Consider the following 46,785-nt stretch of genomic DNA (forward strand, 5'->3'; position numbering starts at 1 on the left):
GAAGATCCACAGGAGGTAGCCGATCAGGGTGCTGTGGGTATCCGGGCGTTGCATGTGATCTCCTGATGACGGGCCGGCGACCGAAGGTCGTCGACGGACTTGCACAGGTTCCGGTCGCCGAAATACTGTATGCACGTACAGTTAACTTCAGAATCCGACCATGGAACTGATCGACAAGCTAACCGTGCTGGCTGACGCCGCCAAGTACGACGTGTCCTGCGCCAGCAGCGGCGCCCCCAAGCGTGGCTCCACCGGCAAGGCCGGCATCGGGTCCACCAACGGCATGGGCATCTGCCACAGCTTCACCCCCGATGGGCGCTGCGTGGCCCTGCTGAAGATCCTGCTCACCAACTTCTGCATCTACGACTGCCAGTACTGCGTCAACCGCCGCTCCAGCGATGTGCCGCGCGCCCGCTTCACCCCGGAAGAAGTGGTGCGGCTGACCCTCGACTTCTACCGGCGCAACTGCATCAGCGGGCTGTTCCTCAGTTCCGGGATCATCCGCTCCGCGGACTACACCATGGAGCAACTGGTACGCGTGGCCCGGCTGCTGCGGGAAGAACACCACTTCCGCGGCTACATCCACCTGAAGACCATCCCCGACGCCAGCCCGGAGCTGATCGCCGAGGCCGGCCTGTACGCCGACCGCCTGAGCGTGAACATCGAGCTGCCCACCGAATCCGGGCTGGTGCGCTTGGCGCCGGAGAAGCGTGTGGCGCCGATCCGGCGCGCCATGGGCCGCATCCGCCTGGGCGTGGAAGAAGCGCAGGAGGAGCGGCGTGGACCCGCCTTCGCCCCGGCCGGGCAGAGCACCCAGATGATCGTCGGCGCCGACGCCACCGACGACCGCACCATCCTCGGCACCGCCCAATCGCTCTACAGTGCCTACCGGCTCAAGCGCGTCTACTACTCCGCCTTCAGCCCCATCCCCAGCGCCCCCGGCGGGCTGCCGGCCGAGCCGCCGCCGCTCATGCGCGAACACCGCCTGTACCAGGCCGACTTCCTCCTGCGCGGCTACGGCTTCCGCGTCGAGGAGTTGATCAGCAGCCCCGGCAACCTGCCCCTGGACATCGACCCCAAGCTGGCTTGGGCGCTGGCCAACCGCGAACAGTTCCCCCTCGACCTCAACCGCGCAGAGCCCGCGATGATCGCCCGCGTGCCCGGCATCGGCGTGCTCAGCGCCCGGCGCCTGGCGGACCTGCGCCGCGAGCGGCGCATCCGCTACCAGGACGTGGTGCGCCTGCGCTGTGCCATGGACAAGGCCCGGCCGTTCATCATCACCCAGGACTACAGGCCCCGGCTGGCCGACCTCGAATCCACCGCCCTGCGCCGCCAGCTCGGCGACGCCCCGGCACAGATGGCGCTCTGGTGATGCACCGGCCCCGCTTCGACGGCAGCTTCGAAGGCTGGCGCAGCGAAGCCCGGCGCCTGCTGCAGGCCGGGATCGCCCCGCACCAGGTGGACTGGACGCCGGATGCCGGCCTCTTCGACAGCCTCGACCCCGCTCCGGCGGACGCCCCAGGCGGCACAGTGCGCATTCCTCGCGAACTGCCGGAATTGCTGGCCCAGGCTGCACGCTTCCGCCAGCAGGACCGCTGGGGCCTGCTCTACCGGGTGCTCTGGCGGGCTGCCCGGGGTGACCGCAGCGCCATGCTGCCGGGCGACCGCGACGGCGCCGAGCTGCACCGGCGGCTCAAGGCCGTGCGCCGGGAAGCCCACCACCTCCACGCCTTCCTGCGCTTCCGCCCGGGCCAGGCCCAACGCGGCGAGCCGGACTACCTGGCCTGGATCGAACCGGCACACGAGGTGCTCGACCTCGCCGCCGAACACTTCGTCCCGCGCATGGGGCGGCACAGCTGGCTGATCGCCACGCCCGACGGCGTGGCCTGCTTCAACGGCGAGCGCCTGGCCTACCTGCCCCCGGGGCCACCCGGCCTGCAGGCTGCCATCGAGGAGCGCGACGACCCGGATCAATCGCTGTGGCAGGCCTACTACCGCAGCACCTTCAATCCGGCCCGGCTCAACCCGAAGGTGATGCGCGGCCACATGCCCGCACGCTTCTGGCGCCACCTGCCGGAAGGGCCGCTGATCCCCGCCCTGGTCAGCGCGGCCCGCACCGGCCAGCAGCGTCTGGCCCAGGCCCCGGCGGTCGGCGCCCAGGACGGCAAGACGGTGCTGATCAGCCCACTGAAAGCCCAGCCGGTGCGCGAGGCCACCTCGGCCCTGGAGCGTTGCCAGGCCTGCCCGCGCTGGCACGCCGCGACCTGCGCCGTGGCCGGGCAGGGTCCGGAAACCGCCGACGTGATGGTGCTCGGCAGCCAGCCTTCCGATCAGGACGACCTGAGCGGGCAGCCCTTCAGCGACCCCGCCGGCATCCGCCTGCGCGAAGCCCTGGCCAACGCCGGGCTGGCCCGCGAACGCCTGTACTTCACCCACGCCGTGAAGCACTTCGCCTGGCACAGCCAGGGGCTGCGCAGCGAGCGCGAGGCGCTGCCGGTGACGGAAGCCGAACTGACGGCCTGTGCCCCCTGGCTGGAGGCGGAGCTGCAGCAGCTCCGGCCACGACTGGTGATCGCCCTGGGCGACGGCGCCCGTGCGGCCCTGCGCGGTTTCATTCCACCGCACCTGGCGGAACACGGTGGCGAGGTGCTGGAAACGATCCAGGCGCCTTTCGGCGCCTGGATCGCGGTTACCTGGCCTGCGGGGAACGACACACTGGAGGCCTTGGCGCGCCGGGCGGCGCAGTGGCTGGCACCACTCAGCGGAAGCGGCGGCCCGGATCGTCTTCCGACACTTCCAGGGACAGCCCGCCACTGATGCTGGTCAGGTGTTCGCCGTCGGTCTCGGAACCGAGCTTGATCATCAGGCGCAGGTCGTTCGCCGAGTCGGCGTAGAGCAGGGCGTCTTCGTAGGTGATCTCGCCCTGGGAGTAGAGGTTGTACAGCGCCTGGTCGAAGGTCTGCATGCCCTGCTCGGTGGAGCGCTTCATCAACGGCTTGAGCTCGTGGACCTCGCCCTTGCGGATCAGGTCGGCCACCAGCGGGGTGTTGATCAGCACCTCGATCACCGCGCGGCGCCCCTTGCCATCCGGGGTCGGCACCAGTTGCTGGGCGACGATGGCCTTGAGGTTGAGGGACAGGTCCATCCACACCTGCTGCTGACGATCGGCGGGGAAGAAGTTGATGATCCGGTCCAGCGCCTGGTTGGCGTTGTTGGCGTGCAGGGTGGCCAGGCACAGGTGGCCGGTTTCGGCGAAGGCCACGGCGTGGTCCATGGTCTCGCGGGTCCGCACCTCGCCGATGAGGATCACGTCCGGCGCCTGGCGCAGGGTGTTCTTCAGGGCCACCTCGAAGGATTCGGTGTCGATCCCCACTTCACGCTGGGTGACGATGCAGCCCTGGTGCTGGTGGATGTATTCGATGGGGTCTTCGATGGAGATGATGTGGCCGGAGCTGTTCTTGTTGCGGTAGCCGATCATCGCCGCCAGGGACGTGGACTTGCCGGTGCCGGTGGCGCCGACGAAGAGCACCAGGCCGCGCTTGGTCATGGCCAGCTTCTTCAGCACCTCGGGCAGCTTGAGCTGCTCCAGGGTGGGAATGTTGGTCTCGATGCGGCGCAGCACCATGCCCACCAGGTTGCGCTGGTAGAAGGCGCTGACGCGGAAACGGCCGATGCCCCGGGCGCTGATGGCGAAGTTGCACTCGTGGTTCTCGGCGAAGTCGCGGCGCTGCTGCTCGTTCATCACCCCCAGCACGGTTTCCCGGGTCTGCTCCGGCGACATGGGGTTCTTGGTGACCGGCATGACCTTGCCGTTGACCTTCATCGACGGCGGCACACCGGCCGTGATGAACAGGTCCGAACCGCCCTTCTCGACCATCAGGCGCAACAGTTTCTCGAATTCCATGGTCTTTCTCGCAATGTGGATGGCCGACCTGTTCGCTCGCGTACAGGCCAGTTCGGGCAGCCGCCCCGTTCAAGCAGACAGGGCGCCTGCCGGGGCGCCCTGTCGGGTCTAGAAGTTTTCCGGCGTCTTGGCCTTTTCGCGCGCGCTTTCGCGGCTGACCAGGCCCTTGGCCACCAAGCCCTTCAGGCAGCTGTCCAGGGTCTGCATGCCCAGGGCGCCGCCGGTCTGGATGGCGGAATACATCTGCGCCACCTTGTCCTCGCGGATCAGGTTACGGATGGCGGGGGTGCCGATCATGATCTCGTGGGCCGCCACCCGGCCGCCGCCGATCTTTTTCAGCAGGGTCTGGGAAATGACCGCCTGCAGGGATTCGGAGAGCATGGAGCGCACCATCGCCTTTTCCTCGGCCGGGAACACGTCGACCACCCGGTCGATGGTCTTGGCGGCGGAGGTGGTGTGCAGGGTGCCGAAAACCAGGTGACCGGTTTCCGCGGCGGTCAGCGCCAGTCGGATGGTCTCCAGGTCGCGCATCTCGCCCACCAGGATAATGTCCGGGTCTTCCCGCAGGGCCGAGCGCAGCGCCTCGTTGAAGCCGAGGGTGTCACGGTGCACCTCACGCTGGTTGATCAGGCACTTCTTCGACTCGTGGACGAATTCGATCGGGTCTTCCACGGTCAGGATGTGGTGGTACTTGGTGCCGTTGAGGTAGTCGAGCATCGCCGCCAGGGTGGTGGACTTGCCCGAACCGGTGGGGCCGGTGACCAGCACCAGGCCGCGGGGAACGTCGGAGATCTTCTTGAAGATCTCGCCCATGCCCAGGTCCTCCATGGACAGCACCTTGGAGGGAATGGTCCGGAACACGGCGCCGGCGCCGCGGTTCTGGTTGAAGGCGTTGACCCGGAAGCGGGCCACGCCGGGCACCTCGAACGAGAAGTCGGTTTCGAGGAATTCCTCGTAATCCTTGCGCTGCTTGTCGTTCATGATGTCGTAGATCAGCGCGTGCACCTGCTTGTGGTCCAGGGGGGGCAGGTTGATACGGCGAACATCGCCGTCGACGCGGATCATGGGCGGCAGCCCGGCCGAGAGATGCAGGTCCGAAGCGCCCTGCTTGGCGCTGAACGCAAGCAGCTCAGTAATATCCATGGGACTCCCCAATTCCAAGCGGTTAGAATGCCGCAGACCCACTCAGGCCGGGCTGTAGAGCGCAGTTAATGTCCACGATAGCAAAGAATATTGCAAAGGTTCGCGCGCGTATCCGTGAGGCGGCGCAAGCCTCTGGAAGGGATTCATCCACCATCGGCCTGCTGGCCGTGAGCAAGACCAAACCCGCCGACGCCATTCGCGAGGCCCACGCCCAGGGTGTGGCCGATTTCGGCGAGAACTACCTCCAGGAAGCGCTGGCCAAGCAGGCCGAACTCACCGACCTGCCGCTGACCTGGCATTTCATCGGCCCGATCCAGTCGAACAAGACCAAGCCCATCGCCGAGCACTTCCACTGGGTGCACTCGGTGGACCGGCTGAAGATCGCCGAGCGCCTTTCCGCCCAGCGCCCTGCCCACCTGGCGCCGCTGAACATCTGCCTGCAGGTCAACGTCAGCGGCGAAGCCAGCAAGTCGGGCTGTGCACCGGAAGACCTCCCGGCCCTGGCCAAGGCCGTGGCCGGCCTGCCGAACCTGCGCCTGCGCGGGCTGATGGCGATTCCCGAGCCCACCGACGACGTCGCAGCCCAGCACGCTGCCTTCGCCCGCCTGCGCCAGTTGATGACCGACCTGGACCTCGCCCTCGACACCCTGTCCATGGGCATGAGCCACGACCTCGAAGCGGCGATCGCCGAAGGCGCCACCTGGGTGCGCATCGGTACCGCCCTGTTCGGCGCCCGCGACTACGGGCAGCCGGCCCCCTAATAAGGAAGGAACACGACATGAGCACTCCCCGCATTGCATTCATCGGCGCCGGCAACATGGCCGCCAGCCTGATCGGTGGCCTGCGCGCCCAGGGCGTTCCGGCCGACCACATCCGCGCCAGCGACCCTGGCGCCGAGCAGCGCGCCCGCATCGCCGCCGAGCACGGCATCGAGGTGGTCGAGAGCAACGCCGACGCCGTGCGCGGCGCCGATGTGGTGGTCCTGGCCACCAAGCCCCAGGTCATGAAGGCCGTGTGCGAAGCGCTGGCCCCGAGCCTGTCCGCTGGCCAGCTGGTCGTGTCCATCGCCGCCGGCATCCCCTGCGCCAGCCTGGCCCGCTGGCTGGGCGTCGACTCCATCGTGCGCTGCATGCCCAACACCCCGGCCCTGCTGGGCGAAGGCGCCAGCGGCCTGTACGCCACCGCCGCCGTCAGCGATGAGCAGCGCCGCCAGGCCGAGCAGCTGCTGCAAGCCGTGGGCATCGCCCTGTGGCTCGACGAGGAGAAGCAGATCGACGCTGTCACCGCCGTCTCCGGCAGCGGCCCGGCCTACTTCTTCCTGCTGATGGAAGCCATGACCGCCGCCGGCGAGAAGCTGGGCCTGAGCCCCGAGGTGGCCGCCCGGCTGACCCTGCAGACCGCCCTGGGCGCCGCACGCATGGCCGTGGGCAGCGATGTCGGCCCGGCCGAGCTGCGCCGCCGCGTCACCTCCCCCAACGGCACCACCGAGGCGGCCATCAAATCCTTCCAGGGCAATGGCTTCGAATCCCTGGTGGAGCAGGCCCTGGGCGCCGCCGACCGCCGTTCCGCCGAACTGGCCGACCAGCTCGGGCAATGAGCATGCCGCGCTCAGTCGCCTGGTCACTGGCACCCCTGCTGCTCTCGCTGGGCCTGCCGGCTCTGGCGGACACCTGCGCCCTGCAACCCGACCTGGCCCAGGCCACCCGCACCGCCTTCGAGCAGGTCCAGGCCGGCCTGGACGGGCAGGACGAAGAGCTGCCCACCGACGTTTCCCCTGCCATCGCCACCGCCGTGGAGGCCCACAAGGACGCCATCACCCGCGCCCTGGATGCGCGCCTGGCGTGCAGCGGTGCCGACCTCGATGCCGACGCCCTGCAGCAGGAAATGGCCCGCGAGCTGATGCCCGCCCAGCCGGCGCCGGAAGGCGAGGAAACCTCGGTGAGCCCCTATGCCGTGGCGCGTCACGACGAGCCGGGGCTGCCGCCGATGGTGGTGGTCCAGGCCGCCACCTCCATCCCCTGCGGCGACGACATCCTGCTGCTCGGCTATGCCCGGGAAGGCGACCGCTGGGTGCGCACCCTGGAATGGCGCAGCCCGCCGCTGAAGGAACTCTCCGACGCCTACGGCGACTTCTACCAATACGTGCGCCTGGCCGGCGGGCAGTTCGTCATCGCCCACGGCACCCCCTGGTGCACCTCGCGCTGGAGCCGCTTGGCCGTGGATGTGGTGCAACCACGCAATGGCGAGACCGCCCAGCGCACCCTGCACCACCTGCAGCAGGGCTACGTGCGCGACGAAACCGAGCCACGCCTGAAGGCCCGGCCCGACGGCTTCGAGCTACGCGCCGAAGTGGGCAGCCTGGACGCCGACCGCATGACCCGCGCTGGCATCTACCGCTACCGCCTGGATGGCGACGCCCTGCAGCGCATCCAGCCGGCCGCCAGCAACGGCCGGGGCTTCGTCGACGAATGGCTGATGGTGGACGATGCGCTGGCCGGCGACTGGAGCGCCCCGGAACAGCGCCAGCAGAACCTGACCGCCCGCGAACAGCTCAAGGCGCAGCGCGCTGAGCCCGGCATCACCCTGCTCTACGGCCCGGTACGTGCCTGCAAGGACGCCGGCCGCTTCCAGGTGGAGATCCAGCTGTACGACAGCAAGAAGGACCTGCACGACCTGGCCTATGCCTACGCCACCATCCTCCAGCGACCCGACGGCTTCACCCTGATGACTCTCGGCGACCATGAGGACACGCGCTGTAACGGACCGGACCTGATGGCCGGGCAGTGACACCCTCCATGCGAACCGGGAATCCCGATAAAGTAGCCCGCATCGCCGGCACCCCCGCTGGCCGTGCGCCCACCTCCACAAGGAACGCCCAATGACCGGACTCGCCTCCGCCGCGATCTATGTGATCCAGACCCTTGGCAGCCTCTACCTGCTGGTCGTACTGCTGCGCTTCATCCTGCAGCTGGTACGGGCCGACTTCTACAACCCCCTCAGCCAGTTCGTGGTGCGGGCCACCAAGCCCCTGCTGAACCCGCTGCGCAAGGTCATCCCCGGCCTCGGCGGGCTCGACCTGGCCTCCCTGGTGCTGGCCGTACTGCTGCAATGGCTGCTGATGATCGTGGTGGTGCTGCTGATGGGCGCCAACCCCCTGAGCGCGCTGCCGCAGCTGCTGGTGTGGTCGGTGATCAGCATCACCTCGCTGTTCCTCAAGGTGTTCTTCTTCGCCATGATCATCAGCGTGATCCTCTCCTGGGTCTCCCCGGGCAGCTACAACCCCGGCGCCCAGCTGGTGAACCAGATCTGCGAGCCGCTGCTGGCCCCCTTCCGCAAGCTGCTGCCGAACCTGGGCGGGCTGGATATCTCGCCGATCTTCGCCTTCATCGCCCTGAACCTGCTGGATCGCTTCGTCATCGGCGGCCTGGCCGCCATGACCCAGATGCCGCCGCAGCTCAGCCCCTTCCTCTGATGAGCTGGTTCCGCTGGGACGGCGAGGACCTGATCCTCGCCTGCCACCTGCAGCCCAAGGCGAGCCGCGACGAGTTCGCCGGGCTGCACGGGGATCGCCTGAAGATCCGCCTCACCGCGCCGCCCATCGAAGGCCGGGCCAATGCCCACCTGATGGCCTTCCTCGCCGACGCCTTCGGCGTCGCCAAGAGCCAGGTGAGCCTGGAAGGCGGCGAGCTGAACCGCCAGAAGCGCGTGCGCATCCGCACCCCGCGCACCCTGCCGGCGCTGCCCGGTCTGACCGCTCGGCAACCCTGACAGACCTTAAGGCGGGACTGTGAAGCCGCTCGATTGACGGCCAGCCGGGACGGCGGATAATTGCCGAACGCCCGCCCAGGCATCGGCCCGCTGTCGAGACGGCCGTACCATCGTTGTCGAGTTCCCCCCTTAGTTTCTGAACGCAGGACGCGTGAGCGGAAGGAGAGCCAGGATGAGCATGGAACGACTGAGTCAGCAGGTGGACGCCTACGTCGCCTGGAAGCGCGAGCTGATGCGGGAAATCACCCGCTACCGCAGCTGGCTGGAACACAGCCGCCTGAGCACCGCCGCCGTGCAGGACAAGCTCGAGCGCGCCCTGCGCCTGCTGCGCACCGACCACATCACCCTGGCCTTCGTCGGTGAGTTCTCCCGCGGCAAGACCGAGCTGATCAACAGCCTGTTCTTCTCCGAGTACGGCCAGCGCATGCTGCCGTCCCAGGCCGGGCGCACCACCATGTGCCCCACCGAGCTGTTCCACGACCCGCGCTCGGAACGCCCCTACATCCGCCTGCTGCCCATCGAGACCCGCACCGCCTCGGCAAGCGTCGCCCAGTTCAAGCGCATCCCCCGCCACTGGGTGAACATCCCCTTGGACACCAGCGACCCGGACAACATGGTCCAGGCCTTCACCCAGGTGGCCAAGACCAAGCCGATGCCGGTGGAGCAGGCCATCCAGCTCGGTTTCCACCCCGACACCCTGGAACCCGCCGGCCGTCCCGGCATGGTGCTGGTACCCGCCTGGCGCCACGCCATGGTCAACTTCGACCACCCGCTGCTGCGCCAGGGCCTGCGCATCCTCGACACCCCCGGCCTGAACGCCCTGGGTGCCGAACCCGAACTCACCCTGTCCATGCTGCCCGCCGCCCAGGCGGTGATCTTCCTGCTGTCCGCCGACACCGGTGTGACCGCCAGCGACATGGACATCTGGCTGCAGCACATCCGCCAGCTGGACGACGACACCCAGACCAGCCTGTTCGCCGTGCTGAACAAGATCGACGTGCTCTGGGACGACCTGGCCGGCGAGACCTTCGTGCAGAACGCCATCCGCCAGATCCAGGACGCCACCGCCCGCCAGCTCGGTATCCGCCGCGAGGACGTGCTGCCGCTCTCGGCCAAGCAGGCCCTGCTGGCCAAGGTGCGCAAGGACGACGAACTGCTCGCCCGCAGCCAGATGGCCAACCTCGAGCGCCTGCTCTGCGAGCGCATCGTCGCCCAGAAGGAGCGCCTGCTGGAGACCCGCGTGGTCAACCAGGTCCTGGCGCTGCTGCAGAACAGCCAGCACGTGCTCAACCTGCGCCTGGAGAAGGTCCGCGAGCAGCAGGCGCTGCTCAGCACCCACCAGAACGACAACGGCCAGCTGCTGTTCGAGCTGACCGCCCGCACCAAGGAAGACCACGCCCGGCACCATCGCCGGCTGCTGGGCCTGAAGACCAACCAGCGTCTGGTCAAGCGCCAGGGCGAGCTGCTGCGCGCCGCCGTGCGCCCCGAGCGCCTGGAGGAACACCTGGCGCGCGTGCGCCGCGACCTGACCGGCAGCTGGACCACCGTCGGCATCAACCAGGCCATCCTGCACTTCTTCCGCGCCGTGGAGACCGACCTGCACGCCCTCGACCACGAGGCCGACGCCGCCAACCGCATGGTCGCCGCGCTGTACCGCCGGCATAACGAGGAAAGCCCGCTGCAGGGCGTCGACGCGCCACAGTTCGACCTCACCCGCTACTACCGCGAACTGGGGCAGCTGCGGCAGAAGGGCGATCAGTTCCGCCTGCACCTGAAGACCCTGCTCACCGAGCAGCGCCTGCTGACCCGGCGCTTCTTCTCCACCCTGGTGCAGGAAGTGATCGGCCTGCACCAGCGCCTGCGCCAGGAGGTCGCCCAATGGGCCGCCGAAGCGCTGATGCCGCTGATGCAGAACACCCTGGAGCACAAGCAGCTGCTGGAAACCCACATGCTGCGCCTCAAGGCCCTCGCCCAGGACACCCAGCAGGCGCGCCAGCGCGTGCTCCAGCTGACCCGCTACGTGGACGAGCTGGAACGCCAGCTCAGCCAGGCCAACGACATGCTCCGCGCCCTGCGCCGCCCGGCGCCGATCCAGCGCCAGGGCAAGGTGGTCACCCTGCCGCGAGTGGCCCGCCAGCAGTGATCCAGCCCCCTCCCGGCACGCGCAGCCGCGCGCTTGCCGGGTGCTGCGGTGCTCTTTAGACTGGCGCCCTTCCTGAAAAAAGAGCAGCGGTTGCGATGCCCACCGTCATTCCCGAAGACTCCGTCGGCCTGGTGACGCCCCAGGTGCAGCGCTTCAGCGAACCGCTGTCGCTGGCCTGCGGCCGCACCCTCACCGACTACGAACTGGTCTACGAGACCTACGGCGAACTCAACGCCAGCCGCAGCAACGCGGTCCTCATCTGCCATGCGCTGTCCGGCCACCACCACGCCGCCGGCTACCACAGCATGGAAGACCGCAAGCCCGGCTGGTGGGACAGCTGCATCGGCCCCGGCAAGGCCATCGACACCCGCCGCTTCTTCGTCGTCAGCCTCAACAACCTCGGCGGCTGCAACGGTTCCACCGGCCCTTCCAACCTCAACCCGGCCACCGGCAAGCCCTATGGCGCCGACTTCCCGGTGATGACGGTGGAGGACTGGGTGCACAGCCAGGCCCGCCTCGCCGACGCCCTGGGCATCGGCCAATGGGCCGCGGTGGTGGGCGGCAGCCTCGGTGGCATGCAGGCGCTGCAGTGGACCATCAGCTACCCGGACCGCGTCCGCCATTGCCTGGCCATCGCCTCGGCGCCCAAGCTGTCGGCCCAGAACATCGCCTTCAACGAGGTGGCCCGCCAGGCCATCCTCACCGACCCGGAATTCCACGGCGGGCACTTCCAGGAGCAGGGCGTGATCCCCAAGCGCGGCCTGATGCTGGCGCGCATGGTCGGCCACATCACCTACCTTTCCGACGACGCCATGGGCGAGAAATTCGGCCGTGGCCTGAAGAGCGAGAAGCTCAACTACGACTTCCACAGCGTCGAGTTCCAGGTGGAAAGCTACCTGCGCTACCAGGGCGAGGAGTTCTCCGGGCGCTTCGACGCCAACACCTACCTGCTGATGACCAAGGCGCTGGACTACTTCGACCCCGCCGCCGCCCATGGCGGTGACCTGGCGCGCACCCTGTCGGCGGCCAAGGCGAACTTCCTGGTGATGTCCTTCACCACCGACTGGCGCTTCTCCCCGGCCCGCTCGCGGGAGATCGTCGACGCCCTGACCGCCGCGCGGAAGAACGTCAGCTACCTGGAAATCGACGCGCCCCAGGGCCACGACGCCTTCCTCATACCGATCCCGCGTTATCTGCAGGCCTTCAGCGGCTACATGAACCGCATCGCCCTCTGACTAGGAAGCCCTCCCGTGCGAGCCGACCTCGAAATCATCAAGGACTGGATCCCCGCCGGCAGCCGCGTGCTCGACCTGGGCTGCGGCGACGGCGACCTGCTGGCCTGGCTGCGTGACCACAAGGAGGTCACCGGCTACGGCCTGGAGATCGACCCGGACAACATCGCCCGCTGCCTGCAGAACGGCGTCAACGTCATCGAACAGGACCTGGACAAGGGCCTCGGCAATTTCGCCAGCAACAGCTTCGACGTGGTGGTCATGACCCAGGCCCTGCAGGCCGTGCACTACCCGGACAAGCTGCTGGAGGAAATGCTCCGCGTCGGCCGCGAGTGCATCATCACCTTCCCCAACTTCGGCCACTGGCGCTGCCGCTGGTACCTGGCGCGCAACGGGCGGATGCCGGTTTCCGACTTCCTGCCCTACACCTGGTACAACACGCCGAACATCCACTTCTGCACCTTCCATGACTTCGAGGCCCTCTGTCAGGACCTCCGGGTGCGGGTGCTGGATCGCCTGGCCGTCGACCGCCTGCACAGGCACAATCTGCCGAGCCGCCTGTGGCCCAACCTGCTGGGCGAAATCGGCATCTATCGAGTCAGTGGCCCCGGCCTGCCTGAAAGCCGCATCGCGATCTGACCTGGAGGACCTCCACCATGCGTCGCCTCATCTTCTGCCTCTTCGCCCTCTGCCTGTCCCTGCCCGCCGTCGCGGAGCGCAAACAGACCTTCGGCGAGCTCGACGTGCACTACAGCGCCTTCAACTCCGGCTTCCTGCAGCCGGACATCGCCGCCGCAGCCGGTCTGGTGCGCAGCAAGACCCAAGGCGTGGTGAACATCGCCGTGCTCAAGGCCGGCAAGCCCAGCACCGCCCAGGTCAGCGGCCAGGTCAAGGACCTGCTCGGCAAGGTCACGCCCCTGGCCTTCCGCCAGGTCAGCGAAGGGGGCGCCATCTACTACCTGGCGCAGTTCCCCTTCACCCAGCGCGAAATGCTCAACTTCTCCCTCACGGTGCAGCAGGGCGACGGTGCCCCGCACACCTTCACCTTCGACCAGGAATTCTTCCCAGACGAATGATGCCCTTCAAGGAACTGGTGCTGGCCAGTCACAACGCCGGCAAGCTCAAGGAACTCCAGGCCATGCTGGGTGACAGCGTGCGCGTGCGCTCGATTGGCGAGTTCAGCGACGTCGAACCCGAGGAAACCGGCCTGACCTTCGTCGAGAACGCCATCCTCAAGGCCCGCAACGCCGCGCGCGTCTCGGGCCTGCCGGCCCTGGCGGACGACTCCGGCCTGGCGGTGGACGTCCTCGGCGGTGCGCCGGGCATCTACTCCGCGCGCTACGCCGGTGGCCAGGGCGATGCCGCCAACAACGCCAAGCTGCTGGACGCCCTGAAGGACGTACCGGAAGCCGCCCGTGGTGCGCAGTTCATCTGCTCCCTGGCGCTGATGCGCCACGCCGACGACCCGCTGCCGATCCTCTGCGAGGGCCTCTGGCGCGGCAGCATCCTCTTCGAGGCACGCGGCGAGCACGGCTTCGGCTACGACCCGCTGTTCTGGGTCGCCGAATGCAACGCATCCGCCGCCGAACTGGCCCCGGCGGACAAGAACCGCCTGAGCCACCGTGCCCGCGCCATGGCCCTGCTCAAGCAGCGGTTGGGGATATGAAGCCGGACGCCGGAAGCCCCGCGTCGCACGCCACATCCGACGCACCGGAGCACCTGCCCCAGGGCTTCCAGCTGCCGCCCCTGGCGGCCTACGTGCACATCCCCTGGTGCGTGCGCAAATGCCCGTACTGCGACTTCAACTCCCACGCCGCCGGCCCGGAGCTGCCCGAGACGGACTACGTCGACGCCGTGCTGGCGGACCTGGAACAGGACCTCGTCCACGTCCACGGCCGCCCGCTGACCTCGATCTTCTTCGGCGGCGGCACCCCCAGCCTGTTCAGCGCCGCGGCCCTGGGCCGGCTGCTGGAGGGCATCGAGCGCCGGGTGCCCTTCGCCCCTGACATCGAGATCACTCTGGAAGCCAACCCGGGCACCTTCGAGCAGGCCAAGTTCTCTGCCTACCGCCAGCTCGGCATCAACCGCCTGTCCATCGGCGTGCAGAGCTTCCAGGGCGACAAGCTCAAGGCCCTGGGACGCATCCACGACGGCAGCGAGGCGATCCGCGCCGCCGACATGGCGCGCAACGCCGGCTTCGACAACTTCAACCTGGACCTGATGCACGGCCTGCCGGACCAGAGCCTGGACGACGCGCTGTACGACCTGCGCACCGCCATCGCCCAGGGGCCGACCCACCTCTCCTGGTACCAGCTGACCATGGAGCCGAACACGGTGTTCTGGTCCCAGCCGCCCCAGTTGCCGGAAGACGACCTGCTGTGGGACATCCAGGAAGCCGGCCAGGCCCTCCTGGCCGAGGCCGGCTACGCCCAGTACGAGGTGTCCGCCTACGCCCGCGCCGGGCGCCAGGCCCGGCACAACCTCAACTACTGGACCTTCGGCGACTTCCTCGGCATCGGCGCCGGCGCCCACGCCAAGCTGAGCAGCCCCGAGGGCCGCATCCAGCGCACCTGGAAGACCCGCCTGCCCAAGGACTACCTCGACCCGGCCAAGGCCTTCCAGGCCGGCGCACGGGAGCTGGACGCCGACGAGCTGCCCTTCGAGTTCCTGATGAACGCCCTGCGCCTCACCGACGGCGTCCCCGCCGGGCTCTACCCCCAGCGCACCGGGCTGCCCCTGGCCGACCTGGCAGCTTCACGCCGCGAGGCCGAGGCCCAGGGCCTGCTCCAGGCCGACCCCGCGCGCCTGGCGGCCACGCCCAAGGGCCAGCTGTTTCTCAACGACCTGCTGCAACGCTTCCTGCCCTGAGGGCTAAGGACGATCGATGGACCTGATCCTGGACCTGGTAGCCACCCTCTCGCGCTGGAGCCGTGGCCACCTCTACGACATCTCCCTGGCCATCATGGCCACCCTGCTGGTGCTGCTCGGCCCGGGCATCAACGCCTGGATCCAGCAGCGCATCGGCGGGCTCAACTTCCTCTTCCGCACCCTGCTGTTCGTCACCCTGTGCGCGCTGGGCTACGGGCTGGCGATGATCTTCCTCACGCCCTGGCTGGCCAAGGGCCTGGGCTACTTCAACAACTACACCCTGGCCCCCGTGCTGCTCCTGGTGTTCTTCCTGATCGGCGTCCTGGCTGATCGGAGCTGAGTCCATACCCTGCCTGCCAGGCAGGGTGCACCCCCTCTCAAAGCGCCGACCGAAGTCGGCAGCCCTTCGCCCCGGGAATCAGCGGCAATAAAAAACCGCCCCGAAGGGCGGTTGGAGCGTGGCCAGGCAGGCCGGAATATCAGTTGCCTTCACGGCGCAGGGCCTGGGGCGTGAAGTCACGCGGGCCGAGGGGCGCCTTGAAGTCGTACATCGGTTCGTTGTTGTCCAGGCCATCGGCGAAATAGCGCGAGCCGGCGAAGTCGTAGATGGTCTCCAGGGTGCTGCCGAACATGGGGACATCGTAGTAGCTGATCGGGTGACTTTCCTGCAGGCCGGTCAGTTTTCCGTCCTTGTCGTACAGGTCCACCGCGAGGATCTGCCAGCTGTCCTCGTCGATGTAGAAACGGCGCTTGGCGTAGGGGTGGGTGAAGCCCTTGCGCAGCGAGGCTTCGACGATCCAGACGCGGTGCAGCTCGTAGCGCAGCAGGTCCGGGTTGACGAACTTGGTCTTGAGGATCTGATCGTAGGGGATGCCCTTCTGGTGCACGGCGTAGCTGTTGTACGGCACGAGCATTTCCTGCTTGCCCACCAGCGTCCAGTCGTAGCGTTCCGGCGCACCGTTGTAGGAGTCGACCACGTCGGCGGTGGCCATGCCGTTGGTGTCCGGCTGCAGGGTGTCGTAGGCCAGCATCGGCAGGCGGCGGACGCGACGCTCACCCCGGTTGAAGCGCCAGGCCTTGCGGATGGACAGCACCTGGTCGAGGGTTTCCTGCACCACCAGCGCCGAGCCCGCGAGCTTGGCCGGGGCCACCACCGCGTACTTGTAATAGAAGATGGTGTTTTCCAGGTCCTTCGGGGTCACGCCGTCGCGACCGTAGACGAAGTAGATGTTGCGATCCAGCTTCAGCAGGTTGTAGCTGCCGTTGGCCAGCACCGCCGCCTGATTGGTGACGAAATGGATCTGGTCACCGCGGTAGCGCAGGATGTGGTTCCAGATCACCTCCAGCCCGCTGGCCGGGATCGGGAACGGGATGCCCGCCGCCACGCCCTGCACGCCGTTGCCGCCGGCGATCAGTTCGCCATTGAGGGCGTTGAGGCGGGTCGCGTCGTAGATGCGCTGGGGGGCGGCCGCGCTGCGGTGGGTCGGGAAGACCCGGATGGAATAGTCGGGGTAGGTCTCCACCAGCGCCTTCAGGCCGGCAGGCAGGTGCGCGGCGTACTGGCTGGCATTGCGGGCCGTGATCACGTACTTGGGCGATTCGCCGGCGTAGGGATCGGGGTGGTGCATGCCCGGCTGGTAGCTGGCGGGCGGGGTGGACAGGCCGCCGTCCCAGGCGGGAATGGAACCCTCGGCGTTGCCGGCGCGCTGGCCGCCCAGCGGCGTCAGCTCCCCTCCCAAACGCGCGGCCTGGTCGGCGTCGACCTTGGCCTGGGCCTGCAGGGCGCAGGACGCCAGCAGCAGAATTGCTAACTTTCTCAACACAGCCTTCTCCTCGCGGCGCTCACGGGTGGCGTCGCTCTTGTTCTTGTGCCACCGCCGGCGGGGCGGGGCCTGTTCAGTGTCGGATCAGGTGAGGGGTGCCGTCCTGGCGGCCGGGTGGTCCCGGTCTGTGTATGGGGTCGTTCCTGAATGCCCCGTGCTGCCAGGGCACGGGGCGGGTACTGCGGTGGATCAGTCGATGCGCTGGAACTTCAGGTCCCAGACACCGTGGCCGAGGCGCTCGCCACGGCGTTCGAACTTGGTCACCGGGCGCTCTTCGGGGCGCGGCACGTAGCGGCCGTCCTCGGCGAGGTTGCGGTAGCCCGGGGCGGCATTCATCACCTCGAGCATGTGCTCGGCGTAGTGTTCCCAGTCGGTGGCCATGTGCAGCACGCCGCCGACCTTGAGCTTGCTGCGCACCAGCTCGGCGAAGCTGGGCTGGACGATACGGCGCTTGTGATGGCGGGCCTTGTGCCACGGGTCCGGGAAGAACAGCAGGACGCGGTCGAGGCTGGCGTCGGCGACGCAGTCCCGCAGGACTTCGAGGGCATCGCAGGTGTAGACGCGGATGTTGTCGAGGTTCTGGGTCAGCATGCCGTTGAGCAGCGCGCCGACGCCGGGGCGGTGCACCTCGACGCCGATGAAGTCCTCGTCCCGCGAGGCAGCGGCCATTTCCAGGGTCGAGTGCCCCATGCCGAAGCCGATCTCGAAGGTGCGCGGTGCGCGGCGTCCGAACACCGCGTCGAAGTCCTGCAGGCCGTCGGCCAGCTCCAGGCCGAAGCGCGGCAGGCCCTGGTCGAGCCCGCGCTGCTGGCCGTCGGTCATGCGGCCGGCGCGCATCACGAAGCTCTTGATGGTGCGGTGGCGTACTTCGCCGTTCTCGTTCGGCGAATCCAGCTGTTCAGTCATGGAGGTTCTCAGCGAATCAGACCATCCAGCGGCGAGGAGGCGCTGGCGTAGAGCTTGCGGGGCATGCGGCCGGCCAGGTAGGCCAGGCGGCCGGCGACGATGGCGTGCTTCATGGCTTCGCCCATCATCACCGGGTCCTGGGCGTGGGCGATGGCGCTGTTCATCAGCACCGCGTCGCAGCCCATCTCCATGGCGATGGTGGCGTCGGAGGCGGTGCCGACACCGGCGTCGACCAGCACGGGCACGCGGGTCTCCTCGAGGATGATCCGCAGGTTGTAGGGGTTGCAGATGCCGAGGCCGGAGCCGATCAGGCCGGCCAGGGGCATGATGGCGATGCAGCCGATCTCGGCCAGCTGGCGGGCGACGATGGGGTCGTCGCTGGTGTACACCATCACGTCGAAACCTTCCTTGACCAGCACTTCGGCAGCCTTGAGGGTCTCGATGACGTTGGGGAAGAGGGTCTTCTGGTCGGCCAGGACTTCCAGCTTCACCAGGTTGTGGCCATCCAGCAGCTCACGGGCCAGGCGGCAGGTGCGCACGGCCTCGATGGCGTCGTAGCAGCCAGCGGTGTTCGGCAGGATGGTGTAGCGGCTGGGCGGAATCACGTCGAGCAGGTTGGGCTCGCCGGGGTTCTGGCCGATGTTGGTGCGGCGCACCGCCACGGTGACGATCTCGGCGCCGGAGGCCTCGATGGCCAGACGGGTCTCGTCGAGGTCCTTGTACTTGCCGGTGCCGACCAGCAGGCGCGACTCATAGGTCCGACCTGCCAGGGTGAATGGCTTGTCGATCGGCTTCTGACTCATGTGGACTCCTTGCGGGCGGCTAGCCGCCTCCGATGGCGTGTACCACTTCCACCTGGTCGCCATCGCGCAGGACGGTGGCGGCATGCTGGCTGCGCGGCACGATGTCGAGGTTGAGCTCGACCGCGACACGGCGGCCAGCCAGGTCGAGTCGGACGATCAGGTCCGCGACGGTCAGGCCGTCGGGCAGTTCGTGGGATTCGCCGTTCAACTGGATGCGCATGACGGGACGGTCACAACATTGGGGGGCCCGCATTCTAGCCCCGAACCCTGGGGATGACCAAGGCTGAATGACGCCATTCGTCCTGCTTTTTGACGCCAGGGTCAGGCCTGCTTCAGCGCGCGGCGAGGCGCCACGCAGCGAGCCCCAGGCACAGCCAGCCGGCCAGGAAGGACACGCCACCGAAGGGGGTGATGATGCCCAGCTTGCCGATGCCGCTGAGGGTGAGCAGGTAGAGGCTGCCGGAGAACAGCAGGATGCCGAGGGCGAAGCAGCCGCCGGCTGCGTTCACCAGGCGCCGCGGTGCATGGAGGCTGAGCAGGGCGACGCCGAACAGCGCCAGGGCGTGGATCAGCTGGTAGTGGGTGCCGGTCTGGAACACCGCCAGGTGCTCCGGGCTCAGCCGGGCCTTGAGGCCGTGGGCAGCGAAAGCGCCGAGGGCGACGCCGGTGAAGCCGGTGAAAGCGGCGAGCAGCAGGAACAACCGGGCCATTGGGCACTCCAGACAGGATGAGAGCGGCCGCTATAATGGCGCGCCAACCCGCCCAGGCCAAGTCACGCATGATCCGATCCCTGAGTCGTCGCCTGTTCAAGCTGCTGATCTGGTTCGCCGCCGGTTCCGTCCTGCTGGTGCTGCTGTTCCGCTGGGTGCCGCCGCCCGGCAGCATGATCATGGTGGAGCGCAAGGTGGAGTCGTGGATCGATGGCGAACCCATCGACCTGCAGCGCACCTGGCGTCCCTGGAAGGAACTGCCCGACGACCTGAAGGTGGCGGTGATCGCTGCCGAGGATCAGAAGTTCGCCGAGCACTGGGGCTTCGACGTACCCGCCATCCGTGCTGCCCTGGCACACAACGAGCGCGGCGGCTCCCTGCGCGGGGCCAGCACCCTGAGCCAGCAGGTGGCCAAGAACCTGTTCCTCTGGTCCGGCCGCAGCTGGCTACGCAAGGGGCTGGAGGCCTGGTTCACGGTGCTGATCGAGACGCTCTGGCCGAAGCAGCGCATCCTCGAGGTCTACCTCAACAGCGTGGAATGGGGTGACGGCGTGTTCGGCGCCGAGGCCGCCGCACGCCACCACTTCGGCATCGGCGCGCCCTACCTGTCACGGCGCCAGGCCAGCCTGCTGGCCGCCGTGCTGCCCAACCCCCGGGAATGGAATGCCGGGCGCCCGGGCAGCTACGTCGCCCGCCGCGCCGGATGGATCCGCCAGCAGATGAGCCAGCTGGGGGGCAGCCAGTACCTGGAGCAGCTCAAGCCGGCCGTGCCGTTCTGATCACTGCTTGAGGGTGGCGCGTGGCACCACGCGGATGCGGTGCACCTGGCCATCCACCACCTGGGCAGTCAGGCCTTCCACCGGGTAGACCCAGGCTTCTCCCACCCCCAACTGGAGCCGCAGGCGGGGCTGGCCGACGCTGGCCACCAGCCGCTCCGCGTCCGGCAGTTGCTGGGGACGGACTTCCAGGGCCGACAAGCGGTGCTGCCCCAGTTGGTCCAGCATCTGCCGGCTGAGGGGCTGCTCGCCCTCCGGGGAGTGTCCGCCCAGGGCCTTGAGCAGGCTCGCGCGCTCGGCATCGTCCAGGGCCAGTTCACCCTCCAGGTTGCATGCGTCCTCGCCTTCCCCTTCGCTGCGGAACAGCAGTTGCGGGCCTTCGCCGGCGTTGCGCAGCCAGAGCTCGCCGTGGGCCTGGCCGTCCAGCGCCGCCAGGGTCAGCGTGCCTTCGGCCATGGGTTCCAGCAGCGGCGATTGCCAGGCTTCCAGGCAGGCCAGGGGGGCGGCGGGCTCGCCACCCCGCTGCATCCACATCGCCAGGCCGAAGAACAGCACGGCTACCAGCACAAACAACACGCCTTGGGCGGGGCGCAGGGACGGCATCGCCATGGTCGATTTCTCCGGACAGAAAAAAGCCGCCCGTTGGGGCGGCTTTCGATCATGCGACGGCTCAGGCCTGGATGAAGCCCTTGAGCTTGTTCATCGCGTTCTTCTCCAGCTGGCGAATACGCTCGGCGGAGACGTTGTACTTGGCGGCCAGGTCGTGCAGCGTGGCCTTCTCCTCGGCCAGCCAGCGCTGGTAGAGGATGTCGCGGCTGCGCTCGTCCAGGCCTTCCAGCGCTTCGTGCAGGTTGGCGGTGGAGCTGTCGCTCCAGTCCGCTTCCTCCAGCTGACGCGCCGGGTCGTAGCGGTGGTCTTCCAGGTAGTGCGCGGGGGACTGGTAGGCCGCGTCGTCGTCGGCATCCGCCGCCGGGTCGAAGGCCATATCATGGCCGGTCAGCCGGCTTTCCATCTCGCGTACTTCATGGGGTTCCACGCCCAGGCTCTGGGCCACGGCATGGACTTCTTCGTTGTTCAGCCAGGACAGGCGCTTCTTCTGGCTGCGCAGGTTGAAGAACAGCTTGCGCTGCGCCTTGGTGGTGGCGACCTTGACGATGCGCCAGTTGCGCAGGATGAACTCGTGGATCTCGGCCTTGATCCAGTGCACCGCGAAGGACACTAGGCGCACGCCCATCTCGGGGTTGAAGCGCTTCACGGCCTTCATCAGGCCGACGTTGCCTTCCTGGATCAGGTCGGCCTGGGCCAGGCCGTAACCGGAATAACTCTTGGCGATGTGTACAACGAAGCGCAGGTGCGCCAACACCATTTGCCGCGCCGCTTCCAGATCCTGTTGGTAGAAGAGGCGTTCGGCCAGTTCGCGCTCCTGTTCGACCGTCAGCAGCGGGATGCCGTTGACTGCATGCACGTAGGCATCCAGGTTCGCACCGGGGGCCAGAGCATAGACAGGTTGCAGGGAAGTGGTCATGCGAATCCTCCGATTCACTAAGCTCGCGCAGTGTAGCACTGGCCTTTATGACTGCAAGGGGGCGTAAAAGTTTCGTTACACCCCTCGTTTCCGCCCCCGTCCCGGGGCGGTTCCGCTAGCGCGGCGCCAGCTCGCTGAGGTGGCGCGCCACCGCCAGCCAGGCGCCGATGTAGCCCAGCAGGATGGCGCCGAGCAACAGCGACAATCCGTCGCCCAGCGGCACGCCGGCAAGGGCGAAGTCACTGCCGTACAAACCGGCCAGGCGCACCACGGCGTCGTTCAGCCAGTCCAGCCCGTAGGCCAGCACCAGCCAGGCCAGCAGGCCGGCACCCACGCCATACAGCGCGCCCATATAAAGGAAGGGACGCCGCACGTAGCTGTCGGTTCCACCCACCAGCTTGATCACTTCGATCTCGATCCGGCGGTTCTCGATGTGCAGGCGGATGGTGTTGCCGATCACCAGCAACAGCGCCAGCACCAGCAGCACGGTGAGCCCGAAGATGAAACGCTCGCCCAGCTTGAGGATGGCGCTCAGGCGCTCGACCCACACCAGGTCGAGCTGGGCCTGCTGCACCCGGGGCAGCTCGGCCAGGCGCAGGCGCAGGGCTTCCAGGGTGGTCTTGTCGACTTCCTTGGGCGTCACCAGGATCACGCCGGGCAAGGGGTTCTCCGGCAGCTCCTTGAGTGCCTGGCCCAGGCCAGTCTGCTGCTGGAACTCTTCCAGCGCCTGCTCGCGGCTGATCCACTCGGCTTCGGCCACGTCGGGCATGCCGGTGATCTCGTCGCGCAGCTTGCGACCGTCGGCTTCGCTTGCATCCATCTGCAGGAACAGAGAGATCTGCGCCGCGCGCTGCCAGGAGCCGCCCAGGCGTTCGACGTTGTTGAGCAGCAGCGACAGCCCCATGGGCAGGCTCAGGGCAATGGCCATCACCAGGCTGGTGAAGAAGCTGCCGATGGGCTGCCGGCCCAGGCGGCGCAGGCTGTCCATCAGGCTGGCACGGTGGCTTTCCAGCCAGGCCGCCAGCAGGGTGCGGAAATCCGGGCCGTCATCGCCGTCTTTCTGCGGCTCCTCGGGACGGGCCGTGGCGCCCACGCGCTCGGCGGGCTTGGGTGGCGGCATGCGGGATGCGCTCATCAGCCGGCCTCCCCGTCGCCGATCAGGCGGCCGCGTTGCAGGGTCAGCATGCGGTGGCGCATGCGGGCGATCAGTGCCAGGTCGTGGCTGGCGATCAGAACCGTGGTGCCCAAGCGGTTGATGTCCTCGAAAACGCCCATGATCTCGGCGGCCAGGCGCGGGTCCAGGTTGCCGGTGGGTTCGTCCGCCAGCAGCAGGGCCGGGCGATGCACCACGGCGCGGGCGATGCCCACGCGCTGCTGCTGGCCGGTAGACAGGTCGGCCGGGAACAGCTCGGCCTTGTCCGACAGGGACACGCGCTCCAGGGCAATGCCCACGCGCTTGGCGATCTCCGGCTTGGACAGGCCGTGGATCTGCAGCGGCAGCGCCACGTTGTCGAACACGGTGCGGTCGAACAGCAGCTGGTGGTTCTGGAACACCACACCGATCTGCCGGCGCAGGAAGGGGATCTGAGAGTTGGTGATGGTGGAAAGGTCCTGCCCAGCCAGCAGCAGCTTGCCGGTGGTGGGACGCTCCATGGCCAGCAGCAGCCGCAGCAGGGTGCTCTTGCCGGCGCCGGAGTGGCCGGTGACGAAGAGGAACTCGCCCCGGCGGACGCGGAAACTCAGTTCATGCAGGCCGACATGGCCATTGGGATAGCGCTTGCCGACCTGCTCGAAGCGGATCATGCGCGCTCCTGCTCGGCGAACAGGGCGCGGACGAAGGCCTCGGCCTCGAAGTCGCGCAGGTCGTCGATGCCCTCGCCGACGCCGATGTAGCGGATCGGCAGGGCGAACTGCTTGGCCAGGGCGAAGATCACGCCGCCCTTGGCGGTGCCGTCCAGCTTGGTCAGCGCAAGGCCCGACAGGCTCACCGCCTGGTGGAACTGCTTGGCCTGGTTGATGGCGTTCTGGCCGGTGCCGGCGTCCAGCACCAGCAGCACTTCGTGGGGAGCGGTCTCGTCCAGCTTGCCGATCACGCGGCGCACCTTCTTCAGCTCCTCCATGAGGTTGTCCTTGGTGTGCAGGCGCCCGGCGGTGTCGGCGATCAGCACATCCACACCACGGGCCTTGGCGGCCTGCACGGCGTCGAAGATCACCGAGGCGGAGTCGGCGCCGGTGTGCTGGGCGATGACGGCGATGTTGTTGCGCTCGCCCCACACCTGCAGCTGCTCGACGGCAGCGGCGCGGAAGGTGTCACCGGCGGCGAGCATGACCTTCTTGCCCTCCAGCTGCAGCTTCTTGGCCAGCTTGCCGATGGTGGTGGTCTTGCCGACGCCGTTCACGCCGACCACGAGGATCACGTAGGGGCGCTTGGCGCTGTCGATCACCAGCTTCTGCTCGACGGGCTTGAGCAGGCTGGCCAGCTCGTCCTGCAGCGCCTTGTACAGCGCATCGGCGTCGGCCAGCTGCTTGCGCGCGACCTTCTGGGTCAGGCTCTGGACGATGGAGGTGGTGGCCTCGACGCCGACGTCGGCGGTCAGCAGGCGGGTCTCGATCTCGTCCAGCAGGTCGTCATCGATGGCCTTGCGCCCGAGGAACAGGCTGGCCATGCCCTCGCCGATGCTGGCGCTGGTCTTCGACAGACCCTGCTTGAGGCGGGCGAAGAAGCCGGCGCGGGCCGGCTCGGCGGCCACCGGTACAGCCGCCTCGGGGACGGCCCCGGCCACGGGCTGAGCCTCGGCAGCCGGAATAACCGCCGCCGCCTCGGGCAGCGGCGCAACCGGCACGGCAACCGGCGCCGGCGAGGGCACCACGGCGGGGGCCTCTGCAACGGGCTGCTCGGTCTGGGCCGCGACGGGCTCGACCGGCGCAACCGGTTCGACGAGTACCGTCGGCTCGGCGGGGGCGACCACTTCCGGTGCAGGTGCAGGTGCAGGTGCAGGTGCAGGTGCAGGTGCAGGTGCAGGTGCAGGTGCAGCAGGCTCGGGGACGATGGGCGCGGGCGCAACCGGCTCGGGCTGAGCGGCGCTCACCGACTCGGACGCCGGAGCGGGCGTCGGAACCTCGGCGGTTTCGACGGCCGGTGCGGCCTCAGGGGTGGGCTCGGGCTGGGCCGGCGCCGCGTCCTGGGACTTGCGGCGGAACCAGCCGAACAGGGATTTTTTCTCGGCCGACTCGGCCGGCGTCTTCTTGTCGTCGTTGGAACCAAACATGGGTAGCTTGCATCTCAAGGAGCGGCCGCTGCGGGCCTGGCCCGACAGCTTGGCCGCGCCGGAAAAGGATGGAGTATCCTAGCACCTCTTCGCCCGCAGGCGGTACGCCCCGCGGGCCCGTCGGACAGGTCCCCAGTATTGATGAAAGCGATCACCCGCCAGGCCACCGGCCTGCTGCTCGGCAGCCTGTTGCTGCCCATGGCGGCCTTCGCCGCCGAGACCCAACCCACCCATGAATACACCCTCGAAAACGGCCTGAAAGTCATCGTCAGAGAAGACCACAGGGCCCCCGTGGTGGTTTCACAACTTTGGTACAAGGTCGGCTCCAGCTACGAAACGCCCGGCCAGACCGGCCTCTCCCACGCCCTCGAACACATGATGTTCAAGGGCAGCAGCAAGCTCGGCCCCGGCGAGGCATCCCTCGTCCTGCGCGACCTCGGCGCGGAGGAGAACGCCTTCACCAGCGACGACTACACCGCCTACTACCAGGTGCTGGCCAAGGACCGCCTCGGCGTGGCCTTCGAGCTGGAGGCCGACCGCATGGCCAGCCTCCGCCTGCCGCCCGAGGAGTTCCAGCGCGAGATCGAGGTGATCAAGGAAGAGCGCCGCCTGCGCACCGACGACCGCCCCGGCGCCAAGGCCTTCGAACGCTTCAAGGCCATGGCCTACCCGGCCAGCGGCTACCACACCCCCACCATCGGCTGGATGGCCGACCTCGAACGCATGAAGGTCGAGGAGCTGCGCCATTGGTACGAGGCCTGGTACGTGCCCAACAACGCCACCCTGGTGGTGGTCGGCGACGTCACCGGTGACGAGGTCAAGGCCCTGGCCCAGCGCTGGTTCGGCGCCATCCCCGCGCGCCCGGTGCCGCCGGCGAAGCAGCCCCTGGAGCTGCCCACGCCCGGCGAGCGACGCCTCGTCGTGCACGTGAAGACCCAGCTGCCCAGCCTGATGATGGCCTTCAACGTGCCCAGCCTGGCCACCGCCAAGGACGCCCGCCAGGTGCACGCCCTGCGCCTGGCCTCGGCCCTGCTCGACGGCGGCTACAGCGCGCGCCTGCCCAGCCACCTGGAGCGCGGCGAAGAACTGGTGAGCGGCGCATCCGCCAGCTACGACGGCTACAGCCGGGGCGACAGCCTGTTCACCCTCAGCGCCACCCCCAACGCCCAGAAGGGCAAGACCCTGGAGCAGGCCGAAGCCGGCCTCTGGCGCGAGCTGGAGGCCCTCAAGCAGACGCCGCCCAGCGAGGACGAGCTCCAGCGCGTGCGCGCCCAGGTGATCGCCGGCCTGGTCTACGAGCGCGACTCCATCACCAGCCAGGCCACCACCATCGGCCAGCTGGAGACCGTCGGCCTGTCCTGGCGCCTGATGGACCAGGACCTCGCTGCCCTGGAAGCCGTCACCCCGGCGGATATCCAGGCCGCCGCCCGCACCTTCTTCACCCGCGACCGCCTCAGCGTCGCCCACGTACTGCCCGAGGAACCCCGCCATGAGTGAGCGCAACGGCCTGCGTTACGGCCTGCTCGGCCTGGCCCTGATCGCCCTGCTGGGCGTGCTCGTCCTGATCGTCAACCGCCCCGGGGAGGCCGTGGCCGCCACCGAGGCGAGCGACGCCCCCAAGCTGGCCTCCATCGCCGAACTCGATGGTAAGGCCCCGGCCAGCCGCAAGCTGGACATCCAGCAGTGGGAAACCGCCGAAGGCGCCCGGGTGCTGTTCGTCGCTGCCCCCGAGTTGCCGATGTTCGACCTGCGCCTGACCTTCGCCGCCGGCAGCAGCCAGGACGGTGACACCCCCGGCCTGGCCACCCTGACCAACGCCATGCTCAACGAAGGCGTGAAGGGCAAGGACGTTACCGCCATCGCCCAGGGCTTCGAAGGCCTGGGCGCGGACTTCAGCAACGGTGCCTACCGCGACATGGCCATCGCCGGCCTGCGCAGCCTCACCGACCCGGCCCAGCGCGAGCCGGCCCTGGAGCTGTTCACCCAGGTGGTGGGCGCGCCGACCTTCCCCGAGGACTCCCTGGCCCGCATCAAGAACCAGATGCTCGCCGGCTTCGAGTACCAGAAGCAGAACCCCGGCAAGCTCGCCGGCCTCGCCCTGTTCGAGAAGCTCTACGGCCAGCACCCCTACGCCCACCCCAGCGAAGGCGACGCGAAGAGCGTGCCGGGCATCACCGTCGCCCAGCTCAAGGCCTTCCACCAGAAGGGCTACGCCGCCGGCAACGTGGTGATCGCCTTGGTCGGCGACCTCTCCCGCGAGGAAGCCGAGGCCATCGCCAATCGCGTCTCCCAGGCGCTGCCCAAGGGCCCGCGCCTGGCCAGGACCGAGGCGCCCAAGGTGCCGGAGCCAAGCACCACCCACATCGAGTTCCCCTCGGCGCAGACCCACCTGCTGCTGGCCCAGCTCGGCATCGACCGCGCCGAACCGGACTACGCCGCGCTCTACCTGGGCAACCAGATCCTCGGTGGCGGTGGCTTCGGCACCCGCCTGATGGAAGAAGTGCGGGAGAAGCGCGGCCTCACCTACGGCGTCAGCTCCGGCTTCACCGCCATGCAGGTGCAGGGCCCGTTCATGATCGGCCTGCAGACCCGCGCCGAACTCAGCGACGGCACCCTCAAGCTGGTCAAGGACATCGTCCGCGACTACCTGGCCCAGGGCCCGACCCAGAAGGAACTGGACGACGCCAAGCGCGAACTGGCCGGCAGTTTCCCGCTGTCCACCGCCAGCAACGCCGACATCGTCGGCCAACTGGGCGCCATCGGCTTCTACGGCCTGCCGCTGACCTACCTGGAGGACTTCATGAAGCAGGTCCAGGGCCTCAGCGTCGAGCAGGTGAAAGCGGCCATGGCCCGCCACCTCGACCCGGACCGCTTCATCATCGTCACCGCCGGCCCCACGGTTCCCCAGAAGGAACTGCCGGCACCGACCGAGAAGCGCTTCAAACCCAGCTTTGGCATCCCGGAGCACTGATGGCCACACGTACCCCGAAGAAGCCCTCGGCCCATGGCGGCCAGGGCCAGCTGCGCATCATCGGCGGCGAGTGGCGTTCGCGCCGCTTCGCCTTCCCCGACGGTCCCGGCCTGCGCCCGACGCCTGACCGCGTCCGCGAAACGCTGTTCAACTGGCTCGCCCCCTATATAGAGGGCGCGCGGGTGCTGGACCCCTTCACCGGCAGCGGCGCGCTCTACCTGGAGGCACTCTCCCGTGGCGCCCGCGAAGCGCTGGCGCTGGACCTCAACCCCGACTCGGTGGCCGCCCTGCGCGGCACCCTGGACACCCTGCGCTGCGGCACCGGCCAACTGCTGCAGGCCGACGCCCTGCGCTACCTGGCCAACCAGGCCACGACGCCCTACGACCTGGTGTTCCTCGACCCGCCGTTCAACCTCGGCCTGCTGCAACCGGTGTGCACGTTGCTGGAAGAGCGTGGCTGGCTGGCCAACGACGCCTGGGTCTACACCGAAAGCGAAGCCGCACCTTCCTCCCTCGGCCTGCCCGGCAACTGGCGGCTGCACCGGGAGAAGAAGACCGGCAACGTCCACTACGCCCTCTGGCACCGCACCGCGTGAACGACTTCCGCCCCGCCTGGTGGCTGCCCGGCCCACACCTGCAGACGCTGTGGTCGCCCTTCTTCCGCAACCCGCCCCGGCTGGAACGCCAGCGCGAGCGCCTGTGGCTGGAGGATGGCGACTTCATCGACCTGGACTGGTACGGCCCCCATGACGCCCATGCCCCGCTGGTGCTGGTGCTCCACGGGCTGACCGGCTCGTCCAGCTCGCTCTACGTGCTCGGCCTGCAGCAGCGCCTGGCGGAGCAGGGCTGGGCCAGCGTGGCGATCAACTGGCGCGGCTGCTCCGGCGAGCCCAACCTGCTGCCCCGGGGCTACCACTCCGGCGCCAGCGAAGACCTGGCCGCCACCGTGGAACACCTGCGCCGCACCCGCCCCCTGGCGCCGCTCCACGCGGTGGGCTACTCCCTGGGCGGCAACGTGCTGCTGAAGTACCTGGGGGAGTCCGGCGAGGCCTGCCCGCTGCAGGGCGCTGTGGCGGTGTCGGTGCCGTTCCGCCTGGACCAGTGCGCCGACCGCATCGGCCTGGGCTTCTCCAGGGTCTACCAGCGGCACTTCATGCGCGAGATGGTCGCCTACGTGCGCGACAAGCAGCGTCTGTTCGCCCACCAGGGCATGGCCGACCGCCTGTCGGTGCTGGAGCAGCTCGGCCCGCTGGACGGCCTGCGCACCTTCTGGGACTTCGATGGGCGCATCACCGCGCCGCTGCACGGCTACGCCGATGCCGACGACTACTACCGGCGCGCCTCCAGCCGCTTCTTCCTCGGTGCCATCCGCGTGCCGACGCTGCTGATCCAGTCGGCGGACGACCCCTTCGTGTTCCGCCACAGCGTGCCGGAGGCCCACGAGCTGTCCGCCAGCACCCGGCTGGAGCTGCACGACAAAGGGGGTCATGTGGGCTTCATCGGCGGCTCGCCGCGCCAGCCCGACTACTACCTGGAACGGCGCATCCCCGCCTGGCTGGCCGCGCTGCCGCGCTGACAGGCCTGCGCCAGGCCAACGTCAGCCCAGCGGCGGCACCACCTGCTCCAGCGGCACGAACAACCGGGCCTGGAGTGCCGCCACGGCCTCCCGGCAGCCCTCGGTGACGTAGCCCGCCTCCAGCGCCAGCACCTGGTAGATGCCGCGCATCAGCAGGCGCTGGTCCAGGTCGCCCGGGGCGCTGCGGGTGGTGCAGAGGAAGCGCACCCAGGAGGTCATGATGATCCAGCTGTTCAGCGCCAGCGCCTCGATCTGCGCTGCATCCATGCGCAGGATCCCCACCTCGACGAAGCCCCGGTAGATCGCCTGGGCATGTCCCAGGCAGCGCTGGGCGAACACCCGGTAACGCGCCGCCAGTTCGTCATCGGACTCCAGCAGGTGCTCCAGGTCGCGGTGCAGGAAGCGGTAGTGCCACATGGCCGCCAGCAGCGCCTCCAGGTAGAAGGTCTTGTCGTCCATGTTCAGCGGCCTGTCCTGGGGCAGGCGCAGGAAGGTGTCCACCCGCGCCTCGTACTCGGCGAACAGCTCCGCGATGATCATCTGCTTGTTGCGGAAGTGGTAGTACAGGTTGCCCGGTGACATCCCCAGGTGCGCGGCGATGTGGTTGGTGGTGACCGTCCGCTCGCCCTGGGCGTTGAACAGCTCCAGGCTGCTCTGCACGATGCGTTCGCGGGTCTTGATGCGTGGGGCCATGGGCGGGTCGGTCTCACAGGCGCCAAAAAGGTGGCCGAGGGTAACAAAACTACCCAGAGGCCGGGAATCGGCGCCCCGGGGGCGGGCAGCCCAACTTTTCGTTTGGTAGGCAAGCGTCGGCCGGCCGCGTCATGCTATTTGACACTCTAGAGCAATTACTCTAGAAATCGGCATGTCCAACAATAACGAAGAGGTGCCGCCATGGTCGCCGATGTCGCCTACCTGCAGCAGACCCAGCAGCAGATCAGCCAGCTGGAAGAACTGTTCGCCCGCCAACGTGCCGCCTATGGCAACCACCCGATGCCCAGCGCCGAGCAGCGCATGCAGTGGCTGCAGTCGCTGCGCGACCTGATCTTCAACGAGCAGGACGCCCTGATCCGCGCCGTCAGCCAGGATTTCAGCAACCGCTCGGCGGACGAGACCCTGCTGGCCGAGATCATGCCCAGCCTGCACGGCATCCACTACGCCCGCCGCCGCATCCGCCGCTGGATGAAGCCCTCCCGCCGCGCCGTCGGCCTGGCCTTCCAGCCCGCCTCCGCCAAGGTGGTCTACCAGCCCCTGGGCGTGGTCGGCGTGATCGTGCCGTGGAACTACCCGCTGTTCCTCGCCATCGGCCCGCTGGTGGGTGCGCTGGCCGCCGGCAACCGGGTGATGATCAAGATGAGCGAATCCACACCGGCCACCTCCCAGCTGTTCAAGGAGCTGATGGCACGCATCTTCCCCGAGGACCAGGTCGCCGTGGTACTGGGCGAGGCCGATGTGGGCGTCGCCTTCTCCAAGCTGCCCTTCGACCACCTGCTGTTCACCGGTGCCACCAGCATCGGCCGCCACGTGATGCGCGCCGCCGCCGAGAACCTCACCCCGGTGACCCTGGAGCTGGGCGGCAAGTCGCCGGCCATCGTCTCCGCCGGCGTCCCCCTGGCGGACGCCGCCGAACGCATCGCCTTCGGCAAGACCATGAACGCCGGCCAGACCTGCGTCGCCCCCGACTACGTGCTGGTCCCGCGGGACCGTGTGCAGGGCTTCATCGACGCCTACCGCGAGGCGGTCAACCGCTTCTATCCGAAGCTGGCGGACAACCCCGACTACACCGCCATCATCAACGAGCGCCAGCTGCAGCGCCTGAAGGGCTACCTGCAGGACGCCGAAGCCAAGGGCGCGCGGCTCATCCCGCTGTTCCCCGGCGACCAGGCCCGCCGCCTGGCCCATACCCTGGTGCTGGACGTGAACGACGACATGAAGCTGATGCAGGACGAGATCTTCGGCCCGCTGCTGCCGGTGGTGCCCTACGACCGCCTCGACGACGCCCTCGCCTACGTCAACCAGCGCCCGCGCCCGCTGGCCCTCTACTACTTCGGCTACGACAAGCGCGAGCAGCAGCACGTGCTGGAGCAGACCCACTCCGGCGGCGTCTGCCTGAACGACACCCTGCTGCACGTCGCCCAGGACGACATGCCCTTCGGCGGCATCGGCCCGTCCGGCATGGGCCACTACCACGGCCACGAAGGCTTCCTCACCTTCAGCAAGGCCAAGGCGGTGTTCGCCAAGCAACGCTTCAACGCCGCCCGGATGATCTACCCGCCTTACGGCAAAGCCATTCAGAAACTGGTCTACAAGCTGTTCGTTCGCTAACCCTGCAAGGGACCTGATGGGGTCACAACAACAATGACAGACACCACCCTCCAAGCGCCGGGGCTTACCCGGCGCGGCCTGCTGAAAGTCGGTCTCGTCGGCGGCGCATTCCTCGCCACCGCCGGGGTCACCGCCACCCTCACCGGCTGCTCCGCCTCCACACCGGCCAACGGCATGGTCGTGCTGCGGGACTCCGACCTCCCCTGCCTGAAGGCGCTGATCCCGGTGATGCTCGCCGGTGCCGTCACCGCCGAGCAGATGCCCCAGGCCGTCGCCGGCACCATCCAGAGCCTGGACAACGCCCTGGCCCACCTCTCCCCGGAGATGCTCAAGCTCACCGTGCAGCTGTTCGACGTGCTCGCCCTGCCCATAACCCGGGGCCCGCTCACCGGCATCTGGGGCAGCTGGGAGAACGCCAGCGCCGACGACGTGCGCACCTTCCTCTCGCGCTGGCAGAACAGCTTCATCGGCCTGCTGAAGATGGGGCACGCCTCCCTGCTGCAGCTGGTGATGATGGCCTGGTACAGCCGGCAGGAAGCCTGGGCGCACTGCGGCTACCCCGGTCCGCCGACCGTCTGAGCGCCGCTACCACAACAAGAACCCCGCGCCCCGACCGCCAGGCCGGCCGGCGCGACCGAGGATTGAGCTGATGCCCGTACCTGATCTGTTCGCCGAGGGCCTGGCCCGCGGCTGGAAAACCCACAACGGCTCCCGCCTGGAGCAGGACCTGACCCTGGAAGCCGACGTCGCCATCGTCGGCAGCGGCGCCGGTGGCGGCACCACCGCCGAGATCCTCAGCGCCGCCGGCTACAAGGTGCTGATCATCGAGGAAGGCCCCCTGAAGACCAGCAGCGACTTCAAGATGCAGGAAGCCGAGGCCTACCCCTCCCTCTACCAGGAAGGCATCGGCCGCATGTCAAAGGACGGCGCCGTCACCATCATGCAAGGCCGTGCAGTAGGCGGCACCACCCTGGTGAACTGGACCTCCAGCTTCCGCACCCCCGAGCCGACCCTGGAGCACTGGGCCAAGGAGCACGGCGTCAAAGGGCACAGCCCGGCCGAGATGGCCCCCTGGTTCGAGAAGATGGAACAGCGCCTGGGCGTCGCGCCCTGGGCCATCCCGCCGAACGCCAACAACGACGTGCTGCGCCAGGGCTGCGAGAAGCTCGGCCTGCACTGGAAGGTCATCCCGCGCAACGTACGCGGCTGCTGGAACCTCGGCTACTGCGGCATGGGCTGCCCGACCAACGCCAAGCAGTCGATGCTGGTCACCACCATCCCCGCCACCCTCGACAAGGGCGGCGAGCTGCTCTACCTCGCCCGTGCCCAGCGCCTGCTGATCCAGGGCGACAAGGTCACCGGCATCGAATGCCAGGCCATGGACGAACGCTGCGTCGCCCCCACCGGCCGCACCATCACCGTCAAGGCCCGCCACTACGTGCTGGCCGGCGGCGGCATCAACACCCCCGGCCTGCTGCTGCGCTCCGACGCCCCCGACCCTCACGGCCGCGCCGGCAAGCGCACCTTCCTGCACCTGGTGAACTTCTCCGCCGCGCAGTTCGACCAGGTCATCAACCCGTTCTACGGCGCGCCGCAATCCATCTATTCCGACCATTACCAGTGGGACGACGGCACCACCGGGCGCATGTCCTACAAGCTCGAAGTACCGCCGCTGCAACCGGCGCTCACCGCCACCCTGCTCGGCCGCTTCGGCGAGGACAACGCCCTGCGCATGGAGCAGCTGCCCCACACCAACGTGATGCTGGCGCTGCTGCGCGACGGCTTCCACCCGGAGAGCGCCGAAGGCACCGTGGAGCTGCGCGGCGACGGCAGCCCGGTGCTCGACTACCGCCTCACCGACTACACCTGGGATGGCCTGCGCCGGGCCTTCCACACCATGGCCGAGATCCAGTTTGCAGCCGGCGCCAAGGCCGTGCTGCCGCTGCACGCCGACGCCGACTACGTGAAGACCCCGGCTGAAGCCCGCGAACTGATCGACCGCCTGTCCCTGGAGCTGTACCGCACCCGCCTGGGCAGCGCCCACGTCATGGGCGGCTGCGCCATGGGCGAGGACCCGAAGCAGGCCGTCACCGACAGCCTCGGACGCCACCACCAGCTGGAAAACCTGTCGATCCACGACGGTTCGCTGTTCCCCACCAGCATCGGCGCCAACCCCCAGCTGTCGGTCTACGGCCTCACCGCCCAGCTCTCCACCGAGCTGGCCAAGCGCCTGGGCAAGGCCTGACGCCCGCCGGGCCCGCGCCCGGCGGGCCCGGCATCCGACGGACCGCGTGAACCGCACCTGTGCGCCTTTGCCGCAGGGTGCGGCCTGCGCTACCATCCGACTCCCTTACGGACCCACCCCAGGACGTAGCGATGAACCGAGTGCTGTATCCGGGCACCTTCGACCCGATTACCAAGGGCCATGCCGATCTGATCGAGCGTGCCTCCCGCCTGTTCGACACCGTGATCATCGCGGTCGCCGCCAGCCCCAAGAAGAACCCCCTGTTCTCCCTGGAGCAGCGCGTCGGGTTGGCCAAGGAAGTCACCAAGCACCTGCCCAACGTCGAAGTAGTGGGCTTCTCCACCCTGCTGGCGCACTTCGTCAAGGAACAGAACGCCAACGTGTTCCTCCGTGGGCTGCGCGCCGTCTCCGACTTCGAGTACGAATTCCAGCTGGCCAACATGAACCGCCAGCTCGCCCCGGACGTGGAAAGCATGTTCCTCACCCCGTCCGAGAAGTACTCCTTCATCTCCTCCACCCTGGTGCGCGAGATCGCGGCCCTGGGCGGCGACATCAGCAAGTTCGTCCACCCCGCCGTGGCCGACGCCCTGGCCGAGCGCTTCAAGCGCTGACCGCCGGCCGGCGCGCACAAGTGGTGCGCCGGCCCCCGCATTCCGGCACAATTCCGCTCCTGTTCCGATAGACCGCCGTGTTTGGACGGCTGGAGTTGTTCCATGTCCCTCAAGATCACCGACGATTGCATCAACTGCGACGTCTGCGAACCCGAGTGCCCCAACGGCGCCATCTCCCAGGGTGAAGAGATCTACGTCATCGACCCCAACCTCTGCACCGAGTGCGTCGGCCACTACGACGAACCGCAGTGCCAGCAGGTCTGCCCGGTGGACTGCATCCCCCTCGACGACGCCAACGTCGAAAGCCGCGACGAGCTGATGGCCAAGTACCTCAAGCTCACCGGCAAGGCCTGACCGGCATGGGCAGCCCGGTGCTCGGCAGACCCTGGCAGCGGGGGCTGATCGCGGCCCTGGCCCTGCTGGCCAGCACCGCCCTCCAGGCCGCCACCCCGCAACGCGCCGCCGTTGCCAGCGCCCAGCCCGCCGCCACCGTCGCCGGCCTGGAAACCCTGGCCCTGGGCGGCAATGCCTTCGACGCCGCCGTCGCCATCAGCGCCGCCCTGGCGGTCACCGAGCCCCATGGCTCGGGCCTCGGCGGCGGCGGCTTCTTCCTGCTGCGCAAGGGTGGCGCCAAGCCCGAGTACCTGTTCCTCGACGCCCGCGAGCGAGCGCCCCTGGCGGCCCGCCCCGACCTCTACGTACGCAACGGCAAGGTGCAGCCGCAGCTGTCCATCAACGGGCCGCTGGCCGCCGCCATTCCCGGCCTGCCCGCCGCCCTGGCGGACCTGGCCGGCCACCACGGCCGCCTGCCCCTGGCCGACAGCCTGGCTCCGGCGATCCGCCTGGCAAAGGACGGCATCTCGGTGGACCGGGTGTACATCGAACGCGCCGGTTTCCGGGCCGCCGCCATGCGCGACGACCCCGAGACCGCGCGCATCTTCCTCGACGCCAAGGGCCAGGTGCCCGAAGAATTCAGCCTGCTGCGCCAGCCGGAGCTGGCGCGGACCCTGGAACGCCTGGCGCGCTACGGCAAGGCCGGCTTCTACGCCGGCGAGACCGCCGAGAAGCTGGTGGCCGGCGTGCGCAAGGCCGGCGGCATCTGGACCCTGAAGGACCTGGACAGCTACCGCGTGGTGGAGCGCCAGCCGCTGCGCTACCCCCTGGCCGACGGCCGCGAACTGATCGGCGCACCGCCCCCCTCCGCCGGTGGCGTGGCCCTGGCCCAGAGCCTGGCGATGTTGCAGCAACTGCCCTGGCGCGACGGTGACCGCCTGCAACGCACCCATTACGTGGTCGAGGCGCTGCGCCGCGCCTACCGTGACCGGGGTCTGCTGGGCGACCCGGACTTCGTCCGCAACCCGCTGGACAACCTGCTGGCACCGGCCTACCTCAAGCAGCTCGCCGCCGGCATCGACCCACGCCGGGCCACCCCCAGCGCCAGCCTGCCGCCCGCGCCCGCCTGGCGCGAGGGCGACCACACCACCCACTTCGTGGTCATCGACCAGGACGGCAACGCGGTTGCCGCCACCCTCTCGGTGAACCTGCCCTTCGGCGCCGCCTTCGTGCCGCCCGGCACCGGCGTGCTGCTCAACAACGAGATGGACGACTTCGCCGCCGATCCCAACGGCGCCAACGCCTACGGCCTGGCCGGCAGCCAGGCCAACGCCGTGGCCGCCGGCAAGCGCCCGCTGTCGAGCATGAGCCCCACCTTCATCGAGAGCGACGCGCAGTTCACCGCCTTCGGCACCCCGGGCGGCAGCCGCATCCCCAGCATGGTGCTGCTGTCGATCCTCGAATACCTCGACGACCAGCCGGTGAGCCGCTGGGCAGCGGTGCCGCGCTACCACCACCAGTACCTGCCGGACGTGGTCGAGCACGAGCCGGACACCTTCAGCGCCGCCGAGAAGGCCGAGCTGCAGGCCCGTGGCTACAGCCTCAAGCAGGTGGACCGCCGCTACGGCAACCAGCAGGTGCTGCTCTGGGACAAGCGCGGCGGGCAGATCGAGGTGGCCAGCGACCCACGGGGCGTGGGCCTGGCGGAAACCCTGGCCCCCCGGAAGCCCGAGGCGGTCAGCGGAGCTCGATGAGGCTCCCTTCGCCCTCGTCCTCAAGGGTGCGCATCACGCTGAACAGCCCCTGTCCCTGGCCGATCATCAGCACGTTGCGCAGGCTCTGGATGATGCGGCTGGCATAGCCCAGGTCGTTCATCAGCGAGCTGGTCTGCAAGCCGTCCAGCTGCCCCGCCCGCACCGCCGCGAACAGGTGTTCGCGGAAGGCGCCGTCGAAGGCCGCCGCCTGCTCGTCCAGCCACTCCAGGTGCTGGTTCCAGACCTCCTCGGGCAGCTCCGAACGCCCCAGCTCACGCACCTTCTGCAAGGCGCCCAGCAGGTGCCGGCGCAGGTCCAGGTAGGCATCGCGCACCGATGAGGGGCCTTCACCGAGGTAGCGGCCGAGGTTCTTCTGCAGGTGCTTGGCGTCCTTCACCGCGTCCACCAGCTGCAGGGCCGCCACCTGGCAGCTCAGCCAGAGGCGCTGGTGGGGTTCGTCCAGCTGCACTTCCAGGCGCCCCATGAAACTCAGCAGGTCGCCGTAGACGCCCTTCACATGGCGCTGGTAGAGCGCCTCGGCATCCAGGTGCAGGCGCTCGGGGATGATCTGCAGGGCAGCCTCGTCCGGGCGCGAGCGGTTGAGCTGGTCCACCGGCAGGTAGAGCGCGTGGCAGATCACCTCCAGGCTCAGCCGCCCCAGGTGCCGCAGCTCCTGCAGCACCGCGCTGCAGGCCGCCTCGGAGGAGTCCAGCGCCCGGGCGCTCAGGTAGCGGGCCGTGGTGCGCTCCGGCTCCACCGGCCCGGCCACCAGCTCGGTGATCAGCACCTGGGGTTCCTCGCGCTCCGGCAGCCAGCGCACCAGCAAACCGGCCAGGCGCTGCTGCCAGGGCCAGAACAGGGCCACGCCCAGGGCGTTGAACAGGGTGTGGAACATCGCCAGCTGGATCAGCGCGTTGCCTTCCAGCCCCACCGGCTCGGCCAGGGCCCGTACCAGCCAGGTCAGCGGCGTGAGCAGGGTGAAGGCCACCACCGCCGTCACCACGTTGAACAGCACGTGGGCCAGGGCCAGCCGCTGGCCGCTGCGGTTGCCCCCGAGGGAGCCGACGAAGGCCGTGGTGACGCTGCTGCCGACATTGGAGCCGATGGCGATCGCCAGGCTCTGGCCCAGCTCCAGCTGCCCGCCGGCCAGGGCCGCGAGGGTCAGCATCAGGGCCGCATGGCTGGACTGCAGCACTACGGTCACCAGCATCCCCACCGCCATGAACAGCAGGCTGCCGAGCACGCCATCGACCCGCAGCCCGGTCATGTCGAAACCGTCACCGAAGGTGGAGAAGCCGTCCTTGATCTGGTCGATGCCGAGGAAGACGAAGGCGATGCCCAGCACGATGCGCCCGGCGGCCTTGCTGCGCGGGCCGATGAACCCGGCCAGCACCCCGAACACCAGCAACGGCAGGGCCAGCGGCGAGAGGCTGAGGTTCTGCCCGGCCATGGCCAGCAGCCAGATGCCGCTGGTGGCGCCGAGGTTGGCGCCGAAGAGGATCGCGATGCCGCCGGCCAGCTGGATCAGCCCGGTGCTGATGAAGGCGATGGTGAGCAGCGCTACCAGGGTGCTCGACTGCAGCAACAGCGTGCCGCCCACGCCGAACATCAGTCCCTTGAAGGGCGTTGCGGTGCTGCGGGCCAGCACCTGCTCCAGCTTGCCGCCGGCCAGTTGCCGCAGCCCGTCCTCCAGGCACTGCATGCCGAACAGGAACAGCGCCAGCCCCGCACACAGCTGCAACCAGCCCGGGCTGTACCAGAAACTCGCCGCCAGCCCGGCCGCTCCCAGCACCAGCAGCGCGATCAGTTGAACCCCCTTCATCCACTCCCTCCATCCCTGGCGGGGCCGGTCCAGCGCCGGCCCCCAATGCAAACGGCCCCTTGCCCGCTACCGGGCAAGGGGCCGTGAACGGCCTGGCAGGCCGCAGCCGAAACGGATCAGTCCTTCTGGTAGCCGCTGCTGGTGCAGCCCAGGCAACGCACGAAGGCTTCCTTGCCCGGATCGACCACCAGGGCCTTGCCGGCAGCGCCGACGTTACCGCCCAGGGCGCTGAACGGCAGGCTGACCACGAACAGCCCGGCACCGATCACGGTGGCACCGATCAGCAGCGGACGGGCGATCAGCAGGTCACCGGCCATGGCAAAACCGGACGGAGCGTTGACGGTGTAGGTGGGGTCGCCGCTGGTGTTCTGCTGCTGCACCGTCTCGGCCTGCGCCGGAAGCGCCATGAGGCCGGTGGTCAGCGCCAGGACGGCAGCGGAAGTGCGAAACAGGTTCATGATGCAATCCTTCGGCTATTTGTAGGAGTAATCGTGCGGCTAACTATAACAGCGCCATTTGGCTTGTCAGCGTGACGGCCATCAATCGCCGTTAAAAGCGTAGTCGGGATTCTTCGGCACATAGGGGCGGTAGAAGGCCAGCAACTGGCGCAGATCGGCCTCCTCGTTCCCGGTGGGCTGGAACGGCGCACCGATGACGATGCGCCGGTGCTGGAAGTCCAGCGCCGCCGGCACGATGGGCACGCCGGCTCCGCAGGCGATGTGGTAGAAGCCGCTCTTCCAGCGTTCCACCTTGCGCCGCGTGCCCTCCGGCGACAGCACCAGGATGAACTGGCGGTGTTCGGCGAAGGCCTCGATGGCCTGCTCCACGGTGTTGAGCTTCAGGTGCCGGCGGATGGGAATGCCGCCCCAGTAGCGCATCAGCGCGCCAAAGGGCCAGCGGAAGATGCTGTGCTTGCCGAACCAGCGGGCGTTCAACCGCAGGATGAACTTGGCAGCGATGAACAGCACGAAATCCCAGTTGGAGGTGTGGTGGGCGCCGATCACCACGAACTTGTCGAGGGGCGGCAGCTGCCCCTCGATGCGCCAGCCCATGAGCCGGAATACGGCATGGCCGAGTGCCTCCGCAAGCGCATTGCGGGGCAGGTAGTTGCCGGACATCGTTCACCTCTTGTTCTTGTTCTCGGCAGGTGTCGGTAGCAGCCCCTAGCGCTGGCAGCGCGGGCAGTAGACGCTGGCGCGCTGGCCCAGCCTGACCTCCCGCAGGGTGGAGCCGCAGACCTTGCAGAAGTCCCCGCCACGCCCGTAGGCGAACAGCTCCTGCTGGAAGTAGCCGGGCTGGCCATCGCCGCCGACGAAGTCCCGCAGCGTGGTGCCGCCGCGCTCGATGGCATTGGCGAGGATGCGCTTGATCTCCCCGGCGAGCTTCAGGTAGCGGGCGCGGGACACGCTGCCGGCCTCCCGGCGCGGGTCGATGCCGGCGGCGAAAAGCGCCTCGGTGGCGTAGATGTTGCCCACGCCCACCACTACCGCGTTGTCCATGATGAAGGGCTTCACCGCCATGCTGCGTCCGCGGGACAGGCTGAACAGCCGGTCGCCGTCGAAGGCCTCGGTCAGCGGCTCGGGCCCGAGGTTGCGCAGCAGCTCGTGCCCATGGGGGTCGAGGCTCCAGAGCAGCGCCCCGAAGCGGCGCGGGTCGGTGTAGCGCAGCGCCAGGCCCGATTCCAGCTCGATGTCCACGTGCTCGTGGCGCGCGGCCTCCAGCCCGGCTTCCACCAGGCGCAGGCTGCCGGACATCCCCAGGTGGCCGATCAGCGTTCCCGCCTCGGCCTGCAGCAGCAGGTACTTCGCCCGCCGCTCGACGGCGACGAAGCGCTGCCCGGACAGGCGCACGTCCAGGTCCTCGGGGATGGGCCAGCGCAGGCGGCGCTCACGCACGACGACGCGACTCACGCGCTGCCCTTCGAGGTAGGGAGCGATGCCCCGCCGCGTGGTTTCGACTTCGGGTAGTTCAGGCATGTGGATCTCGGCAGACAGCGGGGAGGGCGCTCAGTTGGCACCCAGTTCGCGGATGTTTTCCTTGAGGTTGTCGAAGTCGTAGTCGGAGAGACCGACGTAGTCGAGCACCAGCCGGTGGATGCTGTCCCACTCGTGGTCGTCCGCCTGGCCACCCAGGACCAGGTGCGACGAGCAGATGTGCTCGGACATTTTCAGGATCGCCAGCAGGGTCTTCAGCGGCGCGTCGCGACCGGAGTCGTCGCTGAAGATGGCCAGGGCGTTGTGGTGGTTGGCGATGGCCTCGCACAGGTGCTCGGGCAGGCGCCAGGAACGCGCGGTGAAATAGCCCACCACCGCGTGGTTGGTGTTCAGCAGGCGGTTCTCGGTGTCGACGATGCGGCGCTCGTCGCAGGCGCTGGCATAGGCCTCCTCCAGCACCGTCATGTAGTCCGGGAAGCGCTTGAGCATCAGCGGGATGCCGCAGTTGTGGAACAGCCCCAGCGCGTAGGCTTCGTCCGCCTGCTGGTAGCCGATGCGCTTGGCCAGGGTCAGGCAGGTCATGGCCACGTCTTGGGCGGTGTCCCAGAAGCGGTTGAGGGTGACGATGGTCTCGTCGGTCATCTCGCCCTTGATCGACTGCGCGTTGATCAGGTTGATCACCGTGTTGCAGCCCAGCAGGTTCACCGCCTGCTGGATCGAGGCGATGCGGTTGGTGAGCCCATAGAACGGCGAGTTGACGATCTTCAGCAGCGCCCCGGAGAGCCCCGGGTCCTGGCTGATCAGCTTGGCGATGGTGCGCAGGTCCGGGTTCGGCATGACCTGTTCCATCTGCAGGTCCACCATGATCTGCGGCTGCGGCGGCACGCTGATCCCCTGGAGGAAGTGGCGGATCTGTTCGGCGGAGAGTTCTTGGGCCATGACAACGGAGACCAAGGGAGGGAATTCGGGACGACAGTCTAACTCTAGCCGGCGATGGCCAGAACACTCCTTTGAGCTGAACTTTCCGGCGGTACCACGGCTCGGAACCTGCATACCCCCAACGCGAACAGGAGGCAGCATGAACCCCTCGATCAAGGGCAAGCGCGTGGCGCTGCTGGTTACCGATGGCTTCGAACAGGTGGAGCTGACCGGCCCCCGCCAGGCGCTGGAGCAGGCCGGCGCCACCGTCCACATCCTCGCCCCGACGGCCGGCACCGTGACCGGCTGGCACCACACCACCCCGGCGGACCGCTTCCGGGTCGACCACACCCTCGACAGCGTGCGCATCGACGACTACGACGCCCTGGTCCTGCCCGGTGGCGTGGTCAATGCCGACACCCTGCGCACGGACCCGCTGGCCCAGGAACTGGTGCGCGACGCCGCCCGGGCCGACAAGCCCATCGCGGTGATCTGCCACGGCGCCTGGCTGCTGGCCAGCGCCGACCTGGTCAAGGGCAAGACCCTCACCAGCTGGCCGTCCCTCACCGACGACCTGAGGAACGCCGGCGCCCACTGGGTGGACCAGGAAGTGGTGGTCGACGGCAGGCTGATCAGCAGCCGCAAGCCCGACGACATCCCCGCCTTCAACCAGCGCCTGCTCGAGGCCCTGGCCGCCTGAGCCGACGCCCGCCGGTAGCAGGCTCGGCGGGCGCCTTCGGGTATACTTCCGCTCTTTTTTCCGGAGAGCGACCCATGTCCCTGCCCAGCCTGCGCCTCAAAGCCAATGCCGATCGACGCCTGCGCGCCGGCCACCTGTGGGTCTACAGCAACGAGGTGGACGTGGTCGCCACCCCGCTGAACGCCTTCCAGCCGGGCGACCAGGCCATCCTCGAAGCCGCCGGCGGCAAGCCCCTGGGCGTGGTCGCCCTGAGCCCGAACAACCTGATCTGCGCCCGCCTGGTCTCCCGCGACGTCAAGCACGTGCTGGACAAGTCCCTGCTGGTGCACCGCCTCAACGTCGCCCTGAGCCTGCGCGAGCGCCTGTTCGACAAACCCTTCTACCGTCTGGTCTACGGCGACTCCGACCTGCTCCCCGGCCTGGTGGTGGACCGCTTCGGCGACCACCTCGTGGTGCAGCTGGCCTCCGCCGCCATGGAGCGCAACAAGGACGCCGTGCTGGATGCCCTGGTGCAGGTGCTCAAGCCCCGTGGCGTGCTGTGGAAGAACGACTCCGCCGCCCGTGATGCCGAAGGCCTGGAGCGCTACGTGGACACCGCCTTCGGCGTGGTGCCCGAGTGGGTCGCCCTGGAAGAGAACGGCGTGAAGTTCGAAGCCCCGGTGCTGGAAGGCCAGAAGACCGGCTGGTTCTACGACCACCGCATGAACCGCGCCCGCCTGGCCCCCTACGTGGAAGGCAAGCGTGTGCTCGACCTGTTCAGCTACATCGGCGGCTGGGGCGTGCAGGCTGCGGCCTTCGGCGCCAGCGAAGTGTTCTGCGTCGACGCCTCCGGCTTCGCCCTCGACGGCGTCGAGCGCAACGCCACCCTCAACGGCGTGGCCGAGAAGGTCACCTGCGTGGAAGGCGACGTGTTCGAAGCCCTGAAGGAGCTGAAGGCCGCCGAAGAGCGCTTCGACGTGGTGGTGGCCGACCCGCCGGCCTTCATCAAGCGCAAGAAGGACCTGAAGAACGGCGAGGCCGCCTACCGCCGCCTCAACGAACAGGCCATGCGCCTGCTGAACAAGGACGGCATCCTGGTCAGCGCCTCCTGCTCCATGCACCTGCCCGAGGACGACCTGCAGAACATCCTGCTCGGCAGCGCCCGCCACCTGGACCGCAACATCCAGCTGCTGGAGCGCGGCGGCCAGGGCCCGGACCACCCGGTGCACCCGGCCATCGCCGAAACCCGCTACATCAAGAGCCTCACCGTCCGCCTGCTGCCCAACAGCTGAGCATGACCACCCCGCAGGTCCGGGCCTTCGGCAGCGCCGACGGCCCCCTGGCCCTGTACTTCCACGGCACCCCGGGCTGCGCCCGGGAGGCCTGCTGGCTGGAGGCCGCCGCCCAGCGCCACGGCATCCGCCTGCTCGCCCTGGACCGCGCCAGCCTGGCACCGGGCCGGACCGGGCACGACTACCTCCACACCCTGATCGACTGGACGGCCAGCACCCTGGACCGGCAACCGGCCAGCCTGGTGGGCTTCTCCATCGGCGCGCACCTCGCCTTGCGCGTCGCCGCAGCATTGCCCGGTGCTGATCTGCAGTGCCTGCTGGTCTCCGCCGCCGCGCCACTGGAATGGCCGCAGAGCTGGGACGGCATGGGCGCCGGACGCCACACCTTCCGCCTCGCCCAGCGCCACCCCGAACGCCTGGCACGGATCGCCCGCCTGCAATGCGCATTGGCCCGGCACGCCCCGGGGCTGCTGGCACGCCTGCTGTTCCAGGGCGTCGGCCGTGCCGAGCGCCACCTCGCCCGGGAACAGCGCTCCCGGTTGAAGGCCGTGCTTGAAGGCGCCCTGGCCGAAGGGCCGAGCGCCTACCTGCGGGATGTACAGCTTTACTGCCAGCCCTGGGCCGATGAGCTGGACAACCTGGCGGCACCCGTCAGCCTCTGGCACGGCGAGGACGACCGCTGGGCGCCTCCGGGCATGGCCCGGGGGCTGGTGCAGCACCTGCGTGCCGCCACCCTGCGCTGGCAGCCCGGCCTCGGCCACTACGGCACGTTGCTGCACAGTGCCGACGTGCTGATGCAGGCCTGTCGCCGGCAGCCCTGAGCACCGGTCGCGCCGGCCTTCCGCCCGGCGCCTGCCTGGGATTAGAATCCCGATTCCCCCTGCCACACCCTCAGGCGGGCCAGTGAGCCCCGGCCGAGCGCACGGTGATCCCGCAGCGCCCTCACGCCATCTCCGGACACGACGGGTACATCCCCTCTCCACCGGCACCTTCACGCTCACGACACGACCATTACCTGATCAGCCTGCAGGACACCGAAATGCCCGATTACCGCTCGAAGACCTCCACCCACGGCCGCAACATGGCCGGCGCCCGCGCCCTCTGGCGCGCTACCGGGATGAAGGACGAAGACTTCAAGAAACCGATCATCGCCATCGCCAACTCCTTCACCCAGTTCGTGCCCGGCCACGTGCACCTGAAGGACCTGGGCCAGCTGGTCGCCCGCGAGATCGAGAAGCACGGCGGTGTGGCCAAGGAATTCAACACCATCGCCGTGGACGACGGCATCGCCATGGGCCACGACGGCATGCTCTATTCCCTGCCGAGCCGCGAGATCATCGCCGACTCCGTGGAATACATGGTCAACGCCCACTGCGCCGACGCCATCGTCTGCATCAGCAACTGCGACAAGATCACCCCCGGCATGCTGATGGCCGCCCTGCGCCTGAACATCCCCGTGGTGTTCGTCTCCGGCGGCCCGATGGAAGCCGGCAAGACCAAGCTGGCCAACCACGGCCTCGACCTGGTGGACGCCATGGTGGTGGCCGCCGACGACTCCTGCTCCGACGAGAAGGTCGCCGAGTACGAGCGCAGCGCCTGCCCCACCTGCGGTTCCTGCTCCGGCATGTTCACCGCCAACTCCATGAACTGCCTGACCGAGGCCCTGGGCCTGTCGCTGCCGGGCAACGGCTCCACCCTGGCCACCCACAGCGACCGCGAGCAGCTGTTCCTGCGTGCCGGCCGCCTGGCCGTCGAGCTGTGCCAGCGCTACTACGGCGAAGGCGACGCCTCCGTGCTGCCGCGCAATATCGCCAACTTCAAGGCGTTCGAGAACGCCATGACCCTGGACATCGCCATGGGCGGCTCCACCAACACCATCCTGCACCTGCTGGCCGCCGCCCAGGAGGCGGAAGTGGCCTTCGACCTGCGCGACATCGATCGCCTGTCGCGCAAGGTGCCGCAGCTGTGCAAGGTGGCGCCGAACATCCAGAAGTACCACATGGAAGACGTGCACCGTGCCGGCGGCATCTTCAGCATCCTCGGCGAGCTGGCCCGTGGCGGCCTGCTGCACACCGACGTGCCCACCGTGCACAGCCCGAGCATGGCCGACGCCATCGCCCAGTGGGACATCACCCAGACCGACGACGAAGCCGTGCACACCTTCTTCAAGGCAGGCCCGGCCGGCATCCCGACCCAGGTCGCCTTCAGCCAGAGCACCCGCTGGGACAGCCTGGACGACGACCGCGCCAACGGCTGCATCCGCTCCGTCGAGCACGCCTACTCCCAGGAGGGCGGCCTGGCCGTGCTCTACGGCAACATCGCCCTGGACGGCTGCGTGGTGAAGACCGCCGGCGTGGACGAGTCCATCCACGTGTTCGAAGGCACCGCGAAGATCTTCGAAAGCCAGGACGGCGCCGTGAAGGGCATCCTCGCTGACGAAGTGAAGCCGGGCGACATCGTCATCATCCGCTACGAAGGCCCGAAAGGCGGCCCGGGCATGCAGGAAATGCTGTACCCCACCAGCTACCTGAAGTCCAAGGGCCTGGGCAAGCAATGCGCCCTGCTCACCGACGGCCGCTTCTCCGGCGGCACCTCGGGCCTGTCCATCGGCCACGCTTCCCCGGAAGCCGCCGCCGGTGGCGCCATCGGCCTGGTGAAGGACGGCGACAAGGTGCTGATCGACATCCCCAACCGCAGCATCAACCTGCTGGTGTCCGATGAAGAGCTGGCCGCCCGCCGCGTCGAGCAGGACAAGAAAGGCTGGAAACCCGCGCAGCCCCGCGCCCGCAAGGTCTCCACCGCCCTCAAGGCCTACGCCCTGCTGGCCACCAGCGCCGACAAGGGCGCCGTGCGCAACAAGGCGATGCTGGACGACCTGTAAGCGCTGCCTGCGAACGGAAAAGCCCGGCCTCGCGCCGGGCTTTTTATTCCCATTGCTGTTCATCAGGAGCCTGCCGGACCTCATGCAGAACCTGAAGCTCGAGTTCGAAGAGAACGCCGCCGAGTTCTACATCGCCTCGCTTGCGAGAGGAATTCTCGAAGGCATCAAGAGCGGCGCCCTGACTGCGGAGACCGGAATCTGGTCCCTGGGGCGCCCTGTATTGCGCAACGCCTTGGCAATCACCTCTATCAGCACGGAGTTGATGGAGGTTCTGGAAGGCTTCGACGAGCTCGACGCCCTGGCCGAACTCGGCATAGACCCACAGCCCACGCTACAACGCATGATCGATGCACTGGACCGGTGCCAACGCTCCACCGATAACCGCGAAACGAGCCTGATCATTCGCGCCTTCAGTGCTCCGTAGGGTGCACCTGTCATGTAGGGGCGACTTCAGTCGCCCAAGGCCGTGCAGCGGCCCCATGCCCGGCCGGAAGCGGGCGAATGAATTCGCCCCTACACAGACGCGTCCGCAGCAGGCGGTTCGCGGGCAGAGCTCGCTCCCCCCAACTTCACG

49 protein-coding genes (1 of these 49 only partly in view) are annotated in these 46,785 nt (G+C 68.5%); 30 read left to right on the forward strand and 19 right to left on the reverse strand.

All coding sequences use genetic code 11. From position 1 onward, the window contains the following. Positions 1-54, reverse strand: the beginning of a protein-coding gene (locus SZ55_RS07295; RefSeq protein WP_044403583.1) for an NINE protein. 342 nt of this gene lie to the left of the window's left edge; only the first 54 of its 396 coding nucleotides appear in the window; it begins with the start codon at positions 52-54; the stop codon falls past the left edge of the window. Positions 55-160: 106 nt separating this feature from the next. Here SZ55_RS07295 and SZ55_RS07300 point away from each other — a divergent pair, with 106 nt between their 5' ends. Beyond that, positions 161-1,372: a putative DNA modification/repair radical SAM protein gene (locus tag SZ55_RS07300; RefSeq protein WP_044403585.1), complete on the forward strand. Its 1,212-nt coding sequence runs from the start codon at positions 161-163 to the stop codon at positions 1,370-1,372. Continuing rightward, positions 1,372-2,817, forward strand: coding sequence for a TIGR03915 family putative DNA repair protein (locus SZ55_RS07305; protein WP_044403587.1), 1,446 nt, complete (start codon positions 1,372-1,374; stop codon positions 2,815-2,817). The genes SZ55_RS07300 and SZ55_RS07305 overlap by 1 nt, the downstream gene beginning before the upstream one ends. Here SZ55_RS07305 and SZ55_RS07310 read toward each other — a convergent pair. Further along, positions 2,759-3,904: a PilT/PilU family type 4a pilus ATPase gene (locus SZ55_RS07310; RefSeq protein WP_044403589.1), complete on the reverse strand. Its 1,146-nt coding sequence runs from the start codon at positions 3,902-3,904 to the stop codon at positions 2,759-2,761. The genes SZ55_RS07305 and SZ55_RS07310 overlap by 59 nt on opposite strands. Positions 3,905-4,012: 108 nt before the next feature. Next, a complete protein-coding gene (pilT, locus tag SZ55_RS07315; protein WP_044403590.1) occupies positions 4,013-5,047 on the reverse strand; it encodes a type IV pilus twitching motility protein PilT in 1,035 nt (344 codons plus the stop codon). Between the two features lie 68 nt (positions 5,048-5,115). On the opposite strand from pilT, the gene SZ55_RS07320 reads away from it, so the two are divergent. The 12 genes from SZ55_RS07320 to SZ55_RS07375 all read left to right on the forward strand — a co-directional run bounded on the left by SZ55_RS07320 (position 5,116) and on the right by SZ55_RS07375 (position 15,398). Beyond that, positions 5,116-5,808, forward strand: coding sequence for a YggS family pyridoxal phosphate-dependent enzyme (locus tag SZ55_RS07320; RefSeq protein WP_044403592.1), 693 nt, complete (start codon positions 5,116-5,118; stop codon positions 5,806-5,808). Positions 5,809-5,825: 17 nt separating this feature from the next. Further along, the gene (proC, locus tag SZ55_RS07325; RefSeq protein ID WP_044403594.1) at positions 5,826-6,644 is read left to right on the forward strand and encodes a pyrroline-5-carboxylate reductase; all 819 of its coding nucleotides are present in this window, start codon (positions 5,826-5,828) and stop codon (positions 6,642-6,644) included. A gap of 2 nt (positions 6,645-6,646) precedes the next feature. After that, a complete protein-coding gene (locus tag SZ55_RS07330; RefSeq protein WP_052807545.1) occupies positions 6,647-7,834 on the forward strand; it encodes a hypothetical protein in 1,188 nt (395 codons plus the stop codon). 91 nt (positions 7,835-7,925) lie between these two features. Then, complete coding sequence (locus tag SZ55_RS07335; RefSeq protein ID WP_044403596.1) at positions 7,926-8,519, forward strand: YggT family protein; 594 nt, start codon at positions 7,926-7,928, stop codon at positions 8,517-8,519. After that, the gene (locus SZ55_RS07340; RefSeq protein WP_044403598.1) at positions 8,519-8,815 is read left to right on the forward strand and encodes a DUF167 domain-containing protein; all 297 of its coding nucleotides are present in this window, start codon (positions 8,519-8,521) and stop codon (positions 8,813-8,815) included. The genes SZ55_RS07335 and SZ55_RS07340 overlap by 1 nt, the downstream gene beginning before the upstream one ends. A gap of 172 nt (positions 8,816-8,987) precedes the next feature. After that, entirely contained in the window at positions 8,988-10,958 is a 1,971-nt protein-coding gene (locus SZ55_RS07345; RefSeq protein WP_044403599.1) for a dynamin-like GTPase family protein, read from the forward strand. Between the two features lie 95 nt (positions 10,959-11,053). Beyond that, positions 11,054-12,193 (forward strand): homoserine O-succinyltransferase MetX, encoded by a 1,140-nt coding sequence (gene metX / locus SZ55_RS07350; protein ID WP_044403601.1) that lies wholly within the window; start codon positions 11,054-11,056, stop codon positions 12,191-12,193. A gap of 15 nt (positions 12,194-12,208) precedes the next feature. Next, positions 12,209-12,829 carry a methionine biosynthesis protein MetW gene (gene metW / locus SZ55_RS07355; protein ID WP_044403603.1) on the forward strand — a complete coding sequence of 207 codons (621 nt, stop codon included), beginning with the start codon at positions 12,209-12,211 and terminating at the stop codon, positions 12,827-12,829. A 17-nt stretch (positions 12,830-12,846) separates the two neighbouring features. After that, positions 12,847-13,266 carry a DUF4426 domain-containing protein gene (locus SZ55_RS07360; RefSeq protein WP_044403606.1) on the forward strand — a complete coding sequence of 140 codons (420 nt, stop codon included), beginning with the start codon at positions 12,847-12,849 and terminating at the stop codon, positions 13,264-13,266. Beyond that, positions 13,263-13,856: an RdgB/HAM1 family non-canonical purine NTP pyrophosphatase gene (rdgB, locus tag SZ55_RS07365; protein ID WP_044403608.1), complete on the forward strand. Its 594-nt coding sequence runs from the start codon at positions 13,263-13,265 to the stop codon at positions 13,854-13,856. Before SZ55_RS07360 ends, rdgB begins: the two co-directional genes overlap by 4 nt. Next, the gene (gene hemW / locus SZ55_RS07370) at positions 13,853-15,058 is read left to right on the forward strand and encodes a radical SAM family heme chaperone HemW (protein ID WP_082078162.1); all 1,206 of its coding nucleotides are present in this window, start codon (positions 13,853-13,855) and stop codon (positions 15,056-15,058) included. The genes rdgB and hemW overlap by 4 nt, the downstream gene beginning before the upstream one ends. 16 nt (positions 15,059-15,074) lie before the next feature. After that, positions 15,075-15,398 (forward strand): DUF3392 domain-containing protein, encoded by a 324-nt coding sequence (locus tag SZ55_RS07375; RefSeq protein ID WP_044403610.1) that lies wholly within the window; start codon positions 15,075-15,077, stop codon positions 15,396-15,398. Between the two features lie 139 nt (positions 15,399-15,537). Here the strand turns inward: SZ55_RS07375 and SZ55_RS07380 are convergent, their stop codons facing one another. From SZ55_RS07380 to SZ55_RS07400, 5 genes are all read right to left on the reverse strand, one after another. After that, complete coding sequence (locus tag SZ55_RS07380) at positions 15,538-16,881, reverse strand: DUF1329 domain-containing protein (RefSeq protein WP_044403613.1); 1,344 nt, start codon at positions 16,879-16,881, stop codon at positions 15,538-15,540. Positions 16,882-17,070: 189 nt separating this feature from the next. Then, on the reverse strand, positions 17,071-17,787 hold the full coding sequence (trmB, locus tag SZ55_RS07385) for a tRNA (guanosine(46)-N7)-methyltransferase TrmB (RefSeq protein WP_044403615.1): 717 nt from the start codon (positions 17,785-17,787) through the stop codon (positions 17,071-17,073). Positions 17,788-17,795: 8 nt separating this feature from the next. Further along, entirely contained in the window at positions 17,796-18,590 is a 795-nt protein-coding gene (locus SZ55_RS07390) for a thiazole synthase (RefSeq protein WP_044403617.1), read from the reverse strand. A gap of 19 nt (positions 18,591-18,609) precedes the next feature. Further along, on the reverse strand, positions 18,610-18,810 hold the full coding sequence (gene thiS / locus SZ55_RS07395; RefSeq protein WP_044403619.1) for a sulfur carrier protein ThiS: 201 nt from the start codon (positions 18,808-18,810) through the stop codon (positions 18,610-18,612). 112 nt (positions 18,811-18,922) lie between these two features. Further along, on the reverse strand, positions 18,923-19,300 hold the full coding sequence (locus SZ55_RS07400; RefSeq protein ID WP_044403621.1) for a DUF423 domain-containing protein: 378 nt from the start codon (positions 19,298-19,300) through the stop codon (positions 18,923-18,925). A gap of 35 nt (positions 19,301-19,335) precedes the next feature. Between SZ55_RS07400 and mtgA the strand changes: the two genes are divergently transcribed. After that, entirely contained in the window at positions 19,336-20,079 is a 744-nt protein-coding gene (gene mtgA / locus SZ55_RS07405) for a monofunctional biosynthetic peptidoglycan transglycosylase (protein ID WP_442963695.1), read from the forward strand. On the opposite strand, the gene SZ55_RS07410 is transcribed toward mtgA, so the two are convergent. The 5 genes from SZ55_RS07410 to ftsY all read right to left on the reverse strand — a co-directional run bounded on the left by SZ55_RS07410 (position 20,080) and on the right by ftsY (position 24,870). Next, entirely contained in the window at positions 20,080-20,685 is a 606-nt protein-coding gene (locus SZ55_RS07410; protein WP_052807546.1) for a hypothetical protein, read from the reverse strand. 61 nt (positions 20,686-20,746) lie between these two features. After that, a complete protein-coding gene (gene rpoH / locus SZ55_RS07415; protein WP_044403623.1) occupies positions 20,747-21,601 on the reverse strand; it encodes an RNA polymerase sigma factor RpoH in 855 nt (284 codons plus the stop codon). A 115-nt stretch (positions 21,602-21,716) separates the two neighbouring features. Continuing rightward, positions 21,717-22,736 (reverse strand): permease-like cell division protein FtsX, encoded by a 1,020-nt coding sequence (gene ftsX / locus SZ55_RS07420; RefSeq protein WP_044403624.1) that lies wholly within the window; start codon positions 22,734-22,736, stop codon positions 21,717-21,719. Continuing rightward, the gene (gene ftsE / locus SZ55_RS07425; protein WP_044403625.1) at positions 22,736-23,404 is read right to left on the reverse strand and encodes a cell division ATP-binding protein FtsE; all 669 of its coding nucleotides are present in this window, start codon (positions 23,402-23,404) and stop codon (positions 22,736-22,738) included. Before ftsE ends, ftsX begins: the two co-directional genes overlap by 1 nt. Next, positions 23,401-24,870: a signal recognition particle-docking protein FtsY gene (ftsY, locus tag SZ55_RS07430; RefSeq protein ID WP_044403626.1), complete on the reverse strand. Its 1,470-nt coding sequence runs from the start codon at positions 24,868-24,870 to the stop codon at positions 23,401-23,403. The genes ftsE and ftsY overlap by 4 nt, the downstream gene beginning before the upstream one ends. Positions 24,871-25,011: 141 nt before the next feature. Between ftsY and SZ55_RS07435 the strand changes: the two genes are divergently transcribed. The 4 genes from SZ55_RS07435 to SZ55_RS07450 are packed head-to-tail and all read left to right on the forward strand — an operon-like array spanning position 25,012 to position 29,417. Next, on the forward strand, positions 25,012-26,367 hold the full coding sequence (locus SZ55_RS07435) for a M16 family metallopeptidase (protein ID WP_044403627.1): 1,356 nt from the start codon (positions 25,012-25,014) through the stop codon (positions 26,365-26,367). Further along, on the forward strand, positions 26,360-27,841 hold the full coding sequence (locus SZ55_RS07440; RefSeq protein WP_044403628.1) for a M16 family metallopeptidase: 1,482 nt from the start codon (positions 26,360-26,362) through the stop codon (positions 27,839-27,841). Before SZ55_RS07435 ends, SZ55_RS07440 begins: the two co-directional genes overlap by 8 nt. After that, positions 27,841-28,437, forward strand: coding sequence for a 16S rRNA (guanine(966)-N(2))-methyltransferase RsmD (gene rsmD, locus SZ55_RS07445; RefSeq protein ID WP_044403629.1), 597 nt, complete (start codon positions 27,841-27,843; stop codon positions 28,435-28,437). The genes SZ55_RS07440 and rsmD overlap by 1 nt, the downstream gene beginning before the upstream one ends. Further along, positions 28,434-29,417, forward strand: coding sequence for a hydrolase (locus tag SZ55_RS07450; RefSeq protein ID WP_044403630.1), 984 nt, complete (start codon positions 28,434-28,436; stop codon positions 29,415-29,417). The genes rsmD and SZ55_RS07450 overlap by 4 nt, the downstream gene beginning before the upstream one ends. A 21-nt stretch (positions 29,418-29,438) precedes the next feature. Here the strand turns inward: SZ55_RS07450 and SZ55_RS07455 are convergent, their stop codons facing one another. Beyond that, a complete protein-coding gene (locus SZ55_RS07455; RefSeq protein ID WP_044403631.1) occupies positions 29,439-30,110 on the reverse strand; it encodes a TetR/AcrR family transcriptional regulator in 672 nt (223 codons plus the stop codon). A gap of 201 nt (positions 30,111-30,311) precedes the next feature. On the opposite strand from SZ55_RS07455, the gene SZ55_RS07460 reads away from it, so the two are divergent. The 6 genes from SZ55_RS07460 (at position 30,312) to ggt (ending at position 36,685) form a co-directional block, all read left to right on the forward strand. Beyond that, positions 30,312-31,742, forward strand: a complete 1,431-nt coding sequence (locus SZ55_RS07460) for a coniferyl aldehyde dehydrogenase (RefSeq protein ID WP_044403632.1) — start codon at positions 30,312-30,314, stop codon at positions 31,740-31,742. 33 nt (positions 31,743-31,775) lie between these two features. Then, a complete protein-coding gene (locus SZ55_RS07465; RefSeq protein WP_044403633.1) occupies positions 31,776-32,321 on the forward strand; it encodes a hypothetical protein in 546 nt (181 codons plus the stop codon). Between the two features lie 70 nt (positions 32,322-32,391). Further along, positions 32,392-33,987 (forward strand): GMC family oxidoreductase, encoded by a 1,596-nt coding sequence (locus SZ55_RS07470; protein WP_044403634.1) that lies wholly within the window; start codon positions 32,392-32,394, stop codon positions 33,985-33,987. A gap of 131 nt (positions 33,988-34,118) precedes the next feature. Continuing rightward, on the forward strand, positions 34,119-34,598 hold the full coding sequence (coaD, locus tag SZ55_RS07475) for a pantetheine-phosphate adenylyltransferase (RefSeq protein WP_044403635.1): 480 nt from the start codon (positions 34,119-34,121) through the stop codon (positions 34,596-34,598). A gap of 102 nt (positions 34,599-34,700) precedes the next feature. Further along, positions 34,701-34,952 carry a YfhL family 4Fe-4S dicluster ferredoxin gene (locus SZ55_RS07480; RefSeq protein WP_044403636.1) on the forward strand — a complete coding sequence of 84 codons (252 nt, stop codon included), beginning with the start codon at positions 34,701-34,703 and terminating at the stop codon, positions 34,950-34,952. 5 nt (positions 34,953-34,957) lie between these two features. Beyond that, the gene (ggt, locus tag SZ55_RS07485; RefSeq protein WP_044403637.1) at positions 34,958-36,685 is read left to right on the forward strand and encodes a gamma-glutamyltransferase; all 1,728 of its coding nucleotides are present in this window, start codon (positions 34,958-34,960) and stop codon (positions 36,683-36,685) included. On the opposite strand, the gene SZ55_RS07490 is transcribed toward ggt, so the two are convergent. The 5 genes from SZ55_RS07490 to SZ55_RS07510 all read right to left on the reverse strand — a co-directional run bounded on the left by SZ55_RS07490 (position 36,669) and on the right by SZ55_RS07510 (position 41,326). Beyond that, the gene (locus SZ55_RS07490; RefSeq protein WP_044403638.1) at positions 36,669-38,507 is read right to left on the reverse strand and encodes a Na/Pi cotransporter family protein; all 1,839 of its coding nucleotides are present in this window, start codon (positions 38,505-38,507) and stop codon (positions 36,669-36,671) included. The two genes, ggt and SZ55_RS07490, sit on opposite strands and share 17 nt — an antisense overlap. A 116-nt stretch (positions 38,508-38,623) precedes the next feature. Continuing rightward, complete coding sequence (locus SZ55_RS07495; protein WP_044403640.1) at positions 38,624-38,965, reverse strand: hypothetical protein; 342 nt, start codon at positions 38,963-38,965, stop codon at positions 38,624-38,626. Positions 38,966-39,046: 81 nt separating this feature from the next. Beyond that, positions 39,047-39,625: a lysophospholipid acyltransferase family protein gene (locus SZ55_RS07500; RefSeq protein ID WP_044403642.1), complete on the reverse strand. Its 579-nt coding sequence runs from the start codon at positions 39,623-39,625 to the stop codon at positions 39,047-39,049. 45 nt (positions 39,626-39,670) lie between these two features. Next, the gene (gene mutM / locus SZ55_RS07505; protein ID WP_044403643.1) at positions 39,671-40,483 is read right to left on the reverse strand and encodes a bifunctional DNA-formamidopyrimidine glycosylase/DNA-(apurinic or apyrimidinic site) lyase; all 813 of its coding nucleotides are present in this window, start codon (positions 40,481-40,483) and stop codon (positions 39,671-39,673) included. A gap of 30 nt (positions 40,484-40,513) precedes the next feature. Next, the gene (locus SZ55_RS07510; RefSeq protein WP_162484934.1) at positions 40,514-41,326 is read right to left on the reverse strand and encodes an HDOD domain-containing protein; all 813 of its coding nucleotides are present in this window, start codon (positions 41,324-41,326) and stop codon (positions 40,514-40,516) included. Between the two features lie 193 nt (positions 41,327-41,519). Between SZ55_RS07510 and SZ55_RS07515 the strand changes: the two genes are divergently transcribed. The 5 genes from SZ55_RS07515 (at position 41,520) to SZ55_RS07535 (ending at position 46,635) form a co-directional block, all read left to right on the forward strand. Next, a complete protein-coding gene (locus SZ55_RS07515) occupies positions 41,520-42,059 on the forward strand; it encodes a type 1 glutamine amidotransferase domain-containing protein (RefSeq protein WP_044403646.1) in 540 nt (179 codons plus the stop codon). A gap of 74 nt (positions 42,060-42,133) precedes the next feature. Then, positions 42,134-43,330 (forward strand): class I SAM-dependent rRNA methyltransferase, encoded by a 1,197-nt coding sequence (locus tag SZ55_RS07520; RefSeq protein WP_044403647.1) that lies wholly within the window; start codon positions 42,134-42,136, stop codon positions 43,328-43,330. Between the two features lie 2 nt (positions 43,331-43,332). Continuing rightward, the gene (locus SZ55_RS07525) at positions 43,333-44,151 is read left to right on the forward strand and encodes an alpha/beta fold hydrolase (RefSeq protein WP_044403648.1); all 819 of its coding nucleotides are present in this window, start codon (positions 43,333-43,335) and stop codon (positions 44,149-44,151) included. Between the two features lie 218 nt (positions 44,152-44,369). Continuing rightward, on the forward strand, positions 44,370-46,211 hold the full coding sequence (gene ilvD / locus SZ55_RS07530) for a dihydroxy-acid dehydratase (RefSeq protein WP_044403649.1): 1,842 nt from the start codon (positions 44,370-44,372) through the stop codon (positions 46,209-46,211). A gap of 82 nt (positions 46,212-46,293) precedes the next feature. After that, positions 46,294-46,635, forward strand: coding sequence for a hypothetical protein (locus SZ55_RS07535; RefSeq protein ID WP_152644449.1), 342 nt, complete (start codon positions 46,294-46,296; stop codon positions 46,633-46,635). Positions 46,636-46,785: the final 150 nt, after the last annotated feature.

Origin of the sequence: Pseudomonas sp. FeS53a (genome assembly GCF_000931385.1) — a bacterium.
In the GTDB taxonomy this organism is placed as follows: domain Bacteria; phylum Pseudomonadota; class Gammaproteobacteria; order Pseudomonadales; family Pseudomonadaceae; genus Metapseudomonas; species Metapseudomonas otitidis.

Coding starts and splice junctions, on each gene's coding strand:
- ilvD (WP_044403649.1), top strand. CDS start 44,370: ATGCCCGATTACCGCTCGAAGACCTCCACCCACGGCCGCAACATGGCC.
- SZ55_RS07525 (WP_044403648.1), top strand. CDS start 43,333: ATGACCACCCCGCAGGTCCGGGCCTTCGGCAGCGCCGACGGCCCCCTG.
- SZ55_RS07470 (WP_044403634.1), top strand. CDS start 32,392: ATGCCCGTACCTGATCTGTTCGCCGAGGGCCTGGCCCGCGGCTGGAAA.
- SZ55_RS07500 (WP_044403642.1), bottom strand. CDS start 39,625: ATGTCCGGCAACTACCTGCCCCGCAATGCGCTTGCGGAGGCACTCGGC.
- SZ55_RS07460 (WP_044403632.1), top strand. CDS start 30,312: ATGGTCGCCGATGTCGCCTACCTGCAGCAGACCCAGCAGCAGATCAGC.
- SZ55_RS07375 (WP_044403610.1), top strand. CDS start 15,075: ATGGACCTGATCCTGGACCTGGTAGCCACCCTCTCGCGCTGGAGCCGT.
- SZ55_RS07410 (WP_052807546.1), bottom strand. CDS start 20,685: ATGGCGATGCCGTCCCTGCGCCCCGCCCAAGGCGTGTTGTTTGTGCTG.
- SZ55_RS07330 (WP_052807545.1), top strand. CDS start 6,647: ATGCCGCGCTCAGTCGCCTGGTCACTGGCACCCCTGCTGCTCTCGCTG.
- SZ55_RS07320 (WP_044403592.1), top strand. CDS start 5,116: ATGTCCACGATAGCAAAGAATATTGCAAAGGTTCGCGCGCGTATCCGT.
- trmB (WP_044403615.1), bottom strand. CDS start 17,787: ATGACTGAACAGCTGGATTCGCCGAACGAGAACGGCGAAGTACGCCAC.
- proC (WP_044403594.1), top strand. CDS start 5,826: ATGAGCACTCCCCGCATTGCATTCATCGGCGCCGGCAACATGGCCGCC.
- coaD (WP_044403635.1), top strand. CDS start 34,119: ATGAACCGAGTGCTGTATCCGGGCACCTTCGACCCGATTACCAAGGGC.
- SZ55_RS07400 (WP_044403621.1), bottom strand. CDS start 19,300: ATGGCCCGGTTGTTCCTGCTGCTCGCCGCTTTCACCGGCTTCACCGGC.
- rdgB (WP_044403608.1), top strand. CDS start 13,263: ATGATGCCCTTCAAGGAACTGGTGCTGGCCAGTCACAACGCCGGCAAG.
- hemW (WP_082078162.1), top strand. CDS start 13,853: ATGAAGCCGGACGCCGGAAGCCCCGCGTCGCACGCCACATCCGACGCA.
- SZ55_RS07480 (WP_044403636.1), top strand. CDS start 34,701: ATGTCCCTCAAGATCACCGACGATTGCATCAACTGCGACGTCTGCGAA.
- ftsY (WP_044403626.1), bottom strand. CDS start 24,870: ATGTTTGGTTCCAACGACGACAAGAAGACGCCGGCCGAGTCGGCCGAG.
- SZ55_RS07490 (WP_044403638.1), bottom strand. CDS start 38,507: ATGAAGGGGGTTCAACTGATCGCGCTGCTGGTGCTGGGAGCGGCCGGG.
- ftsX (WP_044403624.1), bottom strand. CDS start 22,736: ATGAGCGCATCCCGCATGCCGCCACCCAAGCCCGCCGAGCGCGTGGGC.
- SZ55_RS07440 (WP_044403628.1), top strand. CDS start 26,360: ATGAGTGAGCGCAACGGCCTGCGTTACGGCCTGCTCGGCCTGGCCCTG.
- SZ55_RS07310 (WP_044403589.1), bottom strand. CDS start 3,904: ATGGAATTCGAGAAACTGTTGCGCCTGATGGTCGAGAAGGGCGGTTCG.
- SZ55_RS07435 (WP_044403627.1), top strand. CDS start 25,012: ATGAAAGCGATCACCCGCCAGGCCACCGGCCTGCTGCTCGGCAGCCTG.
- SZ55_RS07345 (WP_044403599.1), top strand. CDS start 8,988: ATGAGCATGGAACGACTGAGTCAGCAGGTGGACGCCTACGTCGCCTGG.
- SZ55_RS07535 (WP_152644449.1), top strand. CDS start 46,294: ATGCAGAACCTGAAGCTCGAGTTCGAAGAGAACGCCGCCGAGTTCTAC.
- SZ55_RS07455 (WP_044403631.1), bottom strand. CDS start 30,110: ATGGCCCCACGCATCAAGACCCGCGAACGCATCGTGCAGAGCAGCCTG.
- ggt (WP_044403637.1), top strand. CDS start 34,958: ATGGGCAGCCCGGTGCTCGGCAGACCCTGGCAGCGGGGGCTGATCGCG.
- SZ55_RS07515 (WP_044403646.1), top strand. CDS start 41,520: ATGAACCCCTCGATCAAGGGCAAGCGCGTGGCGCTGCTGGTTACCGAT.
- SZ55_RS07340 (WP_044403598.1), top strand. CDS start 8,519: ATGAGCTGGTTCCGCTGGGACGGCGAGGACCTGATCCTCGCCTGCCAC.
- SZ55_RS07390 (WP_044403617.1), bottom strand. CDS start 18,590: ATGAGTCAGAAGCCGATCGACAAGCCATTCACCCTGGCAGGTCGGACC.
- rsmD (WP_044403629.1), top strand. CDS start 27,841: ATGGCCACACGTACCCCGAAGAAGCCCTCGGCCCATGGCGGCCAGGGC.
- SZ55_RS07300 (WP_044403585.1), top strand. CDS start 161: ATGGAACTGATCGACAAGCTAACCGTGCTGGCTGACGCCGCCAAGTAC.
- metX (WP_044403601.1), top strand. CDS start 11,054: ATGCCCACCGTCATTCCCGAAGACTCCGTCGGCCTGGTGACGCCCCAG.
- SZ55_RS07520 (WP_044403647.1), top strand. CDS start 42,134: ATGTCCCTGCCCAGCCTGCGCCTCAAAGCCAATGCCGATCGACGCCTG.
- ftsE (WP_044403625.1), bottom strand. CDS start 23,404: ATGATCCGCTTCGAGCAGGTCGGCAAGCGCTATCCCAATGGCCATGTC.
- SZ55_RS07360 (WP_044403606.1), top strand. CDS start 12,847: ATGCGTCGCCTCATCTTCTGCCTCTTCGCCCTCTGCCTGTCCCTGCCC.
- SZ55_RS07465 (WP_044403633.1), top strand. CDS start 31,776: ATGACAGACACCACCCTCCAAGCGCCGGGGCTTACCCGGCGCGGCCTG.
- rpoH (WP_044403623.1), bottom strand. CDS start 21,601: ATGACCACTTCCCTGCAACCTGTCTATGCTCTGGCCCCCGGTGCGAAC.
- mtgA (WP_442963695.1), top strand. CDS start 19,336: ATGGCGCGCCAACCCGCCCAGGCCAAGTCACGCATGATCCGATCCCTG.
- thiS (WP_044403619.1), bottom strand. CDS start 18,810: ATGCGCATCCAGTTGAACGGCGAATCCCACGAACTGCCCGACGGCCTG.
- SZ55_RS07305 (WP_044403587.1), top strand. CDS start 1,372: ATGCACCGGCCCCGCTTCGACGGCAGCTTCGAAGGCTGGCGCAGCGAA.
- SZ55_RS07335 (WP_044403596.1), top strand. CDS start 7,926: ATGACCGGACTCGCCTCCGCCGCGATCTATGTGATCCAGACCCTTGGC.
- SZ55_RS07495 (WP_044403640.1), bottom strand. CDS start 38,965: ATGAACCTGTTTCGCACTTCCGCTGCCGTCCTGGCGCTGACCACCGGC.
- pilT (WP_044403590.1), bottom strand. CDS start 5,047: ATGGATATTACTGAGCTGCTTGCGTTCAGCGCCAAGCAGGGCGCTTCG.
- mutM (WP_044403643.1), bottom strand. CDS start 40,483: ATGCCTGAACTACCCGAAGTCGAAACCACGCGGCGGGGCATCGCTCCC.